Here is a 40372-nt window from a genome sequence, read left to right as displayed (position 1 = left end):
CGGGCGCGCTCTCGGCGGCGGTCACGACCGCGCGCGGCGCCGGCGCCAGCCGACGGCGGTGAGACCCGCCACGAGCATCGCCGCGGCCGACAGGCCGAGCGCGACCGCATCCGTCCCCGTCGCCGCGAGGCCGGGGCGATTCGGGTCGCCGGCGGCCGCGGGCGCTGTGGTGGGGTCGGGAGACGGCACGGCGGTCGGGGTCGCGGTGGGTTCCGGATCGCCCTCACCCTCGCCCTCGTAGGCCGCGCTGATCGACTGCGACACCTGCTCGGCGAGGAAGGCGACGCCGGACGCGTTCGGGTGCAGCGCGCCGAGCGTGACGAAGAGATCGGGATCGGGGGTGGGCGTACCGCTCGTGTCGTTGAAGCCGATGCCGTTGATGAACGCCTCGCCGTCGGCCGCGCAGGCGGTGTGCGTCTGGGTGAGCGGGATGGTGGGGATGTAGGTCGCGCCGTTCGCGGTGGCGGCCTGGCCGATCGCCGTGTCGAGCCGGGCCTCGGTGCCGTGCAGGTAGAGGGTGTCGACGTCGGTGAACGGGAAGCTGTTCTGCGGGAACGGCGGCGCGAGCGGGTCGGTGCCCGTGCCGAGCGGCGAGGAGTAGCATCCGGCCGCCGGGGTGTTGGCGACGTCCGGGGTGATGGCGGGGTACCCGATCACGAACACCTTCGCGTTCGGGGCCTTGGCCTGGATGAGGGCGAAGGTCTCGTCCAGCGCGGGGGTCACCGTGTTGTCGAGCACGTACTTCAGGTGGTCTATCTCGATGCCGTCGACCACGGGGGCGTAGTACTGCTTGCAGTTCTTCAGGCCGAGGCCGATCGCGTTCAGCGCGAGCGGTCCGGTGGCGCTCTCGGCCACGCAGGTCTGGGCGACGGTGGAGAAGCCGAGGTCGTTGCCGCCGATGGTGACCGTCACGATGTCGGTGTCGGGGCCGAGAGCATCCGACTGCACCGGCGCGGTGCCGGCCCCCGTGATGGTCACCTGCGGGGTGTCGCGGATGTTCGCGGTGACGGCGCCGCTGCAGGTGCGGTCATCCAGCACCAGGCCGAGCGACTCGGCCACGAGGTGCGGGTAGTTCTGGTCGGCCTGGTAGCAGCCCGAGGCCGGCTCGTCGCTGAACGGCGTCAGCCCGAACCCGGCCGAGTACGAGTCGCCCAGCGCGACGTAGCTCTTGCCGGCGGGGGAGTCGGCGGCCTCGGCGGGTGCCCCTGCAGCGGGTGCCGGGGCCGCGAGTGCCGATGCGGCGCCCCCGCCCAGCAGCAGGGAGGCGGCGACCGCTCCGGTGACGATGGCGAGACCCCCGAAGCGCTTCATGCTGAGACCATAGCGGAGGAGCACCCCGGGGTGAGAGGGGTTGCGGGGCGACATTCGAGTCACCGCTTGATCGGCTTCCAGGCCGGCAGCGCCTCCGGCGCGACCGCCGGTGGGTTCCGCACGAGCCGGATCGAGGAGTTGAGGTAGAGGAAGACCAGCGGTGCCGATCCGATGGCGCCGAGGACGACGGTGGTGACATCGGCGTTCCGTCGTCCGGGGAACTGGCCCGTGGGATCGAGGATGGCCAGCACCACGTCCCACAGCAGGGACAGGGCGAAATACGTGCCTAGCACGAAGCCCGCCGTCGGCTTCGCGGTCATCCGCCACCAGGCTCGGGGCGGCGTGACCGGCTCGTCCTGTCCCCGGAAGATGCGGGCCCCGACCAGCACCAGAGCGAGGAACAGAACGCTCCCGACCACGGAGAGCAGTGGCGCGGAAAGTCCCAGCCCGTACACGAGCCACCCCACGGCCGTGACGACCAGCCAGCCCACGACGACGTAGGCGGTCTTCCAGCCGGTCTTCCGGATACGCACCATCCGTCGATCTTATCGAGGTGCCCCGATGGTCGGTCTCCCGGGGGATTCCGCCGCGACCGGCGATGACTTCGCTCGTCGTGCGCAAGAAACCTGCGTTTCGGCCGGTCGCGACGCCAAGGGCCGGTCGCCGGATGCGCGGGTCGGTATCGTGAGCAATCGGAGGTCCCGATGCCCACTGAACTGCCCACGTCACGCTCACTGCCACCCGTCGTATCGGCGTCGCGGATGCACGACGTGACCGACGAGAACCGCGACATCGTCGATCGCGTGCTCGGCTACGCGCGCGCGCGCCTGCTCACCGAGGACACGCCGCTGGACAAGCCGCAGTCGCCGGCCGAGCTGAGCCGACTGGCGGGCCCCACCATCACCGAGCAGGGGATCGGCGGGGCCCGGGCGCTGTCGATCTTCGAGCACATCCTGGCGCCGGCCTGCATCACCACCGAAGACCCGCGGTACCTCTCGTTCATCCCGAGCGCCCCGTCGAAGGCGGCCGCCGCATTCGACGTGGTCGTGTCGGCCAGTGCGCTGTACGGCGGCTCGTGGCTCGAGGGTGCGGGAGCGGTGCACGCCGAGAACGAGGTGCTGCGCTGGCTCGCGACGGAGTTCGGCCTGCCGGCGGGTGCGGGCGGCGTCTTCGTGCAGGGCGGAACCCTCGGCAATCTCTCGGCGCTCGTGGCGGCGCGGGAGACCGCCCGCGAGAACGGGCGTGAGGCTGGACGGCCCGCTCCCGACCGGTGGCGGGTGGTCTGCAGCGCCGAGGCGCACTCCTCGATCGCCTCGGCGGCGCGGGTGATGGACGTGGAGGTCGTCGCGGTTCCCGTCGACGACGACGGCGTGCTGCGCGGGCCCGCCGTCGACGAGGCCCTCGAGCGGCACGGCGACAGCGTGTTCGCCGTGGTGGCGACCGGCGGCACCACCAACTTCGGCATCGTCGACGACCTCGCCGCGATCGGCGAGGCGGCGGCCCGGCACGGCGTGTGGTTCCACGTCGACGGCGCCTACGGGCTCTCGGCGATGCTGTCTCCGGATGCCCGCCCGCGCTTCTCGGGCGTGGAGCGCGCCGACTCGCTCGTGGTCGATCCGCACAAGTGGCTGTTCGCGCCCTTCGACGCCTGCGCCTTGCTCTACCGCGATCCGGAGCTGGGCCGCCGGGCGCACACCCAGCACGCCGCCTACCTCGACACCCTCACCGAGGCCGGTGACTGGAGCCCGTCCGACTTCGCCGCGCACCTCACCCGGCGGCCCCGTGGTATGCCGCTGTGGTTCTCGCTCGCCACCTACGGCGCGGCGGCCTACCGCGAGGCGATCACCGAATCGCTCGCTCTGGCGCAGCGCATCGCGCAGATCATCGCGGAGCGGCCCGGGTTCTCGCTGGTGCGTCCGCCCCAGCTGTCGGTCGTGGTGTTCGAGCGCGACGGCTGGGAGAAGGCGGACTACTCGGCCTGGTCGGCCCGCCTGCTCGATCAGCAGACCGCGTTCGTGACGCCGAGCGCCCACCACGGCCGGCCGAACGCCCGGTTCGCCATCCTGAACCCGCGCACGAGCATCGACGACCTCACGATGATCCTCGACACGATGACCGCGAAGGAGCCCCGATGACCTGGACGATGCCCGCCGAGGGATCCCCGCACGAGCGCACCTGGATGACCTTCCCCCGCGAGGGCGAGACCCTGGGCGCGACGGATGCCGAGAAGGAGGCGGGCTACGCGGCCTGGTCGGCGGTGGCCAACGCGGTCGCGGCGTTCGAGCCGGTGTCGATGCTGGTGGATCCCGCCGAGATCGGTCACGCGCGACGTCTGCTGGACGGCGCGATCCAGCTGCACGAGACCCCGGTCGACGAGTTCTGGATGCGCGACTCGGGCCCCACCTTCGTGCTCGACGACGAGCGCCCGGGTGTGCTCGGCGCGGTCGACTGGATCTTCAACGGCTGGGGCGCGCCCGCCTGGGCCGCGTGGCAGAAGTCGGCCGAGCACGGCCGCTTCGTCGCGGGCCTGGCCGGAGCGGAGCTGATCGATTCGCTGCTCGTGAACGAGGGCGGCGGCATCCACGTCGACGCCGAGGGCACGGTGCTGCTGACCGAGACGGTGCAGCTCGACCCGAACCGCAACCCGTTCGCCGACAAGCAGCGCGTGGAGGCGGAGATGCGCCGCACGATCGGCGCCACGCACGCGGTCTGGCTGCCGCGCGGTCTCACCCGCGACTACGACGACTTCGGCACGAACGGGCACGTCGACATCGTGGCGGCGATGCCCTCACCCGGCCGCCTGCTGCTGCACGCCCAACCCGACCCCGAGCATCCGGACCACGTCGTGATGGGGGAGATCCGCGACGCCCTCGCCGGGCAGACGGATGCGGCGGGCCGCTCGTTCGAGATCGTCGAGCTGCCGGCGCCCGCGACCCTGCGCGACGCCCACGGCTTCGTCGACTGGAGCTACGTGAACCACTACGTGCTGAACGGCGCGGTGATCGCCTGCGGGTTCGGCGAGGAGACGGCGGATGCACGGGCTGCGGAGATCCTCGCCTCCGTATACCCGGGGCGCGAGGTCGTGACGGTCGACGCGCGGGAGATCTTCGCCCGCGGCGGCGGCATCCATTGCATCACGCAGCAGCAGCCCGCGGTCGTCGGGGCATCGTGACGGGCGCCGCATCATGAGTGCCGCATCATGAGTATCGAAGTCGTCGAAGCCTCGATCGCCGAGCTGCGCAGAGCGCTGGAGACCGGCCGGGCGACGGCCGTCGACCTGGTGAACGTCTATCTCGACCGCATCGAGAGGTTCGACCGCGGCGGTCCGGTGCTGAACGCGATGGTGGTGCTCAACCCCGACGCGCTCGAGGAGGCGCAGGCCTCGGATGCCCGGCGCCGGGAAGGCCGCGTGCTCGGCCCCCTCGACGGCATCCCGTACACCGCCAAGGACAGCTACCTGGTGCGCGGTCTCACGGCCGCCGCCGGCAGTCCGGCGTTCGCCGACCTGCGGGCGATGCGCGACGCCTTCACCATCGAACGGCTGCGGGCGGCCGGCGCGATCTGCCTCGGCCTCACGAACATGCCCCCGATGGCGAACGGCGGCATGCAGCGCGGCCTCTACGGCCGTGCCGAGAGCCCCTACAACGGCGATTATCTCAGCTCGGCGTTCGCATCGGGCTCCTCCAACGGCTCGGGCACCGCGACGGCGGCGAGCTTCGCGGCGTTCGGGCTGGCCGAGGAGACCTGGTCCAGCGGCCGGGCGCCGGCGTCGAACAACGCCCTGTGCGCCTACACGCCCTCGCGCGGGGTCATCTCGGTGCGCGGCAACTGGCCGCTCGTGCCCACGATGGATGTGGTGGTGCCGCACGCGCGCACGATGGCTGATCTGCTCGAGGTGCTCGATGTCGTGGTGCACGACGACCCGGATCGGCGCGGCGACTTCTGGCGGGCGCAGCCGTGGATTCCCGTGCCGGCTGCGTCGAGCATCCGCCCGCCGTCGTTCACCGGCCTCGCGCCGGCCACACAGGGAGAGGCGCGTGCGGCTCTCGAGGGCGTGCGGTTCGGCGTACCCCGGATGTACCTGGGAACGGACGAGCAGGCCGGTGTCGGCGCGACCGGCATCGGCGGCCCCACAGGGCGGCGGATCGAGCCGCGGCCCAGCTCGCTCGAGCTGTTCGCCGCCGCGCGTGCGGCGCTCGAGGCGGCCGGAGCCACGGTGGTCGAGGTCGACTTCCCCGCCGTCAGCAACTACGAGGGCGACCGGGCCGGCGCGCCCACCCTCGCCACGCGCGGTCTCGTGTCGCCCGAGTACCTCCGGCGGGAGATCGTCGACCTGTCCGCCTGGGCCTGGGACGACTTCCTGCGCGCCAACGGCGACCCCGCGCTCGGCTCGCTCGACGGCGTCGACGGAAGCCGCATCTTCCCGCACCCCGACGGTGCGCTGCCCGACCGGTACGACGGCTTCGACGACGACATCGCGACGTATCCGGAGCAGGTGCGCGAGCATCCATACGACGCGTTCACCGACATCCCGGCGCTGGCCGACGGCGTGCGCGGACTCGAGGAGACCCGCCGCCTCGACCTGGAGGAGTGGATGCGGGGGCTCAGCCTGGACGCGGTGATCTTCCCGGCCGTGGCCGACGTGGGGCCCGCCGACATGGACGTGAACCCCGCCTCGGCCGACGCCGGCTGGCAGAACGGCGTCTGGGTCGCGAACGGCAACCTCGCGATCCGCCACCTGGGCATCCCCACGGTGACCGTGCCGATGGGAGACCTGCGCGACATCGGCATGCCGATCGGCCTCACCTTCGCCGGGCCCGCCTACGCGGACGCGCGGCTGCTCGCGCTGGCCGCCGCCTTCGAGCAGCTCCACCCGTGCCGCACCTCGCCGCCGCGCACGCCCTGAGCGAGCGGGTCATGGTCAAAAAAGGCTGCAAATAACGCTGACCGACCTCATATACGGCCCCGGTCGGCGTTATTTGCAGCTTTTTTCACCGCATCGGCCCACCGGGCACCCTACCGGCGACTCTCGCTACCCGAGCGGAGACCGGAGCAGATGCCTGAATAGACTCGTCGGGATGTCTCGCACCGCCCGGCCCGCCCAAGGGGAAGCGCCAACCGAAACCGTTCCCGAAGAACGCGCGTCGCGCTCGCTCGCCAGCCGCGTCCTCGGCAATCCGTGGCTCTGGGCAGCGCTGCTGCTCGGAGCATCCGTGCCGCTGGTCATAGCCGATCCGCAGATCGGGTTCGTGGCGTTCCTCCTGGCCATCATCGGGGGCTGGCTCTGCGGTGCGGGGTTCGTGAACGCGACGCTCCGGATGCGACGACGTGGCCTCGGCGCTCTGGTGCACGTGATCGGTGCAGTGCTGGCCGGGGTGCTGCTCTGGGCGATGGTGTCGTTCGGGGCGGGGCTCGCCGATGTCCTGGACGATCCGGCGAAGGCCGCCTTCGCCGTGGCGCAGTTCGCCTCGGCTCCTGCGGCGGGCTGGATCTGGATCACCCTGATCGGGCGGGTCACCGCCCTGGTGTCCTCGCGGGCGCAGCGGGTCGCTCCGCCGGCCGGCCCGGCGTGGGAGCACGAGGGCAAGGCGTCGCTTCTGCGATTCCCGGCGGTTCCCCTGCGGATGCGCACGCTCGGGCTCGCGATCGCGGCCGTCGTCGTGGTGTTCGGCGGCATCGCGGCGACCCTGCTCATTCTCACCGGCGACCTGGCGGAACGGCTCGGCCCGCGCCTCGTGATCATCGTCGTCGGGGCCGGACTCACACTCCCCGGGTACCTGCTCCTGAAGTCCCTGCTGCACCGGCGCAGCGTGAACTGCGAACTGCGGATCGGGCCCGAGCGGCTGCGCGTGCGTGCGGGCGCGACGGCCCTCGACGCGTCCTTCGACGAGATCGATCTGCTGCGGTGGCGGTGCGATGGCGACTACGCCCGTCTGGAGGTGCACTCCGGCGGCCGCGAACTGTCGCTCGTGGCCGGAATGGCACGGGTTCCCAAGGGCACCGCGCCGACCATCCCGCCGTTACCGGCGATCATCACGCGCCGTCTTGAGGCCAGTGGCCTCTCGTCGTCCCGCTCGCGTCAGGGCCTCACGACGTTCCGGCGCGAGCAGCCGAGCCCGTGACCGGGCTGCTTGTTCGTTCTCGGCCGAGCAGCGCCCATGGCGCCGGTGACGGCGCAGGCGAACCGCCGCTCTAGACCGCGCTCGCGCCGATGATGCCGATCATCTGCAGCTGGTGTTCGCGCTCGACGCCCTCGGCATGGAACTTCCCGTCGGGGGTGAAGTACGACACGAGCCCGTCGGGGTTCGGATGGCCCCACGCCCTCAGGTGCTTCTCGAAGTCTTTGACGTAGTAGCGGGTCTCGCCGGCGACCGAGCGCTTCTCGGTGTGCTCGGAGGCCTCCAGCTGCTGTTCGGTGGGGCGTGGATCGTCGTGTTGCGGCATGGCTCGAGCCTAGTGATCGCACCGATAGGGTTTTCGTGGCGACACGACTCGCCGGCGACGGTGGACGCCGAGGGGACGATCCACACGGGGACTGACACAGGGGGAACGATGCAGCATCCGACGACGACCGAAGCCGCCGTGGCAGGGTGGTATGCGACCGGGCGGCACGATGTCGTCGGCGAGTGGGACGGCTCCGCCTGGACCCGACAGGCCCGCACCGGCGACCCGTCCGGCGCGGTGGCGCCGTGGAGGGTCCGGCCGTTCGTGTTCGCCGCGCGTCCGTGGTTCTGGTCGCTCGTGGTCGGTCTGGTGCTCGTGGCCTGGGCCGGCTTCCTGGGCGACGGGGCGACCACGGACTGGTGGAAGATCGTCGCCGCCGTCGGGATGCTCGCCATCCTCTCCGCGGTGATCCTGTTCTTCGACCGCCTGCTGCGCTTCGGCGAACTCCCGAGGCTCGGCCTGATCGTGGGGGCGGGGCTGGTGTCGGGCGCGGTCGCCAACCTGGTCGCCTACGCGATCGAGCCGGTGCTCGAACCCGCGCTCGGCGTGCCGTTCGCAGCCGACCTCTGGCTGTCGGGGCCCGTGGAGGAGACCTCGAAGCTGCTGCTGCCGCTCCTGCTGCTGGTGTTCGCGCGGCGCACCTTCGGCGATCCGCGCGCCGGCGTGCTGATGGTGCTGATCTCCGGTGCCGCCTTCGGTGTGTGGGAGGGCTTCGGTTACGTCACCTCCGCGACCGGTGAGAACGGCACCGTGCTGGCCGGCCTGGTGCGTGGGGTGGCGGAGATCCCGCATCCGCTCTGGACGGCGATCGCCGCCTCGCTCATCTGGCTGGCCGCCCACCGGGCCGGTCGCGCCGTGACGCTCGCCGGGTTCGTCGGCTGGCTGATCGCCGTGGTGCTGCACTCGGTGCACGACGGGATCGGCGCGGCCCGCAGCTCGGGAACCGGCAACACCATCGGGCAGACCGCGGTGCCCTCCATCGGCGACGCGATCGTGTTCGGCGCCCTCGCGAACATCCTGACCATCGTCACCATCGTGGTGGCGCTGCTGATCCTGCGCTACGTCGCGCGCGAGCTGGTGCCGCCCACCGCCGTGGTGGCGAACCCGCCGCGGTGGCGTCCGTGCCTGAAGCGGTGGGGCGTGCCGCGCAGCGCGCGCGTGGCCGTCGCCGAGAAGCCGGCCGCCCCCGCACAGGCGGGTGTGTGAGCGGGAATGCGCATCCGCGGTCCGGCGTTGCACCGGCTGTGACCGCTACGAAACGCAAGAACATCGGCTTCCTCTCCTTCGGACACTGGACGCCGTCGCCGCAGTCGAAGACGCGCAGCGCCTCCGACACCCTCCTCCAGTCGATCGACCTCGCCGTCGCCGCCGAAGAGCTGGGAGCGGACGGCGCGTACTTCCGCGTGCACCACTTCGCCCGGCAGCTCGGTTCGCCGTTCCCGCTGCTGGCCGCGGTCGGCGCCCGCACGAAGACCATCGAGATCGGCACCGGCGTCATCGACATGCGCTACGAGAACCCGCTCTACATGGCCGAGGATGCGGGCGCGGCCGACCTGATCTCGCGCGGCAGACTGCAGCTCGGCATCAGCCGGGGATCACCCGAGCAGGTCATCGAGGGTTGGCGCTACTTCGGCTACCAGCCGGCCGAGGGTCAGGATGACGCCGACCTCGCGCGTGAACACACCAAGGTGCTGCTCCAGGTACTGAAGGGCGAGGGCTTCGCGCAGCCGAACCCGCGGCCGATGTTCCCGAACCCGCCCGGTCTGCTGCGCATCGAGCCGCACTCCGAGGGCCTTCGCGAGCGCATCTGGTGGGGTGCGGCCTCGAACGCCACCGCACGCTGGGCGGCGGAGCTCGGCATGAATCTGCAGTCCTCGACCCTCAAGGTCGACGAGACGGGTCAGCCCTTCCACGTGCAGCAGGCGGAGCAGATCCGCGAGTTCCGGTCGGCCTGGGCGGATGCGGGGCACGACTTCGAGCCCCGGGTCTCGGTGAGTCGCAGCATCTTCGCCATCACGAACAACCAAGACCGTGCCTACTTCGGCGGCAGCGGCGACAGTGAAGACCAGATCGGCAACATCGACGCCAGCATGCGCGCCATCTTCGGCCGCAGCTACGCCGCCGAGCCCGAACGCCTGATCCAGCAGCTGGCCGAAGACGAGGCGATCGCCGAGGCTGACACCCTGCTGCTCACCGTTCCGAACCAGCTCGGAGTGGAGTACAACGCCCACGTCATCGAGTCGATCCTCACCGAGGTGGCCCCGGCCCTCGGCTGGCGCTAAGGCAGGCGGATGCCGTAGACCGCGATCTTGCGGTAGACGGTGGCGCGGCTCATCCCCAGTTCCCGGGCGGCGTCTTCGATGCCGACGCCCGGGCGGGTGAGCACGCGCACCATCTCATCGCGCTCGAACGCCTTGATGCGCGGCAGGTGCTCGGCACGCGAGAGCAGCTCCGGCGGCAGGGGGCGGGCGTCGATCACGTCGGTGCGGACGGCCGCGTCTTTCATCACCGTGGCGAGCTCGGCCACGTTGCCCGGCCAGGCGTAGTCGGTGAGCGCGCGCGCCGCCGTGGGCGTGAGATCGACCTGCCGGCCGCGCACCCGGTGAGCGAGGTGCGCGGCGAGCGGCAGGATGTCGCTCACCCGCTCCCGCAGGGGCGGCACCTGCACGACCGTGTCGACCAAGGAGGCGAGCGAGGCCGGGATCGCGTCGAAGTGCTCGGCCGACATCCCGTAGGCGCCGGTCGACGATCCACGGGCCGTGACGATCAGTTCGCGGAGTCGCTCCGCGGCCGGTACGGGCAGGTCGTCGGTGTCGCAGATCACGAAACCGCCGTCGGGTCGGGAGAGCTCCGGTGTCCAGAACGACAACCAGGACTCGACGTCGTGCGGCTCGGGGGCGCGCACGGCGAGCAGTCGGCCACGCGGATTCAGCGTGCGCTCCGCTTGTGCCAAGAGGCTGGCGCGTCCGCTGCCCCGTTCGCCCACCGCCGCCACGACTCGGCCCTCCCGGAGGGCCTCGACCGCACGGCTCACGGCATCGCTCCAGGCGTCGGAGAGCTCGAGGTCCCCGTCGGCCCCGGGCACCTGACTCAGCGCCTCGATGCGGAAGACCTGACCTCGCGAGGCCGGGCGCGGTCGATGACCGTGCGATCGGGCCAGCATCAGGTTGGCGGTCGAGGTCGCCGCCGTCTGGGCCAGGGCGAGCAGCAGTTCGGAGCGGGCATCCGACCAGGTGGTGAAGTTCACCGCACCCTCCAGCCGCCCGCTTACCGGATCGAAGATGGGGGCCGCCGCACAGGTGTAGCCGCACAGGCTGCGCGAGTAGTGGTCGTCGGCCCGCACGAGCGAGGGAACGCGATCGGCCAGCGCGAGCCCCAGCCCGTTGGTGCCGGCCGCGCGCTCGGAATAGGAGAAGCCGGGCGCGAGGTGCACCTGGTCGAGGGCCTGCAGCAGCTGCTGGTCGCCGCTCAGGCGGTTGAGCACGAGCCCGTCGGCATCCGTCAGCATCAGCCCGACCGGCTCGGACGCCAGGGTGTTGTGCAGTTCGGCGAGAACCTCCCGGCCGCACTCGGAGAACAGCGACTCGTCGTCATAGGTGCCCGAGAACACGGGCTGCACCTCGTCCAGCGGCACACCGTAGTGTTCGCTGCGCTGCCAGGAGGCCAGGAGCCGCGGCGGAATCGCGGCCATCGGCGCCGGGCGCTCGTGGGCGCGGGAGGGGAGATCGTGAGAGTCCATCAGCACCTTCGCAGTCGCAGCACCGTTGCCGTCGTCCGTCGCCGCCAGTCTAGGTCGCCCGGAGCCCGGTGTCGCCTGCGCTCGTCTCACAATGAGACCGGCCGCCGGACACGGGGCTGCGGATGCCGCCTAGCGTCGTCGGCAGGGATCGATGATCCTCCGCATGCGGCAAAGGAGCAGACATGTACACCAAAGACGGCGAGAAGTTCTTCATCGTCGACGCCCACGTGGCGTTGTGGGATGCGCGGCCCGAGAATCAGCGCAACATCCACGGCAAGCAGTTCATCGACTGCTTCTACGACTACCACGCCAACCTCTCCCCGGAGTCGGAGAAGTGGCCCTACGAGGAGTACCTCTACCAGGGCGGCGAGCGCTTCATGCGCGACGTCTTCGCCGACGACATCGTCGACCACGCCATCTTCCAGCCGGCCGCGCTGACCGAGTTCTACAAGACCGGATTCGGGCAGACCGAGGAGGCCTGGGCGCTGACTCAGGCGCATCCCGACAAGCTCACCTACAACCACAACTTCGACCCGCGCTACGGCGAGGCGGGCCTGGACCAGCTGAGAGCCGACCACGAGCGCTTCGGCCTGAAAGGCGTGAAACTCTACACCGCGGAGTGGCACGGCGAGTCCCGCGGCTGGAAGCTCGACGACCCCTGGGCCTACCGCTACTTCGAGCTGTGCCGGGAACTCGGCATCACGAACATCCACGTGCACAAGGGCCCCACCATCCGCCCGCTCGACCGCGACGCCTTCGACGTGGCCGACATCGACCACGTCGCCACCGACTTCACCGACCTCAACTTCGTGGTGGAGCACGTGGGCCTCCCGCGCCTGGAGGACTTCTGCTGGATCGCCACGCAGGAGCCGAACGTGCACGGCGGCCTCGCGGTGGCCATGCCCTTCATCCACACCCGTCCGCGCTACTTCGCGCAGATCATCGGCGAGCTCATCTACTGGATCGGCGAGGACCGCATCCAGTTCTCCTCCGACTACGCGCTGTGGACCCCGAAGTGGCTGATCGAGGCCTTCGTGAACTTCCAGATCCCCGAGGACATGACCGAGTACGCGCCGATCACCATGGATCAGAAGCGCAAGATCCTCGGGCTGAACGCGGCCAAGATGTACGACATCCCGGTGCCGGCCGAGCTGCAGCTCCCCGCCGCCGACGAGACCGCGACCGGCCCGCGCCAGCCGGAGCGCGCCGACCTGGCGGCCGTGTGATGGGCACCGCCGTCCGATCGGCGCCGGGGGAGGCCCCCGCGTTGCTCGTGCTCACCGAGGACGACGTGCTGCGTGCCCTCGGCGCGGTGATCGACCCCGAGCTCGACGAGCCCATCACCGATCTCGGCTTCGTGCGGTCGGTGCGGTTCACGGATGACGGCCTCGAAGTGCATCTGCGCCTGCCCACCTCGTTCTGCGCGCCCAACTTCGCCTACCTGATGGCGTCGGACGCGAAAGACGTGCTCACCGCCCTGCCGGACACCGGGCGGGTGGTGGTGGAACTCGACGACCACCACGACTCCGACATCATCAATCGGGGTCTCGCGGCCGACGCGGGCTACCTCGGCACCTTCCGCCACGAGGCCGAGAGCGACCTCGACGAGCTGCGCGCCACCTTCCAGCGCAAGGCCCACACCGCGGCGATGGAGCGGGCGCTGACCGCGCTGCTGCGCGCCCGGTCCGACATCGAGGAGCAGGATGTCGCATCCGTGGTTCTCGGTGACCTGCCCGACGACGTCGCCAAGGAGGCGCTGCTGCGCCGGCGGCAGACGCTCGGACTGAGCATCGACGACTCGGAGCCGGTGCTGGTCGACGATCGGGGGGTGCCGCATCCGGTGGCCTCCGCCGCCCTCGCCCTGCGCCGTGCCCGCTCGACCCGCATCTCCCTCGACGGCAACGCGCACTTCTGCCGGGGCCTGCTCGCCACCCGGTACCCCGGCTCGGAGGCCGACCAGACGCCGCGGCCCGAGGAGAACTTCTTTCCCGTTTCCTCCCTCATCAGAACCACGCGAAGGAGCGTCGCATGAGCACCATGAGAGCCGTGCAGGTGGTGGGCTACCACCAAGACCTGCAGCTGACCGAGATCCCGAAGCCGGAGGTGACCGGGCCGTTCGACGTGATCGTACGGATCGGCGGCGCCGGCGTCTGCCGCACCGACCTGCACATCCTCGAGGGGCAGTGGGAACAGAAGTCCGGAGTAGCACTGCCGTACACGATCGGGCACGAGAACGCGGGCTGGGTGGATGCGATCGGCAGTGCCGTCACGAACGTGGCGGTCGGCGACAAGGTGATCGTGCATCCGCTGATCACCTGCGGGCTCTGCCGGGCGTGCCGGCTGGGCGACGACGTGCACTGCACGCAGAGCGCGTTCCCGGGAATCGACACCCATGGCGGATACGCCGAGTTCCTCAAGACCAGCGCCCGTAGCGTGGTGCGCATCGCCGATTCGCTCGAACCTGCGGAAGTCGCCGCTCTCGCCGACGCCGGACTCACGGCCTACCACGCGGCGGCGAAGGCCGCGCGCAAGCTCCGGCCGGCCGATCGCTGCGTGATCATCGGGGCGGGCGGCCTCGGGCACATCGGCATCCAGGTGCTGAAGGCACTCACGGCCTCCGAACTGATCGTGGTCGACCGCAATCCGGCCGCGCTCGAGCTGGCCGCCTCGCTCGGCGCCGACCACACGGTGGTGGCATCTGCCGACGGCTCGCACGTGACGCGCGTTCTGGAGCTCACCGACGGCTACGGAGCGGAGGTCGTGGTCGACTTCGTCGGCGAGGGCGGATCCACCTCTGAGGGCGTGCAGATGCTGCGCCAGGCCGGCGACTTCTTCGTGGTGGGCTACGGCGAGAACATCGACATCCCCACGATCGACATCATCTCGAACGAGATCAACTTCATCGGCAACCTGGTGGGCAGCTACAACGACCTCACCGAGCTGATGGTGCTGGCCGCGCGAGGGCTCGTCACGCTGCACACCGCCACGTACGCGCTCGACGACTTCCAGCAGGCCATCGACGACCTGGATGCCGGCCGCGTGCGCGGGCGCGCCATCCTGATCCCCTAACCACCCACCACCCGACAACGACGTCAGGAGAACGACATGTCCACCAGCCTTCCCATCCGCACGGTGATCAGTCCCGGCCGCTACGTGCAGGGCCCCGGAGCCATCACGAAACTGGGGGAGTACCTCGCCCCGATCGGTTCGACGCCGCTTCTGGTGGCCGACGACGTGGTGTGGGGCTTCGTCGGTCACGACGTCGAGGCCTCGCTGGCCGCATCCGGCCTGCCCGTGCGCCGGGAGAAGTTCAACGGCATCCCGACCTCCGGCGAGATCGACCGCCTGGTCGGCGTCATCGCGGATGCCGGTGCCGACGTCGTGGTGGCCCTCGGCGGCGGCAGCACGATCGACGCGGTGAAGTCGGCGGGCTTCCTGGCGGGCATCCGCTGGGTCACCGTGCCCTCGGTGGCGTCGACGGATGCGCCGACCTCGGCCCTCGCGGTCATCTACACCGAGGACGGCGCGTTCGAGGAGTACCGGTTCTTCCCGCGCAACCCCGACCTCGTGCTGGTGGACTCGCAGCTGGTGGCCAATGCGCCGGCGGCCTTCCTCGCGGCCGGGGTCGGCGATGCGCTGGCGACCTGGCTGGAGGCCCGGGCGACGTCGCGGTCGAACTCGAACACGATGGCGGGCGGGTTGCCCACCGAGACCGGCACCGCACTGGCCCGGCTCAGCTGGGACGTGCTCTGGGAGAACGCGCTGCCGGCCCTCGACGCCGTGCGCGACCACGTGGTGACCCCCGCGGTGGAGAAGGTCATCGAGGCGAACACCCTGCTCTCGGGCCTCGGCTTCGAGTCGGGCGGACTCGCGGCGGCGCACGCCATCCACAACGGGCTCACCGCAGCGCCCCAGACGCACGGACTGGCGCACGGCCAGAAGGTGAACATCGGCTCGATCACCCAGCTGGTGATGGAGGGGGCCCCGACCGCCGACATCCGTGACTTCATCGAGTTCACCACCCGGGTCGGCCTGCCGACCACGCTCACCGAGATCGGGCTCGACGCGGATTCGCCCGAGCTCGCCCAGGTCGCGGAGCTCGCGACGGTGCCGGGCGAGACCATCCACGCGATGCCTTTCGAGGTGCGGCCGGTCGAGGTGGTGGCGGCCCTGAAGTCGATCGAACGCCTGGCCCGCCGCGTGCGGGCGGAGGCGAAGCTGCCGGAGCCGATCGCGTACGTGATCCACCACTGACCCATCGCCGGCCCAGGGTCCCCCGCCCCTGGGCCGGCGGTGATCACGGCCCGTAGAGTGGCTGCATGACGGCATCCGAAACTCGATCCCCGGCGAAGGGCCTCGCTCTCGCCGGGCGGATCGTCGCGGGTGTGGCCGCCGCCGCGGTCGGGGCGGTGTTCGTGCTCTCGGCCTGGATGGCGGTCAGCAGCCGCTTCGGGCTGACGGATGGCGACCTGCACGGCTACGGGCTGATCTTCGGCACGGTGCTGGCCGTCGTGGCCGGTTTCGTCACGGCGCTGTTGCTGCCGCTCGCCTTCCCGCGCCGGAACCGGGGGACGGCGTTCCGGGTGAGCCTGGCGTCTTTGGGCGTGTTGCTCGTGCTGTTGATCGTGTCACTGGTCACGGCGTAACGTTCGAGGCGTGCGCCCACCGGGTGCCGCTCGACGAGAGGGAACGCCATGCCCACCAAGATCACCGTCATCTACGACAACCCCGCCGATCCCGACGCGTTCGAGGCCGCGTACCCCGAGCAGGTCACTCTGGCCAAGGCGCTTCCGGGCCTGCAGCGCATCGAGACGGCGAAGGTGTGGCCGAAGGAGGACGGTTCGCCGACGCCCGCCTACCGCCAGATCGACCTCTACTTCACCGACTACGACGCCGCCAGCGCGGCCGTGACCACCGCGGAGGCAGGTGCGCTCTTCCCGAGCATCTTCGGCCTCGCGACCGGCGGGGTGCGCATCCTGTTCTCCGACATCGAAGAGTCCTGAGAGAGGTCGCGTCCGGCCGTGCCTGGCCTAGGGCCTAGGTGCAGAACCTACGGCCCGCCGAGCCAGTGGTCGATGCGGTGGTGGTCGGGCGCGAAGCCGTGCGCGATGCCCCACAGCACGGCCTGGGTGCGGCTCTTCGCGTCGATCTTGCCGTAGATGGCGCGGATGTAGGTCTTGACGGTGTTCGGGCTCAGATAGGTGAGCGTCGCGACCTCCGCGTTGCTCTTGCCCTGCGTGATGAGAGCGAGGATCTCGGATTCGCGGTCGGTCAGGCCCTCGTGCCGGCCCGGCCAGTCGAGCCCGAGGGCGCTGCCGGATCGCCGGGGCGGTGTGCTCACGACGGTGTCTCCCGCGTGCACCGCTTCCAGGGCCGCGACGAGGTCGCGCGCCGCGAGGGTCTTGGAGAGGTAGCCGTGGATACCCTGCTGCCGAGCGCTCTGCACGAGCTCGGGGTGGAAGTTCCAGGTGTAGACCACGACGCGGCGGGCGCGCGGATTGCGCACCAGGGCGCTGAGCTCCTGCTGATCGGACTCGGGTTGCGCGAAGGAGTCGTACAAGACGATGTCGACCTGGTCGTCGAGAGCGGCGTTCGCATCGATCTCGCACACCAGGATGCGGTCGCGATAGCGGTCGAACATGTGGGCGAGCCCGGCCAGCACCACGTCGTAGTCGTCGACGAGGGCCACCCGGATGGGCTCGCTGCGCGTGGTGCTGCTCATGTCCTGACGGTACACCCGGTGGGGGCGGTGAAGACCACCCCTAGGGGTGACCCGGCCCACCGTCGGGCGTGGTTCGCTGGGCAGAGCCGGCCGAGGTCGGCGGCGAGATGCGCATTCGGCGCATCCGAGAAACCCGAAGGACTCACATCATGATCGGTCTCATCATCAGCCTCATCGTCATCGGCATCATCGCCGGTGCACTGGCACGCCTCATCGTTCCGGGAAAGCAGAACCTCTCCATTCCGATGACCATCCTGCTCGGCATCGTCGGATCGTTCGTGGGCGGCTTCCTCGGCTTCCTGATCTTCCAGCACGACCCGATGGACGGCTTCTTCCAGCCGGCCGGCATCATCGGTTCGATCATCGGCGCGATCATCGTGCTGCTCATCTGGACCCGCGTCTCTGGTCGCCGCGCCGTCAACCGCTGAGTCCGGTTCCCGCTTCATCGTCGACACGCCTCGCCCGTCCGTCGCTCTCGACCCGAGCCCTCGTCTCCGGGCCGAGAGCGGCGGATCACGGCGTCGTGCCAGGTGTCTGATCGATGTGCGCCCGCACCACGGGATCCTCGCAGCCGCGAGCGAACCCCCGGATGCGACGGTCGATGTCCCGCTGCAGCACGAAGGCGCCGATCCGTTCGGCCAGGGGAGCCAGCCAGCGGGGCTTGCAGGCGAAGTTGTAGCGCCAGACGGCGACCGTGCTGCCGGGGTCGCCCTCCAGCGGCGTGAAACGCCATCCGCCGGCGAGCCGCTCGAAGAACCAAGAGCCCTTCGTCATCTTCATCCCCACGTTGAAGGGCGGGTTGTAGGAGACGTATTCGCTCTCCATGCGGAACCCGAAACGCTGCTGGGTGAAGGTGCGCACGCCCTTGGCGGGGACCGTGGCGCCGTCGAGGAGGTGCTGGCTGCGGATGAACGGGTCCCAGCGGAGGCGGATGTCACCTGTGGTCTGCGAGACGGCGAACGCGACGTGCGGGGGGACGGGGATGACGCAGCGGGACTCGACGGTGGGCATGGTTCAACTTTGACAGGGGTCACGGGTGGCTGCATGGCCATCACGGTTGTCGTCGGGGCTGCCGCGCGCTTCGCGCTTGCCCTCGATGGGTGTGGCCGGGTTGTCGGGGTCGGTTGCCTTGTCGTCATCGTCCTTGATTGGCGACGGATGCGCGTGGCTGGACCCCATCCATCGAGGGCAAGCGCGGAGCGCGCGGCAGTCCCGACGGCTTCCAAGGCCTCGATGTCGGTGGTCGCTGATTGAATTAATCTCATGATAGGGATGGTGGATGCGACGGATGCCGGGCCCCGGCGTCAATTCGACGCGCGCGCCGCCTTCGATGCCGATCTCGATTACGTCCACGACATCACCCGACGGCAGGCGTCGCTCGAGGCAGACAAGTTGGTGGCGGTCGCCCGGTTGTCGCGTCGTGCTCGAGGGCGCACCCTGGGGCTGGATGCGGAGGAGTCGGCGGTGTGTGGGTTCGCTCACACGGAAGACGAGAAGCGTCTGCTGGTTGCTGAGGTCGGTACGACGCTGCGTGTTCCGGAGTGCACGGTGGGCAGCATGGTGACGGATGCCGAGACCCTCGTCACGTCGTTGCCGTTGACGTTGGCTGCTTTGCAGGCTGGGGAGATCACGGGTCGGCATGCGCATGTGATGGTGGCGCAGTGCTCGACGGTCCCGGTGGAGGCGCATGGGGAGTTCGAGGCGGCGTTGCTGCCGGCTGCGGCGCGGTTGACGGTGGCGCAGTTCACCCAGCGCGCCCGGATCTACCGCGAACGGGTCCACCCCGAGACGCCCCGTAAGCGACACGTGGAAGCTCTTGCTCGTCGGGGTGTGTGGGTGGATCCGGCGGCGGACGGGATGGCGCAGCTGAGCGTGCTGCTGCCGGCCGCGGAGGCGATCGCGATCGATGACAAGCTCGACCAGATCGCCCGCTCCCAGCGCGGCCCCGACGAGCCCCGCACCCACGCCCAGCGCCGTTGCGACGCGGCAATCGCCCTACTCCTAGACCCCGACGGGGACCTTGCTACCGCGGCGCGGAGTGTCCGCCCGCAGGTGATCCTCACCGTCCCGGCACTGTCCCTTCTGGGCCACACGGAGGAGCCCGCCGAACTGCACGGGTATGGGCCGATCGACCCCGTGACGGCCCGCCGCCTGACCGCAGACGCACCGAGCGTGACCCGGTGGCTGACCGACCCCATCACCGGCCACGCCCTCTCCGTCGGGCGGGAAAGCTACCGCATCCCCGCTGATCTGCGGTTGGCGCTCACGATTGAGGATGAGACCTGCCGGTTCCCGGGCTGCCGACGTCGGGCACAACGCTGCGAACTCGACCACGTCCACGCCTGGGCAGAAGGCGGCGACACCTCCCACGCCAACCTCGCGAGCCTGTGCTCGAAGCATCACCACTTGAAGCACGAATCCGATTGGACAGTGAACGCGTTGCCCGGCCGCGAGCTGCAATGGACGTCCCCGATCGGACGAGTGCACATCACCGAGCCCGCGAACCCCGCACACCCACCCTGGCCTGAGTCACCACCGAGCCCCCGCCTCGAACCATCACCGAGCTCGGGCTCTGAACCACCACCGAAACGATCGGCTTCTCGGCCCGTCGGCGACAGTCACCCCTTGCCTGACGACGCGCCCTTCTAAGCACCTCCGGAACGGTTGGTCTTCCAACCGGTCGGCGAAAGCCACTCCCTACCTGACGACGCGCCCTTCTGATCGGCACCGAGACGATCGGCCTTTCGATCCGTCGGCGACAGTCACCCCTTGCCTGACGACGCGCGCTTCTAAACCCTCTTTGGCCGGTCGGGATACGCTCGAGGGATGGGCAATCCTGGGGTTCCCGAGATCGAGGCGCTGCTGGCGGAGGCCGCACGCGATCCGGCCGCCGCGCCGGCGTTCGTGACGGCTCTGCTGGAGTCGACGGTCATCGTGCCGGGTACGACCTCGGGGGAGAACACCGCGACCCTCGCCGACCTGCTCGGTCCGGCCGGAACATCTGTGCAGCCGTTCTACACCTCGGAGGAGCGGCTTCGCGAGACCCTGCGAGCGGTGCCGGGCTTCGAGAGGGCCTTTCTCGCCCTGCCGTGCCGCGTGCTCTGGCAGATGACGCGCGGGGCCACACTCGTACTCAACCCGCATTCCTCCCACGGCAAGGAGTTCCTGCCCGGCGAGATCGGGCAGCTGCTCGACGGCGCGGCCACGTTGACCCCCCGGGTCGTCCAGGCCGAGACACGCGTTCTTGTGGGCGAGCCCGCACGCATTCCGCCCGGCATGACCGAGGCACTGGCCGCGCTCTTCGCCCGTCACCCCGCAGTCGACGAAGCGGTGCTCGGCTGGAAGGTCACACCCCAGGAGGACTCCGTCGACGAGAGCTACCTGCTGGTGATCGTGGGCGAGGCATCCATCCGCGACACCCTCGGGCCGGAACTGGGGCAGGCACTCGCCACCTACTCGATCGGCAGCCCCATCGACGTGATGTATGCGGCACCGCGAGCCGCCCACCTGCTGGGCGAGGTGCGCCCCTTCTACCGGCGCAAGCGAGGGCTCTTTCGCCGGCACTGAGCGGATGCGCCGTCGGACGTGCGGATGCGCCGTCAGCCGTGCAGATCAGGCCGGTGACCGGATGAGCTTTCCGCTCTTGGAGAGCTCCGGATCGGTGCACGAAGAGAGATCGAAACAGCAGGGGCGTCGCGAACCCCGGTCCAGCTTCGAGATACCCACCTCGACCCGCCGCTCGCGCGTGGACGGACTGCGCGTCGAAGAGATCCAGCGCACCCATTCCCAGCGCGCCATCGGCGTGATGTCGGCCCATGTCTCCGCCGAGGCCGGCGCCTGATCGAGGGCGCGGCGCAGGTCATCGGGCACCTCCGGCTCGGGCCACGTCGACGACGGCGCGAGCTCGATCGAGACCAGGCCTTCGGCGGTCGCATCCGGTGTGCCACCGAGCAGCCGGTCGACGTCGACCCAGTGTCCGCGCAGGCCGTCGGGCTCCACCACATCGGCGAACGGATGCCCGTCGATGAAGCCCTCCACAGCGACCTGGCCACGCGACGGAAGGGCCGCGCTGGCTTCGGGCGGGAGCTTCGCGATGCGCCGTTCGCCCAGCGTCACGGTCTCGGCCTCGAAGCGGATGGGGGTCGATGCTGCGTTGGTCGTTCCTGCGCCAATCGGTGCTGCCATGCCCGGATTCTACGCTCCGCGCACTCCCTTCACCCAGGTCAGGCCGGGCGGTCGGACGATTGCGAGGAGTCAGCCGACCAGGCCACCCCGAGCGCGAACAGCGTCGACACCCCGTAGTGCTCCATCGCGGCCGCGATCCGTCGCCGGCCCGTGCGCGGGTTGATGCCCACCGCACGCGAGGCCGAATCGAGCGTGATGCCCTGGCGCATCAGCGTCAGCAGGGGGGTCCAGGCCGGCGCGGAATCCTCGGCGGGAGTGGCCTGGCGCCAGAGCGTCTCGAAGTAGTCCAGTGCCATCCCGGCGAGGGAGGCATGGCGAACACCGAGCACGCTCGTCGGGCGCCCCTCGCCCCACTCGAACGGCACGGCGAGCTGATCCGCATCGACCCAGAACCAGCTCGGCGGGCTGTCGAGCAGGCGGTATTCCACGCCCGCAGCGCGGTAGTGCGTCATCCGCTGGATGGCGATCGTGTCGTCGGCGGCCCAGGTGGGCATGATCACTCGCACCCTCTCCTTGCCGGCGAGCGCACGACCGAACCGCACCGCGCGCTCCGGTTCGCTCGTGAGAAACCGGTCCACCTCGGGCAGCACCGCGTGCAGTGTGCCGGAGTCATGGCTGGCTGTGTCGTACCAGAGGTCTTCCGAGGCGTGCAGACCGTGCCGGATGACGACCGGCACCAGATCGGCCGAGGCCTCGCCGACCGACCAGTGGCGCAGCAGACCGGGCAGTTCGGAGACCATCCGCTCCATGGCCGAGAGCGCGTCGTCGGCGTTCCTGCGCAGCTGGGCCGAACGCGCGGTCGCCGTGTCGGCGACCCAGGATGCGGGGTGCGTGTAGGTGAGCGCGTCGCCATCGCCGCCGAGAAGCCCTCGGTCGCGCAGTCGCTGCACGGCCGCATCGGCGTCGCCCGCGGGGAGGTGGGTCAGTGCGGCGACATCGCCGATGGTCTCGGGGCGGCCCCGATAGATCGCCGCGAGCAGTGTCTCATCGTTCATGCCGGCCCCCGGTGAGCGCCCGCGTCGATCGGAGCGATCTGCTCATCGTGCCCTCATCAGGACAGACCCGCAAGCAGGTCGTGACATCACTGTGCCCGATAGTGGCCGTGACCTCGTGGGCGACCGCCGGCACCGAGGGCTCAGTGGCCGCGGGCGATCCACTCCTGGAGGTGCGGGGACTCGGCACCGATCGTGGTGGAGTCGCCGTGGCCGGTGCGAACGACCGTCTCGGCGGGCAGAGTGAGCAGCTTCGCGGTGATCGAGTCGATGATCGTGGGGAAGTCGCTGAACGAGCGGCCGGTGGCGCCCGGGCCGCCGTTGAACAAGGTGTCGCCCGTGAAGACCGTCTCCAGATCCGGGGCCGCGAAGCACACCGCACCGGGGGAGTGACCCGGGGTGTGCAGCACCTCGAGCTCGAGACCGGCGATCGGGATGACCTGGCCGTCGACCAGGGTGCCGCTCGGCGCGGTGTCGGGGTAGACCGCGTTCCAGAGCATTCGGTCGTCGTCATGGAGGTGCACGGGCGCGCCGGTCGCCGCCTGAACCGCCGCGACCGCGTCGATGTGGTCGTCGTGCGCGTGCGTCAGCAGGATGGCGCGCAGCGCGCGGTCGCCCACGGCTGTGAGGATCGCCGCGGCGTCGTGGGCGGCGTCGATGACGACGCACTCGGTGTCGTCGCCGACGATCCAGACGTTGTTGTCGACGTCCCAGGTGCCGCCGTCGAGGCTGAAGGTGCCGCTGGTGACGAGGTTCTCGATCCGCGCGGCCATCAGAGCACCACCACCGAGCGCAGCACGTCGCCGCTCGCCATGCTGTCGAAGGCCTGCTCGATGTCGCGGATGCCGATCCGTTCGCTCACGAACTCGTCGAGGGGGAGGCGGCCCTGCAGGAAGAGGTCGGTGAGCATCGGGAAATCGCGCTCGGGCAGGCAGTCGCCGTACCAGCTCGACTTGAGCGAGCCACCCCGGCCGAAGACGTCGAGCAGGGGGATCGAGAGGGTCATGTCGGGCGTGGGCACCCCGACCAGCACGACCGTGCCGGCGAGGTCACGGGCGTAGAACGCCTGACGCCAGGTCTCGGGGCGGCCGACCGCATCGATCACCACGTCGGCACCGAAACCGCCGGTGAGGTCTTGCACGGCCTTCACGACGGCCGCCTCGTCGAGGCCGCTGGAGTCGATCGTGTGGGTGGCCCCGAGCTTCTGGGCGGCGACGAGCTTCTTGGGGTCGCGGTCGATGGCGATGATGGTGCTCGCGCCGGCCAGTTCCGCGCCGACGACCGCTGCAGTGCCGACACCGCCGCAGCCGATCACGGCCACCGAGTCGCCGCGCCCGACGTTGCCGGTGTTCATCGCCGCGCCGAGACCCGCCATGACGCCACAGCCGAGCAGTCCGACGGCAGCCGGGTCGGCATCCGGATTCACCTTCGTGCACTGCTTCGCGTGCACCAGGGTCTTCTCGGCGAACGCTCCGATGCCGAGCGCCGGGCTGAGCTCGGTGCCGTCTTCGAGGGTCATCTTCTGGGTGGCGTTGAACGTGTTGAAGCAGTACCAGGGCTCGGCGCGCACACACGCCCGGCACTCGCCGCAGACCGCCCGCCAGTTCAGCACCACGAAGTCGCCCACGGCGACGTTCGTGACGCCCTCGCCGATCGCGCTCACCCGGCCCGCCGCCTCGTGCCCGAGCAGAAAGGGGAAGTCGTCGCTGATGCCGCCCTCGCGGTAGTGGTAATCGGTGTGGCACACCCCGCAGGTCTCGATGTCGACCACGGCCTCGCCGGGTCCCGGATCGGGGATGACGATCGAGGTGAGCTCCACGGGCGCACCCTTGGATCGGGCGATGACGCCGGTCACGGTCGTGGGCACGGGAGACTCCTTCGATGGGGCGGGCACTGCTCGAACCGTTTTCACCCTACCGGCGGACGATGCCGACGGCCTCAGCCGGCAGGCGCCGGATCGGTGAGCGCGGCGGCGTAGGCGCGCACCGACCGGTGGTAGCGCGGGAGCGAGGGCTCGATCGCCTCGATCGCCACCCGGAGCGCCTCGTCGGCACGGCCGGCGCTGTGCAGCGCGAGGGCCAGGAAGACCGCCGGGGCGTCGCCGACGGCCGGATGGGCGGGCGCGTTCTGCAGCATCGCGATCGCCTCGTCGACCCGGCCGAGATTGCGCAGCGTCGACGCGTGCTGGATGGTGAGCTGTGCCGCCCGCGCGGGGTCGGCTTCCGCCAGGCCCGCCGCCCAGGCCGCTGAGTAGTGCACGTCGGCTTCCGCCTCACGCCCCGCGGAGTCGAACGCGCCGCCCAGCTCGAAGGCTCCGAGAGCCGGATGCGGTGCCTGCTCGGCGAGCACCCGCATCCGTTCGAGGCGGGCGTGGTCGGTTAGGTCGTCGTCGGCCCAGAGTCCGGCGACGCGGGTCTCCCACTCGGTGGCGGTCATGCCTCCAGCGTACGGTGCCGAACGGGGTGCGTCTTCGGGCGGTCGCCACCCTCACCCGGCGGGGCGGTCGGGGGCGGACGACCGGGTGGGGTCGGCCGAACCGTCGAGTTCGGCCAGGCGGTCGAGTTCTGCCAGTGCCTTGATCGCTCGTTCGCGTCGATCCGCCTCGGGAGCATCCCACCACGTCGGGCCCCGCTCGCCGAGCCCGTGCTTGGCGAGGCCGACGCGCGTACGGGCCGAGGCCAGCTCCTCCGCATCGTCGGAGCGCTTGGCCGCCTTCACGGCGTTGCGCGCTCGCCCCAGGTGCGACTTCAGGGCCGCGACCAGCTCATCGGCCAGTGACGGGTCCGTGCGCCGCCACCGCCGCCCGCCCACCACGAGCCACCGCTCCGCGTCCTGCTGCGCCTCAGTCTTGTCGGCGTCATCCGTCTTGTCGGCGTCATCCGTCTTGTCGGAGTCATCTGTGACCATCGTCGCCTCCCGCCTTCGACTGGTGGTGCTGACCGTACGCCGCTGCCGGCTGATAAGGTCAGATCGTCAACGTCGAGTATTGCTCATGCGTATCGTTTACGATACGCTCATCTAGGAGGTGCCACCGATGACGACAGTCGATTCGATCTCTCGTGCCCGACGGCGGAAGAGGTTGAGCGTCGCCGAGGTCGCTCGACGCAGCGGCCTGCAGGCGAGCAATCTCTCGGCGATCGAAAGCGGGAGCCGCGAGCCGACCGCCCGCAACCTCGAGCGGGCCGCCCGCGGCACGGGCGTGCACATCCTGGTGGCCGACCTCGGCGGCCGCCCCCCTGTGACAGAGATCGCCGATGCGATAGCGCGCTTCGCTGCGGCGGGCGACGAGTGGGGTCAGGCGCGCGTGACGGTGCAGCTCTCCAACGACCTGGTCTCGGCTGATCCCTTCACGAAGGTGCTGATGGTGGCCGAGCCCCCTCGTGCGCTGGGCTCGAAGTGGGACTCCGTGCTCGCCGGAGTCGTCGAGTGGCGGCTGGCCACGGCCGGCCTGCCCGTCCCCGACTGGGCTGCGCGGGTCGAGGGCGATCCGCAGGCCAGGTGGTCGATCTGGCCCGGTGCCGTGCACGCCATCGCCGACGAGGTGCCCGAACCGCTGCTCAGGCGGGGCGTCTGGCTCGGCGCGGGTGAGCTGGAGTCGGTCTGATGGCCGACAGCGGACGTGCTTCCGGCGCGGAGCGATCTACGCGACTGGAGCTGACCCGTGACGATCTCACGACAGGTCTGAGAGAACTGGTCGCCGCTCTCGCGGAGTCGCCCGAGCCTGTTCGATTGCGACTGGTCGGTGGGGCGGCCATCAGTCTCGTCTACGACGCGGATCGGCGGAGCACTGTCGACATCGACGGATCGCTCTCGCCCCGCGGTGCCGTGCTGGATGTCGCTCGGGTTGTTCAGCGTCGATGCTGCTCGCGATGAAGCTCCTCGCCGCCCAGAAACGCGGCATGCGGGAGTTCCGCGACATCGCGGTCCTCGCTGAAGCTGCCGGGGTGACCTCGATCGAGCAGGCGGAGCGCATCTTCGAAGGGTTCTATCCCGGAGACGCGCTCACGCCGCGCGCAGTGAGGATCACGGAGGAGGCGCTGAGCTCGGGGTTCGTCGGTCGGGTTGCGGGGTTTCCCTCGCTCGACTGAAGCTTCTCACGTGGCCTCCCTGCCGATCGCGCGGGGCAGGGCCAGGATGAGGGGATGACCTCCTCGCCTGCCGCCCCCACCTCCGCCCCTCACTCAGCGAACGGGGCGGGAGTGCTCGTGGTGGGCGCCGGCATCGCGGGGCTCGCGTGCGCCCGCGCGCTGCGCGACGCGGGCGTTCCCGTGCGGGTCGTCGACCGCGGTCGCCGGCCGGGCGGTCGGATGGCGGGACGCACGTTGCACGGGAGAACCGTCGACCTCGGGGCGTCATACTTCACGGTGCCGGACGGATCCGCGTTCGGCGAGGTGGTGGCGCGGTGGGAGGGGAAGGGGCTCGCGCATCCGTGGTCCGACACGTTCACCGTGCTCGACGCCCATGGAACCGGCGGCGGTTCACCGCTGGAGTCGTCGCGCACGACGACGGGACCGATGCGCTACGCCGCCGTAGGCGGGCTGAGATCGCTGCTCGTCGATCTGGCCGAAGAGCTCGGAGCCGACGAGGAGCGCCGGGTCGACGTGCAGCTCGAGCAGGCGGTGACCTCGGTGCACCACGACGGTACGGTCGACGGATCAGACGACGGCGTGCGCTACGACACGGTCGTGCTCGCGATGCCCGAGCCGCAGGCCGCCCGGCTGCTCGCGCCAGGATCGGTGGTGGCAGCGGCGCTCGACACGAATGCCTGGGAGCCGACGATCGCGGTGGCGCTGGGCTTCGCCGAGCGCACCTGGCCCGCCGATCTGCACGGGGCCTTCGTCGAGGCATCCGTCGTCGTCTCCTTCCTGGCCGACGACGGCGACCGGCGCGGAGACGGTGCCCCGGTGCTCGTGGCCCACACCACCGCCGGGTTCGCGCGCGAGCACCTCGAGCATCCGGACGGCGCCGTGGAGGCCGTGGTCGCCGAGGTGAGCGCGCTACTCGGCCTGGGGGAGAGCGCCCGTCCCGTCTGGAACCACGCACACCGGTGGACGTATGCGCGCACCACGGCGTCGCATCCGGAGCCCTTCGCCCTGCACGAGCGCATCGGCGTGTGCGGCGACGCGTGGGGAGACCGCTCGTCGGTTCCCACCGCCTGGGCCTCCGGCGACGCTCTCGGGCGGGCCATCGCCGCCCGCCGCTGAGCCGCCCGCCGCTGAGCCGCCGGCAGCAGGCACGATCGCATTCTCCGGCGCGAACGCCCTCGCTGAAGCCAGAATGGACGGGTGACGGATGATGCGGGCGAACGGTTCCCGGAGCCGCCCGATCGGGCTCCGGATGTGGCGGACGACTTCTCGGCGCCCGTGCTACGCGACGACGTCTGGGTGCCGGAATACCTGCCGCACTGGACCACGCCGGATCGCTCGCAGGCGCACTACGACCTGGGCGCATCCGGAATCCGGCTGCTGATCGACCACGACCAGCTCGACTGGCGTGACGAGGATGCGCCGCTGCGCGTCTCCAATCTGCAGACCGGTGTGTTCTCGGGCCCGGTGGGAAGCATCACCGGCACACACCGACACCGGCCCGACGGCCTCACCGTGCGCACCGCGACGCCCGAACGGCTGCTCTGGGCCCCCTCGGCGGGCCGGATCGACGTGACCGTCAGCGCGAGCGTCGACGAGGGCTGCATGCTCGCCGCCTGGCTGGTCGGTGTGGAGAACCTTTCGCCACAGCACAGCGGCGAGATCTGCCTCTTCGAGATCGACGCGAGCGCGGTCGGCCACTCCGGGTCGCGCGCCCGCTGCGGGGTGAAAGCCCACGGCGATCCTGCGCTCGTGACCGACATGGCGGAGGTGCTCGTGCCCGTCGATGCCTCCCGGCCGCACACCTGGTCGGTGATCTGGGGTGCCGGCGGGGCCGTGATCGGCTGCGAGGGCCTCGTCGTCAGGCGCGTGCCGCTCGCCCCCGACTACCCCGTGCTGCTCCTGCTCGACCTCTTCGAGATCGGCGAACCCTCGCGGGCGGCCTCGGCGTATCCGAAGAGCGCCGTCATCCATTCCGTGCGGGGCTGGGACGCCGGCGCGCGTCACCAGCGGTCGCGGTGACGCTCCTGGTCGACGACCGCCGCCCGGTCGCTGAGGCCGCGGAGCCCGGCCAGCGGTTGGGCCATGCGGTGATTGTTCCGGATGCGCGGCTCGACGCGATCCAGAAACGCCCAGTACCCGGCGGTGAACGGGCAGGCGTTGTCGCCCAGGCGCACCTTCGGGTCGAACACGCAGCCCGAGCAGTAGTCCGACATCCGGTTGATGTAGGCGCCGCCTGATGCGTAGGGTTTCGTGGCCACGATGCCGCCGTCGGCGTGCTGCGACATGCCGATCACGTTCGCCGGCATCACCCAGGGCGTGCCGTCGACGAACATGTCGACGAACCAGTCGTTCAGGGCGACCGGGTCGTAGCCGTGCTGCAGCGCCCAGTTGCCGAGCACCATCAGGCGCTGGATGTGGTGCGCCCAGCCGTGCCGCCGCATCCCGTCGATGGTCTCGCGCAGGCAGGTCGCCTCGATGGCGTCGGCATCGAGCGTGCGGAAGACCGGCGGCAGCGGTTCGTGCGCGCCGAGCGCGTTGTGGTCGCGAGGGTACGACTCGCCGAGGTGCCAGTAGAGGTGCCACACATAGTCGCGCCAGCCCATGATCTGGCGCACGAAGCCCTCGACCCCGGGCAGCGGGGCGCGGCCGGCGTGGTACTCGGCCACCACGGCGTCGATGGCCTCGAGCGGATCGAGTAGCCCGAGATTCAGCGGGGCGCTCAGCAGCGAGTGGGCCATCGTCCAGTCGCCGCCGAGCATGGCGTCTTCGAAAGGGCCGAAGTCGTTCAGCCGCGATTCGACGAAGTCGGTGAGAGCGCTGACGGCCTCGTCCCGGGTCGCGGCGAAGCGCCGGGGCCCGTCGTCGCCGACGAGGTCGACCACGCCCTCGCGCTGCCAGCGGTCGAGGTCGGCGCGCACCTGGTCGTCGATCTCGTCCTCCTCGGGCCAGAGCGGATCCGGCAACCCGAGTCGGGCGGCGTTCTTGGGCGGAGGCTGCCGGTTGTCGTGGTCGTAGTTCCAGCGTCCGCCCTCGGGCTGGTCGCCCCGCATCAGGATGCCGGTGCGCTCACGGGCCGTGCGGTAGAAGTCCTCCATCAGCAGCCGTGTGCCTGCACGGCCGGCCGCCCAGGCGGCGAAGTCGGCCTCGGAGGTGACGAAACCGCGGCTGGGCAGCACGGCGATGTCGTGCCGGCGCACGAAGCGCCTCGCCGCCCAGGACGTGGGGTCGATCACCTCGAGATCGTCTCGCCCCCGGATGGCGTCGGCGTAGTGCTCGACCTGCCGGAATTCGGCGCGGTCGCCCAGCTCGACGGCCCGGTGGCGCAGCGCGGAGAGGATCAGGTGCGCCTTCGCCCGGTGCATCGGGCGCCGGCCGAACACCGAGCGGGCCTCGACAATCAGCATCGGGCCACCGTCGTCGAACAGCGGGCCGAGCTGCCCGGCGAAGACCCAGCGGGTGCGGACCGGCGAGGGAGGCGGCATCCGTTCAGCCTAGGCACGTTCCAGGTCGTGCCGCCCGGCGGTCGAGACCTTGCCGTCGACCAGGTGCACCAGCCCGTGCATCCTAGGTAGGTGAACGAGGTCATGCGTCACGAGCAGCGTCGACGTGCTCCGCTCCTCGGTGAGCCGCAGGATGAGCTCGATGATCGCGGCGCCCCGCTCCTGATCGAGCGCACTCGTGGGCTCGTCGACCAGCAGCACGGCGGGGTCGTTCATCAGCGCCCGGGCGATGTTCACCCGCTGCCGCTGGCCGCCGGAGAGCTGGTGCGGGCGTTTCGCGGCGTGGTCGGCCAGACCGACCGCGTCGAGGAGTTCGCCGGCCCGAGCGGCCGCGGTGCGGCGTCGGCGCCGAGATCCCGGGGCGCCGAGCTCGTTCATCACCGTCAGCTGCTCGACGGCGGTGAGCGAGGGGAGCAGGTTCGACTGCTGGAAGACGATCCCGATCGTCCGGCGCCGCAGCGCCGTCGCCTCGCGCGGCGTGAGGTCGCCGGCATCCGTGCCGTCGATGATCACCCGGCCGGAATCGGGGCGGATGAGCGTGGCGGCGACCGCGAGCAGGCTCGACTTGCCCGATCCGCTCGGCCCGGTGATGCCGGTGACCGTTCCCGGCCGGGCCGTCAGAGTGACGTGATCGACGGCGGCGATACGGGCGTCCCCGTCGGGGAAGGTGAGGGTGACGTCGTCGAGGCGGATCATCGGGTGCTCCCTAGGGCGGTGAGGGGGTCGGTGGAGGTGACGGAGCGCAGCGCGAAGGCCGCGCCGGCGAGTCCGAGCACGATCATGATCGCGCCGGGCAGCAGGGTGGTGAGCGGGCTGAGCAGAAACGGCAGCGCGGTGCCGGCCAGCGCGCCGAGCAGCGCCACCAGCCCGAGGCCCGTTCCGATGCCGAGCAGCAGCACGATCAGTGCTTGACCGAGCGCATCCCGCACCAGGGAGGGCGTGCTCGCGCCCAGCGCCTTGAGCACCGCGATGTCGGCTTTGCGCTGCATCGTCCAGACGGTGAAGAAGGCGCCGATCACCAGGCCCGAGATGCCGAAGAGCATGGCCACCATCATGAGCAGCGAGCCGATCTCCGAGCGGAATGCGCTGAGCGCCGTCAGGGAGCCCAGGATGCTCGCGGACGAGGTGGTCTGAGCGGCGTCGGCGGCCGCCCAGTCGGGCGCCCCCGTCACGGCGAGCACGGTGGCGAACGCGCCGGGCGTGCCGGTGGTCGCGGCGAGCGCCTGCCAGTCGGCCAGGAGCATCTCCACGACGGGGGTGTGGCTGTACCAGGAGTCGCCGCCGACCGCTTCGACGGTGAAGGCGGTGCCGCCGATCGTCACCGAGTCGCCCGCGGCGACGCCGAGGTCGGCGGCCGCCGGGGCGGATACCTGCACCCGCCCCGGGCCGGAGGGCGCCGCGGAGTCGAAGCCGGGCTGCATGCCGAAGACGGCGACCGCCACCCGGGCGTCGCCCGCTTCGGCGCGGGTCTGGGTGATGCCGATCGGCTCGACCGTCGAAACGCCGTCGGTCGAGGCCCATCCGGCGGCCTGCTGCTCGGTGATCGCCGAGTCGGCGAAGGAGATGCCGCTGCTTCCCGCCGCCGGCGCGGAGAACACCAGCCGGTCGGCCGGAAGCGACAACACGGCGGAGATGTTCTGCGTCGCGAGGCCCCCGGTGAGGCCGCTGAGAAAGCCGACGAGCACGGTGATGAGTGCCACCACCGCGCCGATCAGCACGAACCGGCCGCGGGCGAAGCGCAGGTCGCGGAGGGCGACGAACATGGGAATCCTCTCCTGTCGCCGAGGGGGATGGGTGTGGTGGCGACGTGATCCACTCTCCCGGCTGCGACCGGGCGGGTCATCGGCCGGTCGCACACCGTCCGGCGACCGGGAGGCGGGTCGTGGAGTCGTCCTTTCGGAGGATGGATCGGTGCCGGGGGATGCGTAGGATTCCGGTCATGCCCCACACCGCGCTCACCCCCGTGTTCGTGGGGCTGCGCACCGGGCTGCATCTGCTCTTCGTCGGGCTCGCCGCGCTGGTGATCGCCCGCGCCGTGCTCGTGCCGAGCGATATCGGCGTGGCCGTTGTCGTCCTGGCGGTGGTGCTGCTGGCGACGTACGCGGCCGGGGCCGTCTCCCACCGTGGCGGGCGCGTGGCGAGTGTGCTCTGGCTGGCCCTTCTCAGCCTGGAATGGGTGGCACTCCTGTGGCTGACCCCGGAGGCCGCGTACCTCGTCTTCCCACTCTTCTTCCTGTACCTGCATCTGCTGGGCCGCGGAGGAGGATCCGCCGCCATCCTGGTGTCCACCGTCGTCGCCATCGGCGCGCTGGGGCTGCACGGCGGCTGGAGCGTCGGGGGAGTGATCGGCCCGCTGGTGGGCGCCGGCGTCGCCCTGCTGATCGGTCTCGGCTACCAGGCGCTGGCGCGCGAGGCCCAGCAGCGCGAGGCGCTCATGCAGGAGCTGCTGGACACCCGAGGGCAGCTGGCCGCCACCGAGCGGGAATCGGGGATGCTCGCCGAACGCGCCCGGCTGGCGCGCGAGATCCACGACACTCTCGCACAAGGCCTCTCGAGCATCCAGATGCTGCTGCACGCGGCCGAACGCGCGGATCCCGGCCGGCCGGGCATCGAGCACATCCGGCTCGCCCGGGAGACGGCCGCGGCCAATCTCGCCGACGCCCGCCGCTTCATCCGCGAACTCACGCCGCCTGACCTCGACGATCGCGGTCTCGGCGGGGCGCTGCGCCGCCTGGCCGCCGAGCAGTGGGTTCCGCAGGGGCTGGCCGTCGAGGTGCGGGTTCCGGATGCGGTCGACCTGCCGATGCCGGTGCAGACCGCTCTGCTCCGGATCGCGCAGGGCGCCGTGGCGAACGTGCTGCAGCACGCCCACGCCACGCGGGCCACGATCCGGCTCGACCTGCGGCGGGAGACGGATGGCGAGCACCTGCGGTTCACGGTCGCCGACGACGGCGCGGGATTCGACCCGGCTGCGGCCTCCGCGGCGTCGCGCGGCCGCTCCGACTCCTTCGGGCTGCAGGCGACCCGCGAGCGCGTCGATCAGCTCGGCGGTGTGCTGACGGTCGAGTCGGCGCCGCGCGCGGGCACGGTGCTGACGGTGGAGCTCGCGCTGGAGCCGCTGGCATGATCCGCCTCGTGATCGCCGACGACCATCCCATCGTGCGGGCCGGGCTGCTCGCCCTGTTCTCGCTCGAGCCCGGCATCGAGGTCGTGGCCGAGGCCGGTACGCCGGACGAGGCGGTGGCGGCCGCCGAGCGGGAGAATCCCGACGTGGTGCTCATCGACCTGCAGTTCGGCGCCCAGGCAGCGTCGACCGGTGCCGAGGCCACCCGGCGCATCCGGGCCCTGGATGCGGCCCCGTACGTGCTGGTGCTCACCAACTACGACTCGGATGCCGACATCCTCGGCGCCATCGAGGCGGGAGCGAGCGGGTATCTGCTGAAGGACGCGCCGCCGCACGAGCTCACCGCCGCCGTGCGCGCCGCCGCCGCCGGGGAGAGCGCGCTGGCGCCGGTCATCGCCTCACGGCTGCTCGACCGGATGCGAGCCCCGCAGGCGAGTCTCAGCTCGCGCGAGATCGAGGTGCTCGACCTCGTGGCGGCGGGGCGATCGAACACCGAGGTGGCGGCCGACCTCTTCGTGAGCGAGACGACGGTGAAGTCCCACCTGGCGCACATCTTCACCAAGCTCGGGGTGGCCTCGCGCACCGCGGCGGTGTCGGTGGCGAGGCAGCGCGGCATCCTGCGCTGACCGGCCACCGGCGTCACCGCGAACGGATGATGCCGAATGCGACCAGCGCCGCCGACAGTGCCGTGAGGGCGAGACCGGCGACCGTCACCGCCGTGTCGAACTGCCCGGTCTGGGTGGGATCCCACGGCGCGGCACCGAGGTTGCCGGCGAACAGGGCGGCGAGGATGGTGCCGGCGGCGGCGATGCCGATCGCTGTGGCGAGCTCGCTCGAGGTGTCGACCAGTGCCGCACCGATCGAGGTTCGGGCGGGCGGCAGTCCGTTCAGCACATTCGTGCCGGCGACGACGCCCACCACGCGCATCCCGGCCGCCACGAGCACGAGCGCCACCACCACGGCGCCGTAGCCGAAACGGCCGAAGAGCGCGAACACCGCGAGGCCGAGCACCACCGCCGCGGCGCTCATCCAGGCCGCCCGCCCGAGGCCCACCCGGCGAACGAGCGGGGCCACGAAGCGGCCGCTCGCCAGCAGCACGGCGACCTGCGGAAGCATCCCGGCGGCGGCGAGCGCCGGCGGCCAGCCCCAGGCGAACTGCAGCTGGAGCGTCACCAGGAAGCTCAGACCGGAGACGGCCAGTCCCGCGGCCGCTTTGAACGCGAGACCGCTGGAGACCAGTGGCACGGCCAGCAGCGGGAGCGGCAGCAGCGGGAACCTCGCCGACCGCTCGCGCAGCACGAACCCGGTCAGCGCGCCGACCGCGGCCAGTACCGCCAGCCAGGGCCAGACCGATCCCGCGCCGGCGTTCACGAACAGGGTCGGGATCATCAGCGCCAGCACGATCGACGCGGTGCCGAGAAGCGCCCCCACGAAGTCGACCGGCTCGCGGTGGAGCGTGCTCGCGTCATCGGCGGCGATCCCGAGGCGGATGCCGAGCAGGGCCAGCCCGGCGATCGGCGCGTTCGCGATCAGTAGCACCTGCCACGGCGCCACCGCGAGCACCAGACCGCCCAGGGTCGGGCCGATCGCCAGCCCCACGAGTCCGGCGGTCGAGATGAGGGTGATCGCGCGCACCCGCAGGTCTTCGGTGCCGAACAGGCGGAAGGCGAGTGCCATCGAACCCGGCGTGGTCATGGCGGCGGCGACGCCCATCACGGCGCGCACCGCGATCAACTGCTCCGTGCTCGTCACGAAGACCGTGGCGAGGCTCGCAGCAGCCAGCAGCCAGCAGCACCAGGCCGATCAGCATGATCCGCCGCCGGCCGACGCGGTCGGCCACCGCACCGAACAGCAGCATCAGGCCACCGAACGTCACCGAATACGCTCCGGTCACCCACTGCAGCCCGGAGGTGGAGGCTTCGAGGTCGCGGCCGATCGTCGGCAGCGCCACGTTCAGGATCGAGTTGTCGAGCATCTCGAACAGGAAGACGGCCGAGAGCCCGGCCAGGGCGAGCCACGCCTGCCCCAGCGACTGGGGCGGTGATGCCGCTGCGGTGCTCCGGGTGAGGGATCGCGATCGGTCGGCGGTCATAGCACACACTCCTTCGAAGAGAAGAAGTGGCGGACCGCTCGGTACCGCGTGTACTCGCACCGCCGATCCGATCGGTTACCGACCGATCAGCAGAACGCTTTTACCTCAGATGCTCCGAGAATACACCCGGGACGACCAACGGAGACCGGGTCAGTCCTGCACGAAGAGCAGGGGCTTGCCGTCGTAGTAGTCGTAGGGGTTCACATCGGAGTAGCCGCCGTCGTAGTAGACGCCGGCCGGCTTCGCACCACCGGCCGGGGCCGCCGCGATGAAGCACTGCGTGATCGGCTCGCCGCTGTCGAACTCCGGGGTGAACGACTCGGTGCTGCACTCGTCCCAGCCGATCACGGTGACGTCTTGCACCCGCTGGCCCTCGGCATCCGCGGGCTTGAAGGAGGTGTAGTCGGCGTTGAACTCGACCGGGTCGCCCGAGACCTTGCTCATCTCCACGTGGATGAACGAGATCTCGAAGCCCTTGAGCTCGTCTTTGTCGAACTGCTGGTTCAAGAAGTCGACCTGTTCGGGCGTCGCGGGAGTGACGTCGACCAGCTTGGCGGCGATCAGCGCCTTCTGGTCGTCGGTGCCGGTGAACTCATACACGAGCTCCTCGCCCACGCCGGCCTTGGTGCCGGGCTCGGCGACGTCACCCGAGGCGGCCGAACCGCCGGCGGCGCTCGTGGGTGAGGCGCTGCTCGTGGGCTCGGCGGCGCCGGTCTCGGTGACGGAGTCGGATGCGGGCGCCGGTGCGGGCGCGGGGCTGGCGAAGCAGCCCGTCAGCGTGAACGCGGCGGCGATCGGGATGATGGTCAACGGAAGAATGCGGCGGAGTTTCACGGTGTGCCTTTCGAAGTACGTCGTGGGAACGATCCTCATGCTCCCCGACATCTGTAGAGCGCGCGATGGGGAGAGGTCCCCATCGCGCGCTCTACGAACTGCTGCCTCGTAGCGCGTTCGGTCGCAAAAAAGCGTCTCCTTGTCGGATCATGGACGCATTTCTGCGACCGAACGGGACCGAGGGCGTAGAACTGAGGGATGAGTGATGCGATCTCCCCCAAGGCGTTCCGCGAGGCGGGCGGCACGGAAGACTGGCGCGTGGTGGGCGACGGCGCCCGCGCGTACTTCGTGACGGAGTCGTTCGCGGCCGGTGCCGCGTTCGTGACGGCGATCCAGGAGCGGGCGGATGCCGTGGGGCACCATCCCGAGGTCGATTTGCGGTACGCGGGTGTGGGCATCCGGTTGCTCAGTCACGACATCGGCGACCTCAGCGAGCGGGACGTCGCGCTGGCACGGGAGATCTCCGAGGCGGCGCGGGAGCTCGGCATCCGGGCGAACCCGTCCGCGGTGCAGAGTCTGCAGATCGCCATCGACGCCGTCGACCGCCCCGCCGTGCTGCGTTTCTGGCAGGCCGTGCTGGCCTACGAGCCCTGGGGAGACGGCGAGGAGGACATCAGCGACCCGCACCGCCTCGGGCCCAACATCTGGATCCAGCAGATCGATGCCCACCGCCCCGAGCGCAATACGATCCACGTCGACCTCTACGTGCCCCGCGACCAGGTCGAGAGCCGCCTGGCCGCCGCCCTCGCCGCAGGGGGACGGATCGCGAGCGATGCCGGCGCCCCCGACTGGTGGACCCTCGCCGATCCCGAGGGCAACGAGGTCGACCTGGCCCCCTGGCGCGACGACAGCGACTGGGTGGGCTGAGGGAGGTCGCCCGCTCGCGTCCCCTCGCGCATCCTCAGGTCAGGGCGGCCGCCACCATTCGGGCCAGCAGGTCTTCGTAGGCCAGTCCGGCCGCCGCGAACATCCGGGGCACCTGCGAGGCGGCCGTCAGGCCGGGCGGGCACGGTGAAGCGCGCCGATCCGTCGCGATCGTGCACAACGTGGCCGGGGGAGAGGTGCACCTGGTGACCGCGCGGCACGACGACGGCGCGGTGCTGCGGGTGGAGAACACGGGCGCACTCGTCCCGTCCGTTCTGGCGGCCACGCTCACCGAGCCGTTCCAGGGGGGCGCCGGGCGTATCCGCAGCCACGAAACCGGCGCGGGGGTGGGCCTGGGTCTCGCGATCGCCGCCAGCATCGTGCGTGCCCACGACGGCACGTTCTCCCTCACCCCGCGACCCGAGGGTGGTCTGGTCGTGGTGGTCGCGCTGCCGCGCTCGGGGACGGGAGCATAATGGAGGCTGTCACGAGGGGGGGCATCGGTGAACGCTGAGCCGGGGTGGTACGACGCGGGCACGCCGGGCAGGCTGCGCTGGTGGGACGGCGTGCAATGGACCGCGCACGAAGCGCCGGTTCCCGCACCGCCCGCGGTGACTGCACCCGTGTCGGCCGCGCCTGCCGTGGCCGCGCCGGCATCCGTCCCGGCCGCCTGGCCTCTTCCCGGACCGGGGTGGTATCCCACTCCCGCCGGTCCGCTGCGCTGGTGGGAGGGCCGCAAGTGGACGGGCTTCCGCATCAAGCAGGGCCGGCCGGGCACCGACTGGGCCTCCGCCGAGCAGCCCGTGCTCGCCTGGGTGTTCGGAGGCCTCTTCGCCGCACTGGCTGCGCTGCAGTTCACGCTCGGGGCGCTCACCGGTTCCGTCTCCATCGCCGGGATCGGCATGCTGGTGCTCGCCGCATTGTGGTTCGGGATCGCGGTGCAGTCCCAGGCCGTGCAGCGCATCCCGGTGCCGGCGGGGGCGGCGGTCGCTCCCGAGGTGATCCGTCCCCTGCCCCGCGAGCAGGAGGGCGCCGGCGCGGGGTGGTACCCCGTGGCGCGGAAGACGACGCGCTGGTGGACCGGCGCCCGCTGGTCGCAGTACGTGGGCACGGCCCTCGGCATCCGTCCCACTTTCCACGGCGCCCGCGCGCTACGCATCCTGCTCGCGATGGCGTGGACGGTCCTCGGGTTCGGCGTTCTGGGCGCCCTCGTCGGCATCGTCTTCGTCGCCGCAGACGGCGACGGCACCGTTCTCTTCATCGGGGTGATGTTCATCATCGGCGGTGCTCTCGTGGCCGTGCTCGGGCTCGTCCTGCTCCTGCTGACGCGCTTCCAGCGCCGCATCCTTCTCCTCCCGGCCGACCCGCCGCGGACCTGAGTCGCGACACGCCGACGGGGGCGCGCGGCGGGCGTTTAGACTTGGATCCCACGACGACACAGCCGGAGAATCAGTGCCCTCGAACGACTCCTTCGTGCACCTGCACGTGCACAGCGAATACTCGATGCTGGACGGCGCCGCGAGAGTCAAACCGCTGATCGAAGCGGCCAAAGAGCAAGGGATGCCGGCCGTCGCGGTCACCGACCACGGCAACGTCTTCGGTGCCTTCGACTTCTGGAAGACCGCCACCGAAGCCGGCATCAAGCCGATCATCGGCACCGAGGCCTACCTCACGCCGGGCACCCACCGCACCGACAAGACGCGCATCCGCTGGGGCAACGGCGGCGGCGACGACGTGTCGGGTGCCGGCGCGTACACGCACATGACGCTGCTCAGCGAGACCACCGAGGGCATGCACAACCTGTTCCGCCTGAGCAGCAAGGCGAGCATCGAGGGCTACTACTTCAAGCCCCGGATGGACCGCGAGCTGCTGAGCCAGTACGGCAAGGGCCTGATCGCGACGACCGGATGCCCGTCGGGCGAGATCCAGACCAGGCTCCGGCTCGGGCAGTACGACGAGGCTGTCAAGGCGGCCTCCGATTTCCGCGACATCTTCGGCAAGGAGAACTTCTTCTGCGAGATCATGGATCACGGTCTCGAGATCGAGCGCCGCATCATGGGCGACCTGATCAAGCTCTCCAAGCAGCTCGACCTGAAGCTCGTCGCCACCAACGACCTGCACTACACGCACGCCCACGACGCCACCAGCCACGCTGCGCTGCTCTGCGTGCAGTCGGGCTCCACGCTCAGCGACCCGAACCGCTTCAAGTTCGACGCCGACGAGTTCTACCTCAAGAGCGCGCAAGAGATGCGGCAGCTGTTCCGCGACTACCCGGATGCCTGCGACAACACCCTGCTGATCGCCGAGCGCTGCGAGGTGGCCTTCGACACGAATGCCAACTACATGCCGCGCTATCCGGTGCCGGAGGGTGAGACCGAGGCCACCTGGTTCGAGAAGGAGGTCGAGGCGGGGCTCAACGAGCGCTACCCCGGCGGCATCACCCAGGAGGTGCGCGAGCGCGCCGACTACGAGGTGGGCGTCATCAAGAGCATGGGGTTCCCGGGCTACTTCCTCGTCGTGGCCGACTTCATCAACTGGTCCAAGCGAAACGGCATCCGGGTGGGCCCCGGCCGTGGCTCGGGCGCCGGATCGATGGCGGCCTACGCCATGAAGATCACCGACCTCGACCCGCTCGTGCACGGCCTCATCTTCGAGCGGTTCCTCAACCCCGACCGCGTCAGCATGCCCGACTTCGACGTCGACTTCGACGACCGTCGCCGCGGCGAGGTCATCAAGTACGTCACCGAGAAGTACGGCGACGAGCGGGTGGCGCAGATCGTCACCTACGGCACCATCAAAGCCAAGCAGGCGCTGAAGGACTCCGGGCGCGTGCTCGGCTTCCCGTTCAGCATGGGCGACAAGCTCACCAAGGCGATGCCGCCGCCCATCATGGGCAAGGACATCCCGCTCAGCGGCATCTTCGACAAGGCGCACCCGCGCTACAAAGAGGCCGTCGACATCCGCACCGTCATCGAGATGGACCCCGAGGCCCGCACCGTCTTCGACACCGCCCTCGGCATCGAGAACCTCAAGCGCCAGTGGGGTGTGCACGCCGCCGGCGTGATCATGTCCAGCGACCCCCTGATCGACATCATCCCGATCATGAAGCGGGAGCAGGACGGACAGATCGTCACGCAGTTCGACTACCCGGCGGCCGAATCGCTGGGCCTGATCAAGATGGACTTCCTGGGGCTGCGCAACCTCACGATCATCGACGACGCGCTCGACAACATCAAGGCCAACCGCGGCGAAGAGCTCGTGCTCGAAGACCTCGATCTCGACGACGTGCCCTCCTACGAACTGCTCGCCCGGGGCGACACGCTCGGCGTGTTCCAGCTCGACGGGGGGCCCATGCGCGGGCTGCTGCGGCTGATGAAACCCGACAACTTCGAAGACATCTCGGCGGTGCTCGCGCTCTACCGGCCGGGCCCGATGGGCGCGGATTCGCACACCAACTACGCTCTACGCAAGAACGGC

General features: G+C 70.6%; 44 protein-coding genes and 1 pseudogene (1 of these 45 running past the window's edge). 26 read left to right on the top strand and 19 right to left on the bottom strand.

Annotated features, from left to right (window positions below):
• Positions 1-21 precede the first annotated feature (21 nt).
• Together Q0D75_RS06710 and Q0D75_RS06705 are read right to left on the bottom strand one after the other, a co-directional pair.
• Entirely contained in the window at positions 22-1311 is a 1290-nt protein-coding gene (locus Q0D75_RS06710) for an SGNH/GDSL hydrolase family protein (RefSeq protein ID WP_291050748.1), read from the bottom strand.
• A 59-nt stretch (positions 1312-1370) separates the two neighbouring features.
• Entirely contained in the window at positions 1371-1847 is a 477-nt protein-coding gene (locus tag Q0D75_RS06705; protein ID WP_291050745.1) for a hypothetical protein, read from the bottom strand.
• Positions 1848-2072: 225 nt separating this feature from the next.
• On the opposite strand from Q0D75_RS06705, the gene Q0D75_RS06700 reads away from it, so the two are divergent.
• The 4 genes from Q0D75_RS06700 to Q0D75_RS06685 all read left to right on the top strand — a co-directional run bounded on the left by Q0D75_RS06700 (position 2073) and on the right by Q0D75_RS06685 (position 7433).
• Positions 2073-3446: an aminotransferase class V-fold PLP-dependent enzyme gene (locus tag Q0D75_RS06700; protein ID WP_291050743.1), complete on the top strand. Its 1374-nt coding sequence runs from the start codon at positions 2073-2075 to the stop codon at positions 3444-3446.
• Positions 3443-4483, top strand: a complete 1041-nt coding sequence (locus Q0D75_RS06695) for an agmatine deiminase family protein (RefSeq protein WP_291050741.1) — start codon at positions 3443-3445, stop codon at positions 4481-4483. The genes Q0D75_RS06700 and Q0D75_RS06695 overlap by 4 nt, the downstream gene beginning before the upstream one ends.
• Positions 4484-4510: 27 nt before the next feature.
• The gene (locus Q0D75_RS06690; protein ID WP_291050738.1) at positions 4511-6217 is read left to right on the top strand and encodes an amidase; all 1707 of its coding nucleotides are present in this window, start codon (positions 4511-4513) and stop codon (positions 6215-6217) included.
• Between the two features lie 172 nt (positions 6218-6389).
• On the top strand, positions 6390-7433 hold the full coding sequence (locus tag Q0D75_RS06685; RefSeq protein ID WP_291050736.1) for a hypothetical protein: 1044 nt from the start codon (positions 6390-6392) through the stop codon (positions 7431-7433).
• A 70-nt stretch (positions 7434-7503) separates the two neighbouring features.
• On the opposite strand, the gene Q0D75_RS06680 is transcribed toward Q0D75_RS06685, so the two are convergent.
• A complete protein-coding gene (locus tag Q0D75_RS06680; RefSeq protein WP_291050734.1) occupies positions 7504-7755 on the bottom strand; it encodes a hypothetical protein in 252 nt (83 codons plus the stop codon).
• A gap of 108 nt (positions 7756-7863) precedes the next feature.
• Between Q0D75_RS06680 and Q0D75_RS06675 the strand changes: the two genes are divergently transcribed.
• Together Q0D75_RS06675 and Q0D75_RS06670 are read left to right on the top strand one after the other, a co-directional pair.
• Positions 7864-8961, top strand: a complete 1098-nt coding sequence (locus Q0D75_RS06675; protein WP_291050731.1) for a PrsW family glutamic-type intramembrane protease — start codon at positions 7864-7866, stop codon at positions 8959-8961.
• Positions 8962-8999: 38 nt separating this feature from the next.
• Entirely contained in the window at positions 9000-10037 is a 1038-nt protein-coding gene (locus Q0D75_RS06670; protein ID WP_291050728.1) for an LLM class flavin-dependent oxidoreductase, read from the top strand.
• Here the strand turns inward: Q0D75_RS06670 and Q0D75_RS06665 are convergent.
• A complete protein-coding gene (locus Q0D75_RS06665) occupies positions 10034-11494 on the bottom strand; it encodes a GAF domain-containing protein (protein ID WP_291050726.1) in 1461 nt (486 codons plus the stop codon). The genes Q0D75_RS06670 and Q0D75_RS06665 overlap by 4 nt on opposite strands.
• A gap of 182 nt (positions 11495-11676) precedes the next feature.
• Between Q0D75_RS06665 and Q0D75_RS06660 the strand changes: the two genes are divergently transcribed.
• From Q0D75_RS06660 to Q0D75_RS06635, 6 genes are all read left to right on the top strand, one after another.
• Entirely contained in the window at positions 11677-12720 is a 1044-nt protein-coding gene (locus Q0D75_RS06660) for an amidohydrolase family protein (protein ID WP_291050723.1), read from the top strand.
• Entirely contained in the window at positions 12720-13526 is an 807-nt protein-coding gene (locus Q0D75_RS06655) for an iron-sulfur cluster assembly protein (RefSeq protein WP_291050720.1), read from the top strand. Before Q0D75_RS06660 ends, Q0D75_RS06655 begins: the two co-directional genes overlap by 1 nt.
• Complete coding sequence (locus Q0D75_RS06650; protein ID WP_291050717.1) at positions 13523-14563, top strand: NAD(P)-dependent alcohol dehydrogenase; 1041 nt, start codon at positions 13523-13525, stop codon at positions 14561-14563. Before Q0D75_RS06655 ends, Q0D75_RS06650 begins: the two co-directional genes overlap by 4 nt.
• Before the next feature lie 36 nt (positions 14564-14599).
• Complete coding sequence (locus tag Q0D75_RS06645; RefSeq protein ID WP_291050715.1) at positions 14600-15748, top strand: glycerol dehydrogenase; 1149 nt, start codon at positions 14600-14602, stop codon at positions 15746-15748.
• 65 nt (positions 15749-15813) lie between these two features.
• Positions 15814-16140, top strand: coding sequence for a hypothetical protein (locus Q0D75_RS06640; protein ID WP_291050713.1), 327 nt, complete (start codon positions 15814-15816; stop codon positions 16138-16140).
• 48 nt (positions 16141-16188) lie between these two features.
• The gene (locus Q0D75_RS06635; RefSeq protein ID WP_291050710.1) at positions 16189-16497 is read left to right on the top strand and encodes an EthD family reductase; all 309 of its coding nucleotides are present in this window, start codon (positions 16189-16191) and stop codon (positions 16495-16497) included.
• A gap of 47 nt (positions 16498-16544) precedes the next feature.
• Here Q0D75_RS06635 and Q0D75_RS06630 read toward each other — a convergent pair whose 3' ends face one another.
• Entirely contained in the window at positions 16545-17216 is a 672-nt protein-coding gene (locus tag Q0D75_RS06630; RefSeq protein WP_291050707.1) for a response regulator transcription factor, read from the bottom strand.
• A 149-nt stretch (positions 17217-17365) separates the two neighbouring features.
• On the opposite strand from Q0D75_RS06630, the gene Q0D75_RS06625 reads away from it, so the two are divergent.
• Entirely contained in the window at positions 17366-17644 is a 279-nt protein-coding gene (locus Q0D75_RS06625) for a GlsB/YeaQ/YmgE family stress response membrane protein (protein ID WP_291050704.1), read from the top strand.
• An 85-nt stretch (positions 17645-17729) separates the two neighbouring features.
• On the opposite strand, the gene Q0D75_RS06620 is transcribed toward Q0D75_RS06625, so the two are convergent.
• Positions 17730-18227: an SRPBCC family protein gene (locus Q0D75_RS06620; RefSeq protein ID WP_291050701.1), complete on the bottom strand. Its 498-nt coding sequence runs from the start codon at positions 18225-18227 to the stop codon at positions 17730-17732.
• 252 nt (positions 18228-18479) lie between these two features.
• Here Q0D75_RS06620 and Q0D75_RS06615 point away from each other — a divergent pair, with 252 nt between their 5' ends.
• The gene (locus Q0D75_RS06615; RefSeq protein ID WP_291050698.1) at positions 18480-19865 is read left to right on the top strand and encodes an HNH endonuclease signature motif containing protein; all 1386 of its coding nucleotides are present in this window, start codon (positions 18480-18482) and stop codon (positions 19863-19865) included.
• 177 nt (positions 19866-20042) lie between these two features.
• On the top strand, positions 20043-20783 hold the full coding sequence (locus Q0D75_RS06610) for an enhanced serine sensitivity protein SseB C-terminal domain-containing protein (RefSeq protein ID WP_291050696.1): 741 nt from the start codon (positions 20043-20045) through the stop codon (positions 20781-20783).
• 45 nt (positions 20784-20828) lie between these two features.
• Here the strand turns inward: Q0D75_RS06610 and Q0D75_RS06605 are convergent, their stop codons facing one another.
• The 6 genes from Q0D75_RS06605 to Q0D75_RS06580 form a co-directional block, all read right to left on the bottom strand.
• Positions 20829-21401 (bottom strand): YdeI/OmpD-associated family protein, encoded by a 573-nt coding sequence (locus tag Q0D75_RS06605; protein WP_291050694.1) that lies wholly within the window; start codon positions 21399-21401, stop codon positions 20829-20831.
• A gap of 38 nt (positions 21402-21439) precedes the next feature.
• Positions 21440-22396, bottom strand: a complete 957-nt coding sequence (locus Q0D75_RS06600; protein WP_291050691.1) for a hypothetical protein — start codon at positions 22394-22396, stop codon at positions 21440-21442.
• A gap of 140 nt (positions 22397-22536) precedes the next feature.
• Positions 22537-23166, bottom strand: coding sequence for an MBL fold metallo-hydrolase (locus Q0D75_RS06595; RefSeq protein ID WP_291050689.1), 630 nt, complete (start codon positions 23164-23166; stop codon positions 22537-22539).
• Positions 23166-24260 carry an S-(hydroxymethyl)mycothiol dehydrogenase gene (locus tag Q0D75_RS06590; protein ID WP_291050686.1) on the bottom strand — a complete coding sequence of 365 codons (1095 nt, stop codon included), beginning with the start codon at positions 24258-24260 and terminating at the stop codon, positions 23166-23168. The genes Q0D75_RS06595 and Q0D75_RS06590 overlap by 1 nt, the downstream gene beginning before the upstream one ends.
• Positions 24261-24331: 71 nt before the next feature.
• Entirely contained in the window at positions 24332-24829 is a 498-nt protein-coding gene (locus Q0D75_RS06585; protein ID WP_291050684.1) for a tetratricopeptide repeat protein, read from the bottom strand.
• A gap of 51 nt (positions 24830-24880) precedes the next feature.
• Positions 24881-25300 (bottom strand): biopolymer transporter Tol, encoded by a 420-nt coding sequence (locus Q0D75_RS06580; RefSeq protein ID WP_291050682.1) that lies wholly within the window; start codon positions 25298-25300, stop codon positions 24881-24883.
• A 127-nt stretch (positions 25301-25427) separates the two neighbouring features.
• On the opposite strand from Q0D75_RS06580, the gene Q0D75_RS06575 reads away from it, so the two are divergent.
• From Q0D75_RS06575 to Q0D75_RS06560, 5 genes are all read left to right on the top strand, one after another.
• Positions 25428-25997, top strand: a complete 570-nt coding sequence (locus tag Q0D75_RS06575; RefSeq protein WP_291050679.1) for a helix-turn-helix transcriptional regulator — start codon at positions 25428-25430, stop codon at positions 25995-25997.
• On the top strand, positions 25997-26266 hold the full coding sequence (locus Q0D75_RS21020; protein WP_366513418.1) for a nucleotidyl transferase AbiEii/AbiGii toxin family protein: 270 nt from the start codon (positions 25997-25999) through the stop codon (positions 26264-26266). The genes Q0D75_RS06575 and Q0D75_RS21020 overlap by 1 nt, the downstream gene beginning before the upstream one ends.
• Positions 26263-26481 (top strand): hypothetical protein, encoded by a 219-nt coding sequence (locus Q0D75_RS06570; protein WP_291050677.1) that lies wholly within the window; start codon positions 26263-26265, stop codon positions 26479-26481. The genes Q0D75_RS21020 and Q0D75_RS06570 overlap by 4 nt, the downstream gene beginning before the upstream one ends.
• A gap of 54 nt (positions 26482-26535) precedes the next feature.
• Positions 26536-27597 carry an FAD-dependent oxidoreductase gene (locus tag Q0D75_RS06565; RefSeq protein WP_291050675.1) on the top strand — a complete coding sequence of 354 codons (1062 nt, stop codon included), beginning with the start codon at positions 26536-26538 and terminating at the stop codon, positions 27595-27597.
• Positions 27598-27678: 81 nt separating this feature from the next.
• Positions 27679-28500: a hypothetical protein gene (locus Q0D75_RS06560; RefSeq protein WP_291050673.1), complete on the top strand. Its 822-nt coding sequence runs from the start codon at positions 27679-27681 to the stop codon at positions 28498-28500.
• Here Q0D75_RS06560 and Q0D75_RS06555 read toward each other — a convergent pair.
• From Q0D75_RS06555 to Q0D75_RS06545, 3 genes are read right to left on the bottom strand one after another with little or no spacing between them, the layout of a single operon-like run.
• Complete coding sequence (locus Q0D75_RS06555; protein WP_291050671.1) at positions 28482-29963, bottom strand: cryptochrome/photolyase family protein; 1482 nt, start codon at positions 29961-29963, stop codon at positions 28482-28484. The two genes, Q0D75_RS06560 and Q0D75_RS06555, sit on opposite strands and share 19 nt — an antisense overlap.
• Positions 29964-29972: 9 nt before the next feature.
• The gene (locus Q0D75_RS06550; protein ID WP_291050668.1) at positions 29973-30677 is read right to left on the bottom strand and encodes an ABC transporter ATP-binding protein; all 705 of its coding nucleotides are present in this window, start codon (positions 30675-30677) and stop codon (positions 29973-29975) included.
• Entirely contained in the window at positions 30674-31744 is a 1071-nt protein-coding gene (locus Q0D75_RS06545) for an ABC transporter permease (protein WP_291050665.1), read from the bottom strand. The genes Q0D75_RS06550 and Q0D75_RS06545 overlap by 4 nt, the downstream gene beginning before the upstream one ends.
• Positions 31745-31920: 176 nt before the next feature.
• Between Q0D75_RS06545 and Q0D75_RS06540 the strand changes: the two genes are divergently transcribed.
• Both Q0D75_RS06540 and Q0D75_RS06535 read left to right on the top strand, forming a co-directional pair.
• Positions 31921-33108, top strand: coding sequence for a sensor histidine kinase (locus tag Q0D75_RS06540; protein WP_291050662.1), 1188 nt, complete (start codon positions 31921-31923; stop codon positions 33106-33108).
• A complete protein-coding gene (locus Q0D75_RS06535) occupies positions 33105-33731 on the top strand; it encodes a response regulator transcription factor (protein ID WP_291050659.1) in 627 nt (208 codons plus the stop codon). Before Q0D75_RS06540 ends, Q0D75_RS06535 begins: the two co-directional genes overlap by 4 nt.
• A 13-nt stretch (positions 33732-33744) precedes the next feature.
• On the opposite strand, the gene Q0D75_RS06530 is transcribed toward Q0D75_RS06535, so the two are convergent.
• The 3 genes and pseudogenes from Q0D75_RS06530 to Q0D75_RS06520 form a co-directional block, all read right to left on the bottom strand.
• Positions 33745-34857, bottom strand: a complete 1113-nt coding sequence (locus Q0D75_RS06530; RefSeq protein ID WP_291050656.1) for an MFS transporter — start codon at positions 34855-34857, stop codon at positions 33745-33747.
• A 115-nt stretch (positions 34858-34972) separates the two neighbouring features.
• Positions 34973-35080 (bottom strand): annotated as a pseudogene (locus Q0D75_RS06525) (hypothetical protein); the annotation flags it as partial.
• Between the two features lie 267 nt (positions 35081-35347).
• Positions 35348-36007 carry a hypothetical protein gene (locus Q0D75_RS06520; RefSeq protein ID WP_291050653.1) on the bottom strand — a complete coding sequence of 220 codons (660 nt, stop codon included), beginning with the start codon at positions 36005-36007 and terminating at the stop codon, positions 35348-35350.
• A gap of 222 nt (positions 36008-36229) precedes the next feature.
• On the opposite strand from Q0D75_RS06520, the gene Q0D75_RS06515 reads away from it, so the two are divergent.
• Positions 36230-36898: a VOC family protein gene (locus Q0D75_RS06515; RefSeq protein WP_291050651.1), complete on the top strand. Its 669-nt coding sequence runs from the start codon at positions 36230-36232 to the stop codon at positions 36896-36898.
• Between the two features lie 34 nt (positions 36899-36932).
• On the opposite strand, the gene Q0D75_RS06510 is transcribed toward Q0D75_RS06515, so the two are convergent.
• Entirely contained in the window at positions 36933-37076 is a 144-nt protein-coding gene (locus tag Q0D75_RS06510; RefSeq protein ID WP_291050648.1) for a hypothetical protein, read from the bottom strand.
• 1 nt (position 37077) lies between these two features.
• Between Q0D75_RS06510 and Q0D75_RS06505 the strand changes: the two genes are divergently transcribed.
• From Q0D75_RS06505 to dnaE, 3 genes are all read left to right on the top strand, one after another.
• A complete protein-coding gene (locus tag Q0D75_RS06505) occupies positions 37078-37371 on the top strand; it encodes a HAMP domain-containing sensor histidine kinase (RefSeq protein WP_291050645.1) in 294 nt (97 codons plus the stop codon).
• 27 nt (positions 37372-37398) lie between these two features.
• On the top strand, positions 37399-38274 hold the full coding sequence (locus tag Q0D75_RS06500) for a DUF2510 domain-containing protein (RefSeq protein WP_291050643.1): 876 nt from the start codon (positions 37399-37401) through the stop codon (positions 38272-38274).
• 73 nt (positions 38275-38347) lie between these two features.
• On the top strand, positions 38348-40372 hold the 5' portion of the coding sequence (gene dnaE, locus Q0D75_RS06495) for a DNA polymerase III subunit alpha (protein WP_291050640.1). Its footprint extends 1491 nt past the window's final position; the window shows 2025 of its 3516 coding nt (coding positions 1-2025); its start codon is at positions 38348-38350; its stop codon lies off the right edge, out of view.

This window comes from Herbiconiux sp., assembly GCF_023264855.1.
Lineage (GTDB): Bacteria > Actinomycetota > Actinomycetes > Actinomycetales > Microbacteriaceae > Herbiconiux.
The sequence above is the reverse complement of the archived record's forward strand: the minus strand, read 5'-3'. Positions and strand labels throughout refer to the sequence as shown.

Bases quoted from the DNA above. Each gene is read 5' to 3' on its own strand.
- Q0D75_RS06710 (WP_291050748.1), bottom strand. From the start codon at position 1,311: ATGAAGCGCTTCGGGGGTCTCGCCATCGTCACCGGAGCGGTCGCCGCC.
- Q0D75_RS06705 (WP_291050745.1), bottom strand. From the start codon at position 1,847: ATGGTGCGTATCCGGAAGACCGGCTGGAAGACCGCCTACGTCGTCGTG.
- Q0D75_RS06700 (WP_291050743.1), top strand. From the start codon at position 2,073: ATGCACGACGTGACCGACGAGAACCGCGACATCGTCGATCGCGTGCTC.
- Q0D75_RS06695 (WP_291050741.1), top strand. From the start codon at position 3,443: ATGACCTGGACGATGCCCGCCGAGGGATCCCCGCACGAGCGCACCTGG.
- Q0D75_RS06690 (WP_291050738.1), top strand. From the start codon at position 4,511: ATGAGTATCGAAGTCGTCGAAGCCTCGATCGCCGAGCTGCGCAGAGCG.
- Q0D75_RS06685 (WP_291050736.1), top strand. From the start codon at position 6,390: ATGTCTCGCACCGCCCGGCCCGCCCAAGGGGAAGCGCCAACCGAAACC.
- Q0D75_RS06680 (WP_291050734.1), bottom strand. From the start codon at position 7,755: ATGCCGCAACACGACGATCCACGCCCCACCGAACAGCAGCTGGAGGCC.
- Q0D75_RS06675 (WP_291050731.1), top strand. From the start codon at position 7,864: ATGCAGCATCCGACGACGACCGAAGCCGCCGTGGCAGGGTGGTATGCG.
- Q0D75_RS06665 (WP_291050726.1), bottom strand. From the start codon at position 11,494: ATGGACTCTCACGATCTCCCCTCCCGCGCCCACGAGCGCCCGGCGCCG.
- Q0D75_RS06660 (WP_291050723.1), top strand. From the start codon at position 11,677: ATGTACACCAAAGACGGCGAGAAGTTCTTCATCGTCGACGCCCACGTG.
- Q0D75_RS06655 (WP_291050720.1), top strand. From the start codon at position 12,720: ATGGGCACCGCCGTCCGATCGGCGCCGGGGGAGGCCCCCGCGTTGCTC.
- Q0D75_RS06650 (WP_291050717.1), top strand. From the start codon at position 13,523: ATGAGCACCATGAGAGCCGTGCAGGTGGTGGGCTACCACCAAGACCTG.
- Q0D75_RS06645 (WP_291050715.1), top strand. From the start codon at position 14,600: ATGTCCACCAGCCTTCCCATCCGCACGGTGATCAGTCCCGGCCGCTAC.
- Q0D75_RS06640 (WP_291050713.1), top strand. From the start codon at position 15,814: ATGACGGCATCCGAAACTCGATCCCCGGCGAAGGGCCTCGCTCTCGCC.
- Q0D75_RS06635 (WP_291050710.1), top strand. From the start codon at position 16,189: ATGCCCACCAAGATCACCGTCATCTACGACAACCCCGCCGATCCCGAC.
- Q0D75_RS06630 (WP_291050707.1), bottom strand. From the start codon at position 17,216: ATGAGCAGCACCACGCGCAGCGAGCCCATCCGGGTGGCCCTCGTCGAC.
- Q0D75_RS06625 (WP_291050704.1), top strand. From the start codon at position 17,366: ATGATCGGTCTCATCATCAGCCTCATCGTCATCGGCATCATCGCCGGT.
- Q0D75_RS06620 (WP_291050701.1), bottom strand. From the start codon at position 18,227: ATGCCCACCGTCGAGTCCCGCTGCGTCATCCCCGTCCCCCCGCACGTC.
- Q0D75_RS06615 (WP_291050698.1), top strand. From the start codon at position 18,480: ATGATAGGGATGGTGGATGCGACGGATGCCGGGCCCCGGCGTCAATTC.
- Q0D75_RS06610 (WP_291050696.1), top strand. From the start codon at position 20,043: ATGGGCAATCCTGGGGTTCCCGAGATCGAGGCGCTGCTGGCGGAGGCC.
- Q0D75_RS06605 (WP_291050694.1), bottom strand. From the start codon at position 21,401: ATGGCAGCACCGATTGGCGCAGGAACGACCAACGCAGCATCGACCCCC.
- Q0D75_RS06600 (WP_291050691.1), bottom strand. From the start codon at position 22,396: ATGAACGATGAGACACTGCTCGCGGCGATCTATCGGGGCCGCCCCGAG.
- Q0D75_RS06595 (WP_291050689.1), bottom strand. From the start codon at position 23,166: ATGGCCGCGCGGATCGAGAACCTCGTCACCAGCGGCACCTTCAGCCTC.
- Q0D75_RS06585 (WP_291050684.1), bottom strand. From the start codon at position 24,829: ATGACCGCCACCGAGTGGGAGACCCGCGTCGCCGGACTCTGGGCCGAC.
- Q0D75_RS06580 (WP_291050682.1), bottom strand. From the start codon at position 25,300: ATGGTCACAGATGACTCCGACAAGACGGATGACGCCGACAAGACGGAT.
- Q0D75_RS06575 (WP_291050679.1), top strand. From the start codon at position 25,428: ATGACGACAGTCGATTCGATCTCTCGTGCCCGACGGCGGAAGAGGTTG.
- Q0D75_RS21020 (WP_366513418.1), top strand. From the start codon at position 25,997: ATGGCCGACAGCGGACGTGCTTCCGGCGCGGAGCGATCTACGCGACTG.
- Q0D75_RS06570 (WP_291050677.1), top strand. From the start codon at position 26,263: ATGAAGCTCCTCGCCGCCCAGAAACGCGGCATGCGGGAGTTCCGCGAC.
- Q0D75_RS06565 (WP_291050675.1), top strand. From the start codon at position 26,536: ATGACCTCCTCGCCTGCCGCCCCCACCTCCGCCCCTCACTCAGCGAAC.
- Q0D75_RS06555 (WP_291050671.1), bottom strand. From the start codon at position 29,963: ATGCCGCCTCCCTCGCCGGTCCGCACCCGCTGGGTCTTCGCCGGGCAG.
- Q0D75_RS06550 (WP_291050668.1), bottom strand. From the start codon at position 30,677: ATGATCCGCCTCGACGACGTCACCCTCACCTTCCCCGACGGGGACGCC.
- Q0D75_RS06545 (WP_291050665.1), bottom strand. From the start codon at position 31,744: ATGTTCGTCGCCCTCCGCGACCTGCGCTTCGCCCGCGGCCGGTTCGTG.
- Q0D75_RS06540 (WP_291050662.1), top strand. From the start codon at position 31,921: ATGCCCCACACCGCGCTCACCCCCGTGTTCGTGGGGCTGCGCACCGGG.
- Q0D75_RS06535 (WP_291050659.1), top strand. From the start codon at position 33,105: ATGATCCGCCTCGTGATCGCCGACGACCATCCCATCGTGCGGGCCGGG.
- Q0D75_RS06515 (WP_291050651.1), top strand. From the start codon at position 36,230: ATGAGTGATGCGATCTCCCCCAAGGCGTTCCGCGAGGCGGGCGGCACG.